Raw genomic sequence first — 57,350 nt, 5'->3', positions numbered from 1 at the left:
CCGGGCATTCCCATGCTTTGCAGCGAGCCGGCGATCCAGCCCACGCCATGCAGCATTTTCGAGATCCCGTGCAAGAGCAACATGCCGCCCAGGCTCAAGCGCAGGATCAGTTTCCCCAGATCCGGATGGTTCATGGCGTTCTCCTCGTTCTCTGTTGGTCGATGATTTACCGATATTGAACGGGTTTCCCGCGACGAAGGAAAGGCACTCTTGACACAAACCGGGACCACCGACCGCCAGGTTTCCGATAAAAAAACATTTACATGATACCCATCATGCATTTATAAATTATAGCCATCATCAAAAAAGGAGGGCGGCCATGCGCGTCAGCCGAGAGCAAGCCGCCGCCAATCGGCGCCGAATCGTCACCGAGGCTTCCCGACTGTTTCGGGAAAAAGGGTACGACGGCGTGGCCGTGGCGGACCTGATGAAAAGCGCCGGCCTCACCCACGGCGGCTTCTACGGGCACTTCGAGTCCAAGGAAGCGCTGATGGCGGAAACCTGCGCGTCCTCCGGCGATATCCGTACAAAATGGGAGCGCCTCACGGCCAAACGCCAGCAACCGCCTTTTCAGGTGCTGGTGGAGCAATACCTGAGCCGGCGTCACCGCGATCAGCCCGGCCACGGTTGCCTGTTCGCCGCGCTCTCTGTGGATACCGCCCGGCAGGCCCCGGAAGTACGCCACGCCTACACCGGCACCTTCCGCAAGTTCGCCGACATGATCGCCGACTGGCTCCCCGGCCGCCGCGCCAACCGCCGGCGCCGGGCCCTGGCCACGGCGTCCAGTCTGGTCGGCGCCCTGGTGCTGTCCCGCGCCGTGGACGACCCGGAACTGTCCGCTGAAATTCTCGACGCGGTGCGCCAGCAACTGCTCGGCACCACCGCTTCCACAACCCCGGCTTCCTCCGGGAAGCCCGCCAAGGAGTAAACCGTGAGTCAGTCCAATACCGCCATGAAAGCCATGACCGGCCTGGAAACACTGCAAATGATGATGGAGAAGGACCTCCGTGCCGGCATCGGCCAAACCATGGACTTCACTCTGGTGGAAGTGGAGAGAGGGCGGGTCGTGTTCGAAGGCTCGCCCAGTGAAAAAGTCTACAACCCGATCGGCACCGTCCACGGCGGTTACGCCGCCACCTTGCTGGATTCCGCCTGCGGCTGTGCCGTGCATTCCAACCTGGAGGCGGATCAGGCTTATACCACCGCGGAACTGAAAGTGGCCTATCACAAGGCCATGACCAGGGACACCGGTCCGGTACGCGCGGAAGGCAAGATCATCACCATGGGCCGCCGCCTGGCCTTCGCCGAGGCCCGCCTCACCGACAGCGAGGGTCGCCTTTATGCCAGCGCCACCTCGACGTTGCTGGTGATGCAACGGTAAACGCCGATGAATCGCGCCGCTGTCGCCACCGTCCCCCTGTCCCCTCCCCCTTCGAATGCCGGAGAGCGGGCACGCAGAATCCTGCACGCGCCGGTACTGCCTACGTTGCTGAAACTGGCGCTGCCCAATCTGGTGGTGATGCTGGCCCAGGCCCTGGCCAACTTTCTGGAGAGCTACTACGTCGGCCTGATCGGCGTGGACGCTCTGGCCGGGGCGGCACTGGTGTTCCCGCTGGTAATGCTCATGATGATGATGTCCGGCGGTGGCATCGGCGGCGGCATTTCCTCGGCGGTGGCGCGCGCCCTCGGCGCCGGCGATACCGACAAGGCCAACGCCCTGGCACTGCACGCGGTGGTCATCACCGGCGTGCTCGGCCTGCTCTGCTCACTGGTGGTGATCGGCTCCGGCCCTGCTCTCTACGCACTGCTCGGCGGCCGCGACCAGGCCCTGGACGCCGCCCTCGCCTATTCCAATGCGCTGTTCGCCGGGGTCACCTTTCTATGGCTGATGAACGGCCTGTCGGCGGTAATGCGCGGCGCCGGCAATATGCTGATGCCGGCGCTGGTGCTCACCGGTGGCGTGCTGCTACTGCTGGTGCTGTCGCCGCTGCTGATCTTCGGTATCGGTCCGCTGCCGGGCATGGGCATTACCGGCGCCGGGCTGGCGCTGGCGGCCTACTATCTGATCGCCACGGTAATTCTGGCGGCGGCCCTGATGCGCGGCCATGGCGGCGTCCGGCTGGACCCGCGGGCGCCGCTGCGCAAAGCCCTGTTCGCGGAGATCCTCGGCGTCGGCCTGTGGTCCGCCCTGAACACCGTGTTCTCCAATTTGTCCGTGGTGGTGGCCACGTTCTTCGTCGCCCGCACCGGGATGACGGCGCTGGCCGGATTCGGCCTGGGCATTCGTATCGAGTACCTGCAGATCCCGCTCAGCTTCGGTTTCGGCACCGCCCTGGTGGCCATGGTCGGCATGAACATGGGCGCTGGCCAGATCCAGCGTGCCCGCCGGATCGCCTGGATCGGCGCCGCCCTCACCGCCGCCACCACCGGCACCGTGGGACTGCTCGCCGCCGCCTTCCCCAACGCCTGGCTCGGCCTGTTCACCGACGATGCCGAGGCGATCGCCACCGGCGCCATTTATCTGCGCACGGTGGCGCCGGTGTATGGCTTCTTCGGCGTCGGCATGGCGCTGTACTTCGCTTCCCAGGGCGTCGGCCGCATGCAGTGGCCGATTGCCGCCAGTCTGACCCGCCTTGCCGTTCTTGGCGTCGGCGGTGCCCTGATGACAACGCTGTTCCCCGGCGACCTCGTCGCCCTGTGCGCGGTCATGGCTGCCTCCCTGGTGGCACTGGCCGCGGTCAACAGTATTCCCTGGCTGATCAGGAGATAATCATGAAAGCCGTTATCGCGGGCTACGCCCGTTCCCCGTTCCACTTCGCCCGCAAAGGGGCGCTCGCCGAAGTGCGCCCGGATGATCTCGCCGCCCAGGTGGTGAAGGGCTTGCTCGCCCGTACCGATCTGGATCCGTCGCTGCTGGAGGACGTGATTCTCGGCTGCGCTTACCCGGAGGCCGCCCAGGGCAACAACCTGGCGCGCATCGTCGGACTGTTGTCAGGGCTGCCCCAAGAGGTCGGCGGCATGACCATCAACCGTTTTTGCGGCTCGTCCATGTCCGCCATCCATATCGCCGCCGCCCAGATCGAAGCGGGTATCGGTGACGCTTACCTGTGCGTGGGCGTGGAAAGCATGACCATGGTGCCCCAGGGCGGTTTCAACTTCTCCCCCAACCCCTGGCTGCGGGAACACACCGACGCTTACCTGTCCATGGGACGCACCGCCGAGAACGTGGCGCAACGCTATGAAATCGGCCGGCCGCAACAGGAGGAACTGGCCCTGGTCTCCCACCGCAAGGCCACCACCGCGCGGGAAGGTGGCCTGCTGCGCGATGAGATCATCGCCATCGATACGGGAACGGGCGCAAACCGGATCGAGGACGACGGCTGCATCCGTCCCGGCACCTCTCTGGAAGCCCTGGCGAAACTGCCGCCGGCGTTTGACGAGAACGGCGTGGTCACCGCCGGCACCTCCTCACCGCTCACCGATGGCGCCAGCGCCGTGCTGGTTACCAGTGACGACTTCGCCCAGCGCCACAATCTGCCGGCCAGCGCCCGGATCCGTGCCGTGGCCACCGCCGGCTGCGACCCGGCGGTGATGGGGCTCGGCCCGATTCCCGCCACCCGCAAGGCGCTGCAACGGGCCGGTCTCGATGTGGAGCAACTGGACGTGGTGGAAATCAACGAAGCGTTCTCGTCCCAGGCCCTGGCCTGCATCCGCGATCTGGGACTGAACCCGGACACCGTGAACCTGGACGGCGGCGCGCTCGCTCTTGGCCACCCCCTGGGCGCCACCGGCGCGCGCATTACCGGCAAAGCCGCTACCCTGCTGCGGCGGGAAAAGGCCCACTACGCCCTTGCCACCCAATGCATCGGCGGCGGCCAGGGCATCGCCACCATCCTGGAGGCCCTGTAACAGCCTATTCACGGGCCCCACCGTTTTTCTGTTACTCCGACGACCCGGCGTCCCTGGCGTTCCCACTACGCGCCAGGGGCGACGCCACGGTGATGGCTCCGCCATCGTCCTCTCCACGGCCGTGGCACCGGGTTCGCCGGGGGCTTTTTATGGCCGGATTTTGCGGTCAGGACCTTCGCCCCAACTGGCATGTATCGGGTAAAACACCGCCGTCGGCCGCTAGCCGTGATCGTCGAAGCGGCCGTGGCGCCCGGCGCCCTTGGCGAAACGCGCCGCCCCGGCAAGCGCCTCGGCGAATACCACCGGGTAACCGCCAGCGCCTTCACGGCGCAGGGCTTCCGTCAGATCGTGATCCCACTGCTGATAGGTGGAAAGGCGATCCGCGCGCAGGCACCGTTGCGGGAATGCGGCGATCTCCCGGGCCAGAGCCTGAGCCTCGGCCAGGGCGTCGCCGTCCGCCACCACCCGGTTGGCCAACCCCATGCGCAATGCCTCGTCGGCCTGCACCGGACGGCCGGTGAGAATCATGTCCAGGGCCTGCCCCTGACCAATGATGCGAGCCAGCCGCACGGTGCCACCGTCCACCAGGGGCACCCCCCAGCGGCGGCAGAACACGCCGAACACCGCCGACGCCTCCGCCACCCTCAGATCGCAAAACAGGGCCAGTTCGAGCCCCCCGGCCACGGCGTAGCCGGATACCGCCGCGATCACCGGCTTGCTCAACAGCATGCGGGACGGCCCCATGGGGCCGGGACCAGTGCCTTCCGCCTCCATCTCGTTGCGGCGCTCTTCATCGCCCAAGGCGGAAAGGTCCGCGCCGGCGCAGAAGTTCCCGCCTTCGCCGGCCAGTACCGCCACTTTGACGGTGTCATCCCGTTCGAACGCTTCAAAAGCCAGCCGCAGGGCGGTGGCGGTGGGGCGGTCCACGGCGTTGCGCTTATCAGGGCGGTTAATCGTGATGGTACGAATCGCACCGTCGGTGCGGACAAGGACGGGTGAGGCGGACATAGCGTGGCTCCCGGTTTCGAGCGTCGTCGACGCGCTTTTTGTTACAGTTATTGCCCACGATTGATCATCAGGGAGACATTTCAGCACAGCCGGAACACCGGCGATAGTCACGCCCTGCTCTGTCCACGGCGCTTCCCTCCAGCTCAGTTCCGGCAGCTCAGTTGCGGCAGCTCAGTTGCAGCACCACCATTGCGGCAGCAGGGCACGCACCCGGGGCGAGGAAAAACGATCGTCGATCAGATGCACCACGCCCTGATCATCACCGGTTCGGATCACCCGGCCCGCCGCCTGGACCACTTTGCGCAATCCCGGATACAGGTAGGTGTAGTCGTAACCGTCACCGAACAGCGCCGCCAAACGCGTCTTGAATTGTTCATTCACCGGGTTCATCTGCGGCAGCCCCAGCGTCGCCACGAAGGCGCCAATCAGGCGCCGGCCGGGCAGATCGATGCCTTCGGCGAAGGCGCCGCCGAGCACCGCGAACCCGATCCCTTCCCCACCTTCTTCGAAACGATCCAGAAACGCCTGGCGGGCCTCTTCATCCATGCGCCTTTCCTGGGACCAGACCGGCACGTCCGGATGCGTCTGACGGAACACCGAGAGCACGCCGTCCAGGTACTCATAGCTACTGAAGAACGCCAGGTAATTGCCACGGCGCTGCTGGAACTGATCACCAATCAACGCGGCGATCGGCGCCAGAGAGGCCTGACGGTCGCGGTAACGGGTGGAGATGCGATGGCCGATGCGCACCTGCAATTGCTCCGCCCGGAACGGCGACGGCACATCCACCCAGGCGGTGGTGTCCGGCAGCCCAAGCAGGTCGGCATAGTAACGGGACGGGCTGAGCGTGGCGGAAAACAACACCGACGCCGACGCGGTTTCAAAACGCGGCGCCAGCAAGGCCGCCGGCACCACGTTACGCAAACACAAACACGAACCGGGCCGGCCACGGGACGGTGCACGCCAGTGGCTGTCAAACAGAAAGGCATCGCTATCAAACCGTTCCGCCACCCGATTGAAATGCAGCGCATCGAAATAGAAACGGATCAGATCGCTGTCCAGGGCTTCCGGTTGTTCGGCCAGGTAATCGGTGATCGCCGCCACGCCCTGCTGCAAGGCGAACAGGAATCCCTGGGGCGGGTCATCATGGACACGATAGTCGGTGTCGGGCTGGGCCTCCTCGATCTCCTTGTTGAGCGCGTTCCAGTGCCGGTGGATGCGTTCGAACGCGCCTTTCAGGGATTTCGGCACCTGTTTTTTCACGCGGCGAAAGGCGATCTGATCCAGTTCGGCGGAGTACATGCCCCGGGCGCGGTCCACCAGGTTGTGGGCTTCGTCCGCCAGCACCGCCACGCGCCACTGGTTTTCCGTGGTGAGCCCGTGCAACAGCGCGGAAAGATCGAAGTAGTAGTTGTAGTCCCCCACCACCAGATCACTCCAACGCGCCATTTCCTGGCTCAGATAATAGGGGCAGATATCGTGCCGCAGAGCCACTTCACGGAGCTGTCGCCGATCCAGTATCGGCCACTCGACCGCCGCTTCCCTGGCGGCGGGCAGACGATCATAAAAGCCCGCCGCCAGCGGACAGGATTCCCCATGACAAGCCTTGTCCGGATGCTCGCAACTTTTTTCCCGGGCGATCATTTCCACGGTACGCAACGGGATCGTGCCGTCGCCGGTGAGCGTGCGCACCGCGTCCAGCGCCAGCTTGCGTCCCGGCGTTTTGGCGCTGAGGAAAAACACCTTGTCCAGCGCCTGCCGCGGCGTCGCCTTTAACAGCGGAAACAAAGTCCCCAGGGTTTTGCCGATACCCGTTGGAGCCTGAGCCAACAACGGGCGGCCGGTGCAAGCGCTTTGATACACCGACTCCGCCAGTTCACGCTGGCCGGAACGGAACCGGGCATGCGGAAACGCCAACGCGGTCAAGGCCTGATCCCGCGCCTGACGATGGATCAGCTCACGGTCCGCCCATTGCAGGAAACGTTCACAGTGTTCATCAAAAAACGCGTTGAGGGACGCCGCCTCACAGGTTTCCCGCAGCGGTGTTTCCTTCTGCTTGACCACATCGAAATAAACCAGCGCCAGTTCCACCTGGTCCAGGCCGCGCTCACGGCACAGCAAAGCGCCGTATAGCTTCAACTGTGCCCAATGCAACGCCCGATGGTTGGCGGGCTGCCGTTCCAGATCACCACGAAAGGTTTTGATTTCTTCCAAGCGGTTACGGCGGGGATCGTAACCGTCGGCCCGGCCACGCACATGCAAGTGGCGGTAGTCACCGGCCAAGGGCACTTCCCGCTGATAATGCTCACCGCGACGGCCGGTGACGGTGGTGTGTCCGGCAATGCCCTCCTGCGCGGTGGGCGAAGGGGTGAAACGCAAATCCAGGTCGCCGCTTTTGGCGGTGAATTCCGCCAGGGCGCGCACCGCCACGGTATAGCGGCTCACTCCGTCTCCCGCCAACGCACATGACACACCGCCACCGGAATATCGTGCTGCTGAAAATAGTCGAGCCAGCGCCGCTGATTATCCTGCAGGCGATCGCCGGGCCCCTTCACTTCCACCATTCGATAACGGCGCTGTCGCGGCCATAACTGAATCAGATCCGGCAATCCCGAGCGGTTGGCGCGCGGATCGGCCAGCAGTCGCTCAAAGCAGAGGCGCAGATGCTCGGCGGGAATGCAGTCCAAGGCCTGAGTCAGCAGTTCCGAATCGAGCGCGTCCCAAAACAGGAACGGCGACGAGTACCCGTATTTTTCCTCAAAACGTTGCAGGATCACGGTGCGATAGCTGCCATCGTTCAGGCACGCCAGAGCCCGCGCGAACAGATCCCGGCGGCGGCTGACAAAATCGTCCCGATAGAGGTCCGCCGGCCCGCTTTGAAACGGATGGAAAAAGGCGCCAGGCAGGGGCGCGAACAGCGCTTCCCAGCACAGCAGCCCGAACAGACTGTTGATCAGGGTGTTTTCCACGTAGTAGACCGGCTCCGACGCGGTCCGCATATGGTTCCTCACCGCCAGTTCCACCCACGGATAATAAGGCAGCGTCAGTTCGAACTCATGATGCGTCGGCATCGCCCCGGCACTCCGCACCGGATGTCCGAGTTTACGTTGCAGACGGGGCAGCACCCGCTGCACCTGCTGCCACTCCGCTTCGTTGCGGGGCTCCGCCTCCGCGGTCCGGGCCAATTGGTAAGCCTCGGCGTAGCGGCCGGTTTTTTCCAGGACCCGCAGCTCACGAGCACGGGCCTCGGCGTAATGGCATCGCTGATACAGATCCAGGGCAGCCTGTTCCTCGCCACGCCGTTCCCTCTCCCGCGCCACCTTGAACAACAACTTGTGGCCACGCTCGCGCAACCACGGATTGTCCGGCAACGCTTCCAGGCGCGGCAGGAGCGCCTGTTCCAGTGTTTCCAGGTCCCCTTCGCCATCACCATCGAACTGTTCCCGGCAGGCGGCCAGGTCGAGATAGGCATCCACTTCCTCACGACTCTGAAAGGGACGCGAGGCACGGGGCAAGGGCACGGTTTCGTACAGGAAGGTGCCCTGTTCGGCGAGTACGAACTCGGACCAGTCCTGGTGCAGATTGCCGAAGAACATCAGACGCAGGCGATCGCATAAAGGCCGGATGCGCAACTGATAGACCGTCACACCGTCCCAGCCCCACGCCTTCGCGGCCCGGGCCTGCTCATCGTCTTCCCGCAGCGCCTCCAGCCAAACCGTCTTGCGCGCCGACAGCGCCAGGCCTCGCTCCGCCAGACGCTGGCGCAGAGCCGACTTCAACTCATCACGGGTACACAGGGCAAACAGCGTCTCCAAGGTCAGCAGCGGGTCGCCATCAACCCAGCCCGCGCTGATCAGCGGCGCCATGGCGTCAGCCGTATCGCCAACTTCGCGGTAGCCCAGCCGGTCCCGGCGGAAATACTCGCCCTTGCGCATCACCATCCGAGCCAGCAAGGCACGGCTGGGCTCCGGCAAAGCACGAAAGGCATCCAGGAATGCCATTTCCTCCGGCGCCAACAGATCGCCGTGGCGCTCCCCCACCCAATCCAGCACGGTCTGGAAGTTGCGCAGGTAGTAGAGCGGCTCGGCGAGATCGGCAGTAAGTGGGCGATATGTACTGGTCATCTGGTTAGCATACCAATGGACAGTGGTGGACACCATCCACCCCGCACCAGCCCACCCAGGAAAGTCATCTAAAAACCGACACGCTGTTCAGGAGCCCTGTCGATTCTGAATCAGCGGGCAACACTCCGCGGCCGCCCGACGGCGTGCCTCCCTGGTCCGCACCCCGGTCCATTCCGCCGATTGCCGGCGTCTGGTCTTGCGGCCGGCGTGCACGAAGGCAACGACGAACAGCGCCGACAGAATCAGTACGATGGTGGGCGCCGGCGCGCTGTCGATAAAGAAAGACAGATAGACACCACTGAAAGCACCGAACACCGCCACCAGCACCGACAGCAGCAACATCGCGCCGAAAGTGCGAGTCAGCAGGAAAACGATGGCGCCGGGCGCGATCAGCAGAGCGATGGCGAGAACCACCCCCACCGCCTGCAGCGCCCCGACAATGGTCATCGAGATCAACGCCAGCAGTCCGTAATGCAGCCAGCCGGTTTTCAGACCCACCGCCCGGGCCTGGGCCGGATCGAAGGCGTGCAGTAACAGGTCCTTCCATTTAAGCCCGATGACACCGGCGGTGATCAGCGCGATCAGTGCCGCGGCCAGCAGGTCCGGGCCGGCGACACCGAGCAGGTCGCCGAACAGGATATGGTCGAGGTGGACTTCCGACTGGATCTTCACGTACAGCACCAGACCCAGTCCGAACATGCCGGCGAACACCACCCCCATCACCGTGTCCTGTTTGACCCGGCTGTGATGGTTGAGGAAGCCGGTGGCCACGGCGCACAGCATGCCGGCGATGAACGCGCCCACCGCGTAAGGAATACCGATCAGGTAGGACACCACCACCCCGGGAAACACCGCATGGGACATGGCGTCGCCCATCAGCGACCAGCCCTTGAGCACCAGAAAGCAGGACAGCAGCGCCATGGGTACCGCCACCAGCATGGCGACGATCAGGGCATTGACCATGAACTCGAACTGAAACGGCGCCAGCAGCGTATCGATCAACGTCATACCGGCTCCGCGCAGGCCCGTGCCGCCCTTTTGCGCGCGGCCAGCAAACCGTGCTTCGGCGCCAGCAGAAACACCAGCAGAAAGATCAGCGTCTGCAGCACCACGATCACGCCGCCGGTGGCGCCGTCGAGAAAATAACTGGCGTAGGCGCCGGTCAGGCTGGTGAGCGAACCGATCGCCACGGCGATCAGCAGCAGCCGGGGAAAGCGGTCGGTGAGCAGATAAGCCGTGGCGCCGGGGGTCACCACCATGCAGATCACCAGAAACGCGCCCACGGTCTGCAACGCCGCCACCGTCGACGCCGACAATAAGGTGAAGAACAGGATCTTGAGCCGGGTCGGATTGAGACCGATGGAGCGCGCGTGACTCTCGTCAAAGAAAGTCACCATCAGGTCCTTCCATTTGATCAGCAGCACGGCCAGGGAGACCAGGCCGATCACCGCCAGTTGCAGCGTGTCCGCCGGCGTGATGGCGAGAATGTTGCCCAGCACGATGGTCTGGATGTTCACCGAAGTGGGCGACAGGGAAACCATGAACAGACCCAACCCGAAGAACGCGGAAAAGATCAGGCCGATCACCGCGTCCTCCCGCAGTTTGGTGCGCTGATTGAGAAACAGCATGGCGGCCGCCGCCAGGCCACCGGAGAAGAACGCACCGATAAACATGGGCAGTCCGAACAGGTAGGCCCCCGCCACACCGGGCACGATGGAATGCGACAAGGCGTCACCGATCAGCGACCAGCCTTTGAGCATCAGGAAACAGGACAGAAACGCGCAGACGCCGCCGACCAGCGCGGATACCCACATGGCGTTGACCATGTAGTGGTAGCCGAACGGTTCCAGCAGCAAGGCGCTCATAGGTTATCGCCATTCCCTGCCGCGCGGGCCGAGGCCCGGCCGCCCCTGAGAATCAGCGGCCGCTCGTCGTCGGTGAACACGCCAATCGGGATCGGCATGCCGCTGCCCGCCTCATTGACGACGAAGTGCCGCAGCACACCGCCAAACGCCTGCTCCAGATTCCGCTGGGTAAACACCTCGCTGGTGAGGCCATGGGCGAGAACGGTACGCTTGATCAGAATGGTGCGATCACAGAACTCCGGCACACTGCCGAGATTATGCGTCGAAACCAGCATCACCCGGCCCTCCTCGCGCAGCTCCCGCAACAGCGCCATGATCTGCTCCTCGGTTTTCACGTCGACACCAGTGAACGGCTCGTCGAGCAGAATCACCTGGCCGTCCTGGGCCAGCGCGCGAGCGAGGAACACCCGTTTTTTCTGTCCGCCGGACAGCTCGCCGATCTGCCGTTTGCGGAAGTCGCTCATATTCACCCGCGCCAACGCCGTCTCCACCGCCCGGTGATCGGCGGCCCGGGCCCGGCGCAACAGGCCCATATGGCCGTAGCGTCCCATCATCACCACGTCTTCCACCAGCACCGGGAAATTCCAGTCCACCTCTTCCGCCTGCGGCACATAGGCCACCAGATTGCGCCGCAGGGCTTGCCGGATCGGCATGCCGAGCACGCGAATGTCGCCCCGGGCCAAACGCACGAATCCCATGATCGACTTGAACAGCGTGGACTTGCCCGAGCCGTTGACACCAACCAGCGCCGCGATGGTGCCGCGCGGAATGCAAAAGCTGGCGTCGCGCAACGCGGTATGGCCGTTGCGGTAGGTCACCGTGGCCTGTTGCACGGCGATCCCCTCTCCGTGCTGGCGGGCGACACATTCGGCAAGGCGGGCGGCAACGGCGTTCATTGAGTCAGACCTTTGGCGATGGTGGCGGCGGTGACCCGCAGCAGATCCAGATAGGTGGGCACCGGGCCGTCCGGGCCGGTGAGGGAATCCACATAGAGCACGCCGCCGTAAGCAGCACCGGTTTCCCGCGCCACCTGACGGGCCGGGGAAGCGGACACAGTGCTTTCGGAAAACACCACACGGATGTTTTCCGCCCTGACCGTATCAATCACTTCGCGGACCTGCTGGGGCGTGCCTTGCTGGTCCGCGTTGATCGGCCACAGATACCGTTCCTTCAGATCAAAATCACGGGCCAGATAAGAGAAGGCGCCCTCGCTGGTCACCAGCCAGCGCCGCGCCTCGGGCACCGCCGCCAGTTCCTGGCGAATTGGTTCGACCAGCGCCCGGATGCGGGCTTTGTATTGCTCGGCGTTGCGTCGGTAGGTGTCCGCGTTGCCCGGGTCGTAACGCACCAGTGCATCACGAATGTTATCCACGTAGATCAACGCGGAAACGGGGGACATCCAGGCATGGGGATTGGGCTTGCCGCTGTAGGGCCCCTCGCCGATACCCAGCGGCTCGATCCCGTCCGACACCACCACCCCGGGCACGTCCCGCAAATGGCGGAAGAAGCGTTCGAACCACGACTCCAGATTCAAGCCGTTCCAGAGGATCAGACGCGCACCCTGGGCGCGTTTGATATCACCAGGGGTGGGCTGATAGTTGTGGATCTCCGCCCCCGGCTTGACGATGGACTCCACCGTGGCGGCCTCTCCGGCCACGTTGCGGGCAATGTCGGCGATCACCGTGAAGGTGGTGACCACCTTGAACTTGTCCCCGGCCATTGCCGGTGTCATCGCCGACAGCATGATCAGCGCCGCGCCGGCCCCCAGAATCAGAACCGGCCGAATCGCCTTCCCAAGCATCACTCACTCCTCCAATGACCCACGCCGGGCCCGTCCGGATCGTCCTCCTATAATGAACGCAATTGAGATTTATTTGCAAACAAGAATGGTCAGCAATTCCTTCCCGGCGACCGGCCTGGTGGCCGCGGAGCGCGCCGCAGCGCGCCGTGGATATGCAGCGAGGTGCCGGTACCCAGATCGACGCGGCAACTGTCCAGTCCGTACACCTCGGCCAGACGTTGCGGCGAAAGCACGCTGGACGGCGTACCGTCCGCCACCAAAGCTCCGTCCCGCAGCATCAAGACCCGGGACGCGAAAGCGCCCGCCAGCGCCAGATCGTGACAAACCAGAACCACCAGGCAGTCGCCGCCGGCGGCCAGCGCGGAGAGCTTCTCCACGGTCAGATACTGCTGGGCCGGATCCAGCGCCGAGGTGCTCTCATCCAGTAACAACAGTCGCGGGCCCTCGGCATCCCAGATCTGGGCCAGCACCCGCGCCAGTTGCACCCGCTGCTGTTCGCCGCCGGACAGTGACGGATAGGCGCGCGCCCGCAAGGGTGCCACTTCCAACCATTCCAGCAGCTCGCCCACCAGCGGGTCGTGAATGTTGCCGGCCCGCCGACCGGGCAACCCCAACGCCACCACTTCATCGGCGCGAATCGGAAACGCCACGGCGGCCTGTTGCGACATCACCGCGCGGAACCGCGCCAGTTCGGCGGCGGACCAGTGTTCCAGCGGCCGGCCCCGCAGTCGCACCGTGTCGCGAGCCACCGGCGCGACGCCGGACAAAGCGCGCAACAACGTCGATTTGCCGGCGCCATTGGGCCCGAGCAGGGCCACGCACTCACCGGCCCGCGCACTGAAACTGACGTCACGCAACAATGCTCTTGCGCCGGCCTGCACGGACAGATTCCGGATCCGCAGCAGCGGTTCGCTCATTGCCACCCCCTCACAGCGGCCGTTGCCGCAACAACAAAAACAGGAAGAAAGGACCGCCGAGCAGCGCCATCACCAGACCGATGGGCAGCTCCGCCGGCACCACCAGGGTGCGCGCCAGCACATCGGCGAACACCATCAGCAAGGCGCCCATGGCGGCGGAACCGGGAATCAGACAGCGGTGATCCACCCCCAGCAACAAGCGCACCAGATGCGGCGCCATCAGACCGACGAAACTGATCTGCCCGGCGGCGGCCACCGCCGCACCCACCGACACCGCGCTCAACAGGATCGCCGCCCGCTTTACCCAGGGCACCGAGAAGCCCAGATGAACGGCGGCTTCCTCCCCCAGAATCAGCGCGTTCAGCGGCCGTGCCAACAGCGGCAGCAGCACAATCCCCGACAACAACCAGGGCGCCGCCAGCGCCACATCCCGCCAGCGGCTGTGCGCCAGGGAGCCCATGCTCCAGAACGTCAGCGTGCGCAGTTGGTGATCGTCGGCCATGAAGGTGAGCAGGCCGGTCAGGGCCATGGCGATGGCGCCGATGGCGATGCCCGCCAGCAGCAGCATCGACACCTGGGTGACACCGCCCCGGCTGGCCACCCGCCAGATCAGCATGGTGGTCACCAGCGCCCCCAGAAAAGCAGCGACCGGGATCGCCTGGGTCGGCAAACGGATCTCCCACGCGGCCGCCAGGCTGGCGCCGAGCACGATCACCGCCACCGCGCCAAGGGCGGCCCCGGCGGAGATGCCGATCAAGCCGGGATCCGCCAGCGGGTTACGGAACAGGCCCTGAAGCACCGCGCCGGTGGACGCCAGCGCGCCCCCGACCAGAGCGCCCATGACGATACGCGGCAGCCGCAGATCGCGGATCACCAGATAGCCCGGTTCCATGGAAGAGGACCACAGCCCCCGCCACAGCTGTTCCACGGACACCGTCATCGGCCCGGTCAGCATCGCCAGCACCATGCCGCTCAGCAGCAGCAGCGCCAGGCCGGTCAGCGTCGGCGCCACCGGCCAGCGCCGGGGATCCGGGTCCATCACTGCCCGCCGCCCTTGCCTTGCACCACGTCCAACACCCGATTCAGCGCTTGCGGCATACGCGGGCCAAAGCCCAGCAGCAGCATGGCATCGGCCACCAGAACGCGACCGGATCGTGCCGCCCGGGTTTGTTCCAGCAGCGGCCAGTCCTCCCGGTGGAAACTGCCCGGCACGGTTTCGGCGACGATGATCAGTTCCGGGTCCAGTGCGACCAGCGCCTCGGCACTGACCGGCTTGAAACCGGAGCCGGCGGCGGCATTGGGCAGGCCAAGATCATCCAGTAGCGCTTGCGCCTGGGTGTCCGCTCCCGCTACCTGAGTGCCGCGCCGGCCGGCGGACAGCAGAAACAAGGTGCGTGGCGGTGCCGCCAGCGGCAGCCTCTGATCCACCTGATCAAAACGGTGTTGCAGCGACTGTTTCAGAGACGCGGCCCGGTCGGTGTGATCCAGCACTTCACCGATCCGGTCAACGCGCGCGAACAGCCCCGCCCGGCTCCATCGCGAATCGATGGACTCCACCTGGGTCAGCCCTTGCAGTTGCGACACCGCCTGCGGCGGGCCCGCCTCACCGGCCAGCAGAATCACATCCGGCCGCAGGCTCATGATGCCTTCCACCGGCAAGGCACGGACGTAACCGACCTTTGGCAGTGCCGCGACCTCGGCGGGGTAATTGCTGGTGGTGTCCACGCCCACCAGCCGATCCCCAGCCTCCAGCGCATAGACGATTTCGGTGATTTCCCCGCCCGCGGCCACCACTCTCTTTGGCGCCGTGGCGCTATCCCGCGGAGGGGCTCCGGCATGAACCCAGCACGCCGCGCACAGCGCCAGGCTCAAGCAAACTTTTCTCATCATGTTTCCACCTATCCGTTAATCGGCATCCCTGGAATAAGACGAATCAGCGAGCGCGGCCTCAGCGGGCCCACTCGGCATGAATGATAACAATTCTCAATATTAAAAACCGCCCGGCCAGTACCGATAATCAGCGATCTATGAAGAACTCCACTGGCACCGTCAGGCTGAGCCGCTCCCCTTTCACCTCCGCCGGCGGTATCGGCAGAGGCTCCGCGCGATGCACCAGGGCAAGGGTCTCCTTATCCAGCGCTTCCACGCCGCTGGAGCGGGACAGCGAAACGCTCAGCACCTTGCCCTCCCGGTTCATGGTGAACGACACCCAGGGCACGCCCTGCTGCTGGCGCATCCGCGCTTGCCGCGGATACCGCTTGCGCCGGTCCAGATGGGCCCGCAGCAGGCTCTGCCAGCGCTGGCGGGCATTGATCTCGCTTTGACTGGGCGCGCCAACGGCCGGCGCGCCGGCCACCTCACCCGGTTGCGCGTCGGGCACCGCCGCCGGGGCCGTGGTTTGCGGCGCGGCCTGCTCGGATGACTGCCGTGAGACCTTTCGCTGCGGTCGGGTCTGTTTTTTTTCCGGCTCCGGTTTTTCCCTCGGCGGCTCGGATTTCTCCCGCAACGCCACTTCCGCTTTGACCTTCGGTACCGGTGGCGGCGGTTCGGGTTCCGGCTCCACCACCGGTTCCGGCTCCGAAGGTGCCGCCTCCACCTGCTTCGGGCCAGGCGGTAACGCCTCCGGTGTCTCCGGTGCCGCGATCAACGTCACCTCCACCACCTGTGGCGCCGCGGCCGGCAATACCGACGCCTCCTGACGGGGATGCCACAGCCATCCCCACACCACCAGCCCATGGGCCATCGCCGCCACCAGCAGCGCCAGCCCCCATGCCGGCCATTGCCGCCTGCCGGATTCCATGTCGGGTCCCGCCAACAACGTCATGGCCTGGAATCCGCCGGCTTGTCCGCGCCGATCAGGGCGATTTTCAGGTATCCAGCTTCGCTGAGCCGGTTCATCACCCGCATCAACTCACCATAGGGCACGCTTTTGTCGGCGCGCAGCAGAATGCGCTGCTCCTGATCCGGCAGCGCATCCCGCAAGGCCGGGATCAGGGTCTCCAGCGTCACCACCTGATCCTGCCCCAGGGTCAGCGTGAGATCGGATTGCACACTGAGGTAAAGCGGTTTCGGCTCCGCCGGGCGCGGCTCGGCCACCGCCGCCGGCAGATCCACCGGTACGCTGACCGTGGCCAGCGGCGCCGCCACCATGAAGATGATCAACAACACCAGCATCACATCGATGAACGGCGTGACGTTGATGTCATGGTTGTCCGGCAATTCGGAAGCGTCGTCGCCCTGCGGTTTGAAAGCCATCAGCCGCCGCTCCGCTGCAACGGCACCACGCCCGGCACGGCCTCCTTATCGGCCGCCGCCAACGCGCGGGCCTGGGGATGGTGGCGATCCAGATCCCGGCTGATCAGCGTCATCAGAGCAGTGGTGATATCGCCCAGCAGGGCGCGGTAGCGGGTGATGGAGCGAGCGAAATGGTTGTAGATGATCACCGCGGGGATCGCCGCCACCAGCCCGATGCCGGTGGCCAGGAGCGCCTCGGCGATGCCCGGCGCCACCACCGCCAGGTTGGTGGTCTGGGTGCGGGCGATGCCGATGAAACTGTTCATGATGCCCCATACCGTGCCGAACAAGCCGACGAACGGCGCCACCGCGCCAATGGTCGCCAGGATACCGGTACCCTTGTTCATGTGAGAGCCGGCGGCCACCTGCACTCGGTCGAGCCGCGCCGCCACCCGTTCCTTGAGCCCCTCGTCGGTGACCGGCCCGCCCGAGGACAGCACCAGTTCGTGTTCGGCGGCGCGCACCAGGGTCGCGCCATCGCCCTTACGGGTAGCCGCATGGCGGGCACCGCCGGCAAAATCCGGTGCCTCCACCAGGGCCGCCAGCACCCGGCCGGCGCGCCGGCGCGCGCGAAACAGTTGCGCCAGTTTGAAAACCCAGACCGTCCATGTCAGCAGGGACGCCAGCAGCAAACTGATCATCACCGCTTTGACGATCGGGTCAGCGGCCTGATACATGCCCCACGGCGACAAATCATGGGGCAGCACCGGCCCATCATTATGGGTTTCCGTCACCGACTCCACGGCCGGCGCGGCGGCATCCGGAGTCTCGCCAGCCGCGGTCTCCTCCTCAGTGGATTCCAGGAGCGGCGCCTCCGAGGCAGCGGTTTCCGGCGGCACCGCCGGCCGCGCGTCTTCCTGCGCATGGACCTGCCCGACACCCAGCAAACCGGCGATGCAAAAGGCAGCGACGAAAAGGACCTTGGTGTTCATCATCGCCCCCGTCACTGCACGTCCACCACGGCACCGGCCAGCAGCACCTCGACGCCTTCGCGGGCAAAGCCGAAGGCGTCGAGCGCGCCTTGCAGCGCCTGTCGCCGCTCATCGTGGGAAAGCATCAGCGCATCCAGGACCTCCTTGAACCGGCGCCAGTGCAGTCCGCGGCCGTCGTCATGGCCGGCCAGGTGACGGGCACCGAACGTCTCGGACAACCCCAGCTCGCTTTTTGCGTGTTTGAGCAGGAAAGCGGCGCCCAGGTTGGAACCCTCCACGGTATAAAGCCAGCCAAGAGCGGCGTAATCATCGCCGGCACCGACCCCTTCGGCGGCGCGCCTGTCGTCTTCCAGCGCTCCCACCGAAACGCCCAGGTCCGCGCAATCGGACAGCGCCGCCGACAGCCGGTCACGCGCGGCGAGGCCGGGCAGCCACCGGGCCAGGCGTTCCGATTGATATAGCGGAGAGGCGACCCGCTGCAGCCGGGTCTGGGTGCGCACGAACAGCGTGTAGCGCTCACGGTCCGCGAACGGCGCCAGCGTCATGATGCGTCTGTCGAGCCGTTCATGCTCCTGGCTAGTACCGTCTTTGAGGAAGGTGGATAAGAGGGCGTTGGACATGCTCGTTCGTCCTGTCTGATGGATCGGATGGCGGTTCCCGGCGGCGCGCGGCACCCCGGCTGAACCGTCCTGTACTATCAAGACGAACGAGATTGGAATTTATCTTACTTTTATTTTCACTGCGGAATGCCATGCCAGGAAGACGGGGCTCGACCGCGGCGGAGTGATCGCCAGGGCCGTGGTCCTCGACGTTAGTGTGTGCCTGTGATCTGCGTCAATACAAATGAAACCCAAACTCATTCCTCTCTCAGGTCGACACCGCCCGCCAGGCCGCTTCGGCAAACACCTCTGCGTGCTCCACCGGCGCCCCCTTGACTCGCCCGGACAGCCAGGCCCGGCAATAGTTTTCGGACTGGCCGATCAACAGAGAGGCATAGGTTTCCCTCGGTAAGGCCCGAATGTCCCCCTTTTCCACCCCCTCGACCAGGTAAGTCAGCAAGCTGCCAAAACGCCGCTTATTGCGGGCGTCCAGCTCGCTCTTGAAGCCACCGGCCGCCACCAGAGCGCGCGCCTGGAACATGAAACGGGCAAGCTTGGGCTGCTCGGTAACCCAGGCCATATAGGTGGTAACCAGCGCCGCTATGGCCCCCCGGGGGTTCCCGGCCTCTTGCATTGCCGGTTCGATCTGCGCCAGTTGGTCGTCCAGTGCGGCCAGGAAGATCGCCGCCACCAGGCCTTCCTTGTTGCCGAAATGGTGATAGATGGTGCCAATGCTGCTCTGCGAACGCCGACGGATGGTATCGATGGTGGTCGCTTCCAGGCCCTGTTCGTCAAAGCATTCGAGTGCGCAATTAAGAATATGCCGCTTGTTGGCTCTGCGAGCACCGGGCTCAACCCGTTCAAATGCCGATTCCATAGGTACTGCCTTTTGGCCTGGTTGGAATATTGTTCTAGAATATTTTTCTAGATTAGGATTCTATTCATTCTAACAGATCGCCAAGGTTCGCCCGTATCCGATCTCACAGGAGCCTGTGCCATGAATGAAAGCATCCACCCGACTCTGGTCCTCTATAACAAGCTGAGTGATCTGCCCATGGGCAAGATCCTGTTCACCCGGGGGGTCTGCTTCAAGGCACCCTACTTCGCTACCATTCGGCCTTTGATCACCGGGCTGCGGCCAGGATATGGGGAGGTGAAAATCAGGAAGCGCCGCTCGGTCCAGAACCACTTGGGGACCGTCCACGCCATCGCCATGTGCAACATGGCGGAACTGGCCAGCGGCACCATGACCGAGATCAGCGTACCCGCCACCCACCGCTGGATTCCCAAGGGGATGGAGGTGGAGTACCTGAAAAAGGCGGAAACCGATCTGATCGCCGTGGCCCGGGCCGAGCTTCCCGGGCAGTGGCCGGATTCAGGCGATTTCAGCACCCGGGTGGAGGTTCAAAATATCCATGGTGAGGTTGTGGCGCGGATGGTGATTACCATGTGGGTGTCGGTCAAGAAAAAGCAAACGGCCTGATGGTCCGCCTTGCCCAATTTTTCCTGGAGAAAGCGCGCCGCTACTCCCAGCCGGCGAGCACCAGCTTGCCGATGGTCTTGCCGGACTCGATGCGCCGGTGGGCCTCCTTGAGGTTGGCGGCATTGATGCGCTGAACGAGAGCAGAGAACATTTCCCTTCAGACTCAATTGACAATGATTCTCATTAAAAATAAAGTGCAGCCACACTGAACACCTTCAGCGCGTTTTTCAGGGCCCGGGGCATCGTCCATGCATGGCGACAACGACAAACTCAAGGTCTACCTGGAGCATCGCGCGGCCTTGATCAACTACGCCACACCGCTCACCGGCAGCCGGGCCACCGCCGAGGAAGTGGTGCAGGATGCCTGGCTGCGATTCGCCAGCGCCTCCACTCCCCGGCAACCAGCACAATACCTCTATCGTATCGTCCGTAATCTGGCCACCGATCTGACCCGTCGGCTGAGCCTGGAAAACCGCTATCACCACAACGATGACGACGAGCCCGCGCACGCCTGGATGGCGCCAGGCCCCCTGCCCGAGCCGGAACGCAGCCTGCTCAACACGCAACAACTCGATGAAGTGCGCAAGGCTCTGGAGGCGCTCCCCGAAACCACTCGCAAGGCACTGGAGATGCATCGCCTGGGCGAGGCCCGGTTGCACGATATCGCCAGGACACTGAATGTCTCTACCTCCACGGCACAGCGTCTGGTGCACCAGGGGCTGGTCAGGATCGCGCTTCATCTCGACCGGGCCAACCGGTCCGCCAGCGACGACACCACCGATGATGATTAAAACCCGCCCCTCATTCGTCATGTACAATGTGAACAGGCCCTACGGCGCATTACACAGCAGGAAAGGTTGGATGACATCGGAGCCACCGCGCACGGACCGGGAGCGGCACATCAGCGAGGCGATGGACTGGCTGTTGCGGCTTCAGGACGACCCCGACAATAGCGATCTGCAGCAACGGCATCGTCACTGGCTGGACACCAGCCCGGACCATGGCGACGCCTGGAAGCAGGCACGGCGCACCTGGCAACTGCTGCGGGCGGCGCCAGAGACCAGCGTGGAAGCAGCGCCGGCGTCCAGGCCCGCTTCGCGGCGGCGACGTTTACCGCTGCGTATCGCCGCGCTGGCCGTGGCCGCTTGTCTGCTGCTCGCGGTGGCGCCTTCGGCGATTCTGCATTGGCGGGCCGACCACATCACCGGTACCGCGGCCAACCAGACCATCACTCTGACCGACGGCAGCACCGTTTATCTCGGCGCGGACAGCGCCCTGAGCACCGACTTCGACGCCGCCACCCGTGATCTGACCTTGCTGCGCGGAGAAGCCTTCTTCGATGTTACCCCCGACCCCGGGCGTCCCTTCGTGGTCCATGCGCGGGATCTTGATGTCACGGTTGTGGGTACCCGTTTCAACGTCGCCATCGGCGGCCTGTCGGACACCGTCAGTGTGGCCAGCGGCAAAGTAAAGCTGGAACAGGCCCGCTCATCGGCGCCGCGTTTGCTCGGCCAGTTGCAGCCCGGTGAGCAAATGTCCCTGTTTCATGACGGCACCGTGGAACGGTCGACCGTGGCCATCGAGGACGTGGCCAGCTGGCGCGACAACCGGCTGTTCGTGCACGACGCCACCGTCGCCGACGTGGCGGCCACGTTACAGCGCTACCATCAGGGCCATATTCTTCTGACCGATGAGGCCCTCGCCCGAAAACGTGTCACCGGCGCCTATGACCTTTCCGTCCCTGATCAGGCTCTGGATAATCTGATCGCCGCCCATCAAGGTCGCCTGCTGTCCTTGTCACCGTTGTTGCGGATCGTCACCCATTAGTGGAAAAGCGGCCGGTGGCCCCGGTCCACGCCGGGACTTACTTTTTCTGATTATTTTCTAAAAAAATTCCCAACGGTTGGGAAAAGCCGCCGGGCTCTCCGTCTTTGAACTTTAAGAGAATCGATCTCATTCTCGATTTCAAGACAGGAGCCTCACATGATGCAGCTGCTGACACGCTGCCTGCTGCTTACCAGTATTGCCGCCGCCCTGCCAATGCCGGTCCTGGCGCAATCGGTGCCGGTTTCCGGCGTCGAAGCCGGCGACCGGAATCGGCATCCGTTCAATATTCCGGCGCAATCCCTGGCTTCCGCCATCAATGCGTTTTCACGCCAATCCGGCTGGCAGATTTCGGTGGCGTCCGAACTCGCCAGCCAGCGCCGGTCGCGCGACGTCAGCGGAAATCTTTCGCCCGAACAGGCGCTGACCCGGCTGCTGGATGGCACCGATCTGATCTGGCGCAGCACCGGCCACAACGCCGCTGTGATCTACTCCGCCCCCACCGGCGATGCTCTGGTACTGGAGCCGATCCAGGTCCAGGGCAGCACCCGTCTCAGCGATACGCCCTATCGGACCGCCGGCTCCGCCAATGTGATCACGCGCGATAACATCGAGCGTTTTCGCGGCACCTCGGTGGGTGATATTTTTCGTGGCACGCCCGGGGTTCTGGTCAGTGAGAACCGCAATTCCGGCGGCCTCGATGTCAATATCCGTGGTATGCAGGGACAAGGCCGGGTACCGGTGCTGATTGATGGCAGCCGCCAGGAAACCACTGTGTATCGTGGCTATTCCGGCGTCTCCAGCCGCAGCTACATAGACCCGGATCTGATCGGCAGTATTCGTATCGACAAAGGCCCGGTGATGACCGCCGAAGGCACCGGCGCCACCGGCGGCGTGGTTAGTGTCAGCACGCTGAACGCGGACGACGTCGTCCGCCCAGGCGAAGTCAGCGGGATCCGCCTGCGCGGCAGCCTGATCGGCAACAATTCCACGGCGCCGGCCGCCGGCACCCATGCCGGTTACTATCTGCCGCGTAACAGCTACCGCTCCGATTGCCGCTTCCCCACCTACTGCGAAGACCGCTACCTGATGCCGGACCGCTTCGCGCCGGAGCACGGCATGGACCGTCCCGGCCTGCTGGATTTCCGTGGCCATTCCGCCAGTCTGGCGATGGCACGACGGTTCGAATGGGGGGACCTGGTGGCCGCCTACGCCGAGCGCGATCAGGGCAATTACTACGCCGGCAAACACGGACCGACCCCTTACATCGTCGTGGGCGAACCGGAGAAGTTACCCTGGTACACCGAGACGCCGGTGAGCCGCGAGGGCGTTTCCCCGTTCCGTGCCGGTGAACGGATCCCGAACACGCAATACAGCAGCGAATCGGTACTGCTCAAGGGCCGCTTCTTTTTACCCCGGGAGCAAAGCGTGGAGCTGAGTTATCTGCGCTACGACAGTGCCTTCGGCGAGATGATGCCGTCGCAGATCCGCTCCTTCGGTCAGGCCCGGCAATGGCTGGACAGCGAAGTACTCAATCAGACTTACGCCCTGCGGTACCACTGGCAGCCGGTGGCGCACGACTGGGCCGATCTGCGCCTGCATCTGTGGCATACCGATACCGTCTCCCACCTGAATACGCCGGCGGTAGGCTCCGTGGATATCGCCGACAACACCCCGCGCACGGACGACTATCAGCGCTACGGTGCCGATCTGAGCAACAGCATGCGGTTCTATCCGTTCGGTACCTTGCAACTGGATTACGGAGTGTCCGCGCAATGGGAGGACATGGACACCGATACCCCCGAAGCCACCGGTTTCTACGACGGCTCCCGCAGCGGCAAACGGGATGAATTCAGCGCCTTCACTTCGGTGCGATGGCAACCCTGGCCGGCTTGGACGCTGGAAGCCGGAACCCGTTATACCCGCTTCAAATCCAAGGACAACAACCCCTTGCCGCTAACGCCGAACGATCCCGCCTGTGTACCGGACGGCGATGGCGGCTGCACGCCGGTTCACTATCGCAATCACCATTCCGGCAGCGCGCCGATCGCCAGTCTCACCTGGGAGCCGGTAAAAGGTCTGCAGCTTTACGCCCGCCACGCGGAAGCGCTGCGCATGCCCAGTCTGTTCGAAAGCACGTCCGGCTGGTCGGTGAGTCCGGCGCTGGATATTCCGCTGAAACCGGAGCACGCCATCAACCGCGAGTTCGGACTCAACTATCTGAAAGACGGCCTGTTCGCCGCCAACGACAAGCTGCGTTTCAAAGTCGCGTACTTTCGCAACCATGTGGACGACTACCTGACCCGGACTCAGCCCAACGCCTGGGAAACCGGTAACGGCCTGGACTTTTTCCGCCTGCGCAATATCGACAGTGCCGACTTCCACGGTTGGGAGGTCAATCTCGCCTACGATGCCGGCGCCTGGTTCGCCGAATTGAGCGGCACCCGTTACAGCCATATCGAAGTGTGCAATGTCGGCAGCTATGTGCGCTATTACTGCAGCGACTGGGGGCTACCGCAAAGCTATATCAACAACATGATCCCGCCCAAGTGGCACGCCAGCACCACGCTCGGAGTACGGCTGCTGCAACGGCGGCTGGAGCTCGGCGCGCGCGGCACTTTCATGGGCCAGCGCAACCGCATCCCGCGCTACAACGCCCCCACCGGCTTCAACCCGCCGGTGCTCTGGCACCACTACAACCTGCTCGATGTGTTTGTTCACTACCGGCACAACGAAACGCTGTCGGTGGATCTGACCGTCGACAACGTCACCGACCGCTATTACCTGGACGCGCTGAGTTTGGGCCTGGTGCCGGCGCCCGGCCGCACCGCCCGCCTCGGTTTCACCCTTCAATTCTGATTGCTTCGCATCCGACACGGAGATCCGCTCATGAAACCCTCTCTGCTCCGACCCGGCACGCTGGTCGTGGCACTTCTGCTGACCGCCTGTGGAGGCGGCGGCGGAGGTGGCAGCGACGCCCCGGCCCGCCCCACCGCCAATATTGATGTGCTGACCCCGACGCAAGCCACCTTCTCGCTGGCCGACGGCCCCGTGGAAGTGCAACTGGACGGCAGCAACAGCAGCAGCCCCAGAAGCGGCACGCTCAGCTACCAGTGGCAACTGGTCTCACAACCCGCCGAGAGCGGCGCCAGTCTCAGCGGCGCCGCCGCCACGACCACCTCCTTCAACGCCGATCTTCCCGGTGACTACGTCGCCAGCCTGGTGGTCGATGATGGCACCATCCAGAGCACCCCGACCCGCGTCACCCTGGTCGCCACCAGCCCCTACCCGGTGGCGATCACCGCACCCCGGCACAGCGTGCGGCTCGGCACCGAAACCCTGGGACTGGACGGCAGCGCCAGCCAGCCGCCGACCGGACAAAGCGGCACACTGTCCTACCAATGGACGCTGAAACAGGTCCCCGATGGCAGTGCCGGTTTTCTCACCGGCGCCGGCCAGGCCCTGGCCACCCTGAATCTGGACGTCGCCGGCGACTACTTGCTGCAACTGGTGGTCAGCCATGACGGCGTCGCCAGCGAACCGGCCGATGTGGTGGTCACGGTGTCGGCGGGTAACGCACCGCCGGTGGCGGTGGCCGAGGATCGCACCGTGAACCTGGGCGAGGAGGTGGTGCTCGATGGCGGTAACAGCTACGACCCAGACGGCGCCGCCCTGCAGTACCGGTGGGTCTGGTCGGACGCCGAGCCCGACGGTGTACCGATCCCGCCGTTGCGGGGCCGCACCACCGACATCGTGCGCTTCACTCCGGAAGCCGCTGGCACTTACAAACTGGACTTCTTTGTTTTCGACGGCACCTGGAAGAGCGAGGAACGGGAAGTCACCGTCACCGTGGAAAGACCGGAGGACGGCAGCATCAATAACCCGCCGATCGGCGACCTCGAAGCCACCGGTTATTTCCCTTCCTACAGCTACAACGAACAGGAAGTGGGTCTGCGCGCCAATTTCACCTTCATCGGTTATGACCCGGAAGGCGATCCGCTACAGATCACCAACGCCGAACTACTGGAAAAACCCGCCGGCAGCACCGCCGAGCTGGTGGACATCGGCGCCTGGGAACCGCTCGGTAAAAAAATCCAGAAGCTGGACAAAGTCGGCCTTTATCGCGTGCGCATGACGGTTTCCGATGGCGTCAACAGCATCACCCGTGAAGCCACCATGGAAGCGAAAATCGGTAACGTCAACGGCCGTCCGGCCACCGGCGGCGTCACCGCCCAGGCACAATCCGTGCTGGTCGGCAACGCGCTGATCTTCGACGCCAGCAGCAGTGATCCGAACCTGGATCCGCTCACCTTCGAATGGGAACTGGCGGACCGGCCGGACGGCAGCCAGGCGGTGGTGGAAGCGGTGCTGGAGCCGGAAAGTCAGGAGTATCGTCGCGCCCGGGTACTCACTGATGTGCCCGGCCCCTATACCGTTCGCGTGGTGGCCCGCGATGATCGCGGCTTGACCGGTGCCAGCCCGGCCGAGGCCAGCGGTATCGCCAAACTGGCCAACAATCCGCCGGAAATCCGCCGCGTCATTTGGAAACGGAACTGGGGCAGCTTGGCACCAGGAGAAAGTTTCTATCAGTTGCTGCCTTGCATGTCCCTGCATTTTTCACCGCTGGTGGTCGATGCCAACGGCGACAAGATCTACACCCACGAGGAAATGCTCAGCGCACCGGAAGGCGGCGACTTCACCAGCGATCCCGGTGAAGCCGACTGCCCGAATACCCGTGGGGCCGTTTTCACCAAACCCGGGACCTATGTGTTCCGTTACCTCGCCAGCGACGGCATCGAGGACGCCGCGCCCTATGATTTCAACGTCGATATCGAGCCGATGGAAAACGCCCGAGGGGTTCTGCTGAAGAGCTGGAGCGAAGGAGACGCGCTATTGCATCCGTTGCCTTACGAGAACATCCCGCCTTACGGCTACGGCACGACCCTCCATCTGCGTCCGGTTCTGGAACCCAGGAGGATAGTCTGGTCCATTGACGCGGTGGACGGTGACTACACCGTGGTGGATGTGGCGGCCAGCCATATCAACGGCGGCCTGGAGAGTCTCACTCCCTGGTTCGAGGGAGTGCGAGAAGGTCAGGTAATCAAACAGGGCGAGACCTTGAACTTCAGCACCTGGATGCCACCGGTCCCTTGCATCCGCACCGACGATCTGGCGGAAGGCTTCCATTTCTCCTTCCGGATCAAGGAAATCCCCCAGGCCACCTTCGTCTACGAAAACTGGGTGGAAGCTTCCCGGGGCGTTCTCAGTCAGTGGACCGACTGCGAACCGGGACAGATGGAGTAATAGAGCATCGGGAGCCGGAATCACCCGGCTCCCGGTTTCAGTCCGTCTCTACTTCTGTCCTCCCGTCTTGCCCTACCGGCTATCCCCCTTTGTTGTTCTCAATCCTTCATATTGTAATGAGAATCACTTTCATCTAATGTAGGGCTCTTTGCTTCGTACTGGCTTGGGAAAACCGGGGGCACCTGACCGTGGATGGCGACACGTCTGAACAAGCGGGATTTTCCAAACTCTATCAAGACCACCATGCCTGGCTGGTCCGCTGGCTGCTGCGGCGCACCCGGGGCGCCGACAATGCCCAGGATCTCGCGCACGATACGTTCATGCGTCTGCTGGATCGTCCGGCACTCCCGCACGGCATCCGCAACGCCCGCGCCTGGCTGGCGAAAACCGCCAGCAACCTGGTCGTTGATCAGGCCCGGCGGCAGATACTGGAACGAAATTACCTGGCCCTGCTGACCGCCCTGCCCGAGCAGGAGCAACCGTCCCCCGAAGACCAGTGGGAATTGTTGCAATTACTGGAACGTATCGACAATCTGCTCGACGGCCTCAGGCCGATCGAGAAAAAAACCTTCCTGATGTCACGCCTCGACGGTCTGCCCTATCGTAAGATCGCCGAGCGGCTCGGCATCAGTCTGTCGTCGGTGGAGAAGTACATGGCGAAGGCCATGCTCAAATGCTACACCGCCGCCTATGTGGAGCGGCCGGATTTATGAGAGACGGAACCCATCAACAGTCAAACGGTGGCCAGAGTGCGCCATCACTGACCGAGTCAGTGATCAAAACCGCGATCGCCTGGCGCATTCGTCTGGAATCCGGCCTGGCGCAAACATCGGATAAAGAAGCCTGCCGGCACTGGCGTGATGCCGACCCCGCCCATGAACTGGCCTGGCAACGTCTCGGCAAACTGGACAGCGTCTTTCACGATGCCGCCGGCAAGGCGCCGGCATTGGCGCGCACCACTTTACACCGGACCGATGAGGAAAGGCGCCGGCTCAGCCGCCGTCAGGCTCTGAGTGTGATCACCGGTTCCGCGCTGGGCCTGTCCAGCCTCGGCTGGCTGGCCGTTGACCAAGGCCTGGTGCAACGTCTCGATGCCGACTATGCGACACGAACCGGAGAGCGTCATCAATACCTTCTGCGGGATCACAGCCGTCTCTGGCTGAATACCGACAGCGCCATCAAAGTACGCTTCGATGACAGCGAGCGTCATCTGCACTTGTCCCGCGGCGAAATCCATCTGCACACCGCCACGGACGCGAGACCGCTGCAAGTGCACTTCCCACAGGGTTCCTTGACGACGCTGGGCACTCGCTTCCTGGTGCGCCGGGAACGTCAACATACTCTGGTGCAGGTGATTGAAGGGGACGTCACGGTGCGGCCGCGTCTGGCCGGTTCACCGGCGCAGGTAAAAGGTGGCCAGGTTTTCCGCATCAGCGATACCGGTCTGACCGCGGTGGATGGTCGGCGCTTCGATTACAGTGCCTGGGTGGACGGCATATTCTCCGTTCGCAACATGCCGATGGCGGAACTGCTGGAGGAACTGTCGCGCTATCGCACCGGCGTCCTGCGCTGCGATTCCCGTCTGGAAGACTTCCTTGCTTCCGGCGTATACCAGCTCAGCGACACCGATCTCGCCCTGGAAGCCATGGCCCGCTCCGCCAACGCGGAAGTCCGCTACTTCACCCGCTGGTGGGCCGAAATCGTGCCGTTGGGGAACGCCTGACGACAACATTATGGCCTTGTAATAATCCCTTTTCTCTTACACACGAAAAAGTCTCATTTTCGTTTACGGGTTTTTCGATTTCGTTCGGCTCAGACAATACATGGCCGGAGAAAAGGAAACCGTTTCGATGCCGCAACCGTTCAAGTCCTTTCTGATTCTGCTCACCACGCTGTTGTGGCTGGGGCAGCCCATGCCGGCGACGGCACAGGCTTCCGAGGTGGTGGCGTTCCGTCTTCCCGCCGGGAATCTTGGGGATATTCTTGATCTTTACTCGCGCCAGGCCGGCGTCACCGTGTCCTACGAAGACCGTCTGGTACAGGGTATCAACGTCTCCGCGCTTGCCGGGAACTACCGCCCCGCCGAAGCCCTGTCGATGCTGTTGCGTGGCAGTAAGTTGCGAGCTGTTCCGGTCGGCGACGGCGCCTGGGTCATCCAGTCCATCCCGGAAGCCACCTCCGATGCTTTCACCTTGCAACCAATCCAGGTGCAAGGGCATTCCGCCAAGGCCGATCAGGTTTACCGCACCGCCGGTTCGGTCAACGTCATTGAGCAGAAAGACATCGAGCGATTTCGCGGCACTTCGGTGGGCGATATTTTCCAGGGCACCCCGGGCGTACTGGTGGGCGAAAACCGTAACAGCGGCGGCCTGGATATCAATATCCGCGGCATGCAGGGTCAGGGGCGGGTGCCGGTGGTGGTCGACGGTGCCCGCCAGGAAACCACGGTTTACCGGGGCTATGCCGGTGTCTCCTCGCGTACCTATCTGGACCCGGACCTGATCTCCGAAATAGAAGTGCAAAAAGGGCCAGTGATGAGTGCCGACGGCGCCGGCGCTACCGGTGGCGTGGTCAGCATGCGCACCATCGGTGCCAATGACATCATCAAGCCCGGCAAGGACTGGGGCATCCGGCTTCGTGGCAGCGTCATGGGCAACAGCAGCTCCCCGCCCCCGGCCGGTACCGTCGCCGGCATGAACGGCACGGGCCGGACTTATCGCACGGATTGCGCGGTACCCAGTCTTTGTGAAGGCGAGCACGCCCTGCCCGATTCATTCGGTTCCCCGGAGGGCATGGACCGGCCGGGGCTGTTCGACATGCGCGGTTGGGCCGGCAGCATCGCCACCGCGCGCCGCTTCGAGCACTTCGATCTGATCGCCGCCTACGCCCAACGCAATCAGGGTAACTACTATACCGGGGCCCACGGCCCCACACCCGAAGTGGAACTGAGTTACCGCGAGCTGCCGTTCTATACCGAGGTGACCGCCGTACGCGACGGCATCGCACGCTTTCGCGGCGAGGAACGGGTGGTCAACAGCAACAATCGCAGCAACACCCTGCTGCTCAAAAGCAATCTCTACCTTGGCGACGATCAGACCTGGGAACTGGGTTACCAGCGCTACGACAGCGAATACGGCGAGCTGATGCCCTCCCAGCTAATCTGGCTGGAGCAGATCAAACAGACCGACAACAGCACCGTCACCGCCCATACCTATACCAGCCGCTACAACCTGAACCCTCTGGACCAGGATTGGCTGAATCTGGATTTCAACCTCTGGCACACCCACACCCGCTCGCTAAACCGCAGTTACTCCGAAGACATTTACGAGGGCTTTTCGGACACGCCCAGGCCGGAGCGCTACGACCGCTGGGGAGCCGATCTGGGCAACGAGACGCTGTTCGACCGCTGGGGGCAACATACCCTCAGCTACGGTTTCACCGCGCAAAGAGAGGAAATCGATACCGATCTTCCCAGCAGCGACGACGACACCCCGATCAGTAACGCCAGTTTCGGCCGCATCGGCGACCGTACTGAACTGAGCGCCTTCTTCAACTGGCAGTGGCAACCGCATCCCGCTCTGACCCTGGACGCGGGCATCCGTTACCTGCGCGCGGAAACCGACGATCACAAACTGGTGGTACCGCAAGGCCGGGAAGAGAACCTCTACGACGACGACGGCAACGTCATCGAGACCGTTTACGTGGAAAGCGTCTTCTGCGTGGACAACAACGGCGACGGCGCCTGTGATCCGATTCGTTACCGTACCCGTAACAGCGGCAGCGCTCCGGTGGCCAGCTTGACCTGGGAGCCCTGGATGAACGGCGTGCAGTTCTACGCCCGCTACGCCGAAGGCCTGCGAATGCCCAGCCTGTTCGAGGCCACTCAGGGCTGGTCGGTACAACCGGCGCTCGATGTGCCGTTAAAGCCCGAGCGCGCCGTCAACAAAGAGATTGGCATGAACATTCTGCGCCGCGATCTGTTCTTGAACGATGACCGTCTGGCACTGAAGTTGTCACGTTTCCGCAATGTCACCCACGACTATCTGACGCGCACTTCGCAGAATCTCTGGGAGGAAGGGAACCAGATTTTCGTCATGCGCAACATTGACAGCGTGACACTGCACGGCACCGAGCTGGCCCTGGAGTACGATGCCGGCTTTGCCTATACCAAACTTGGCGGCAGCAAATACGATCATATCGAGGTCTGCCATTACGGCAGTTATCGGCGCGAACGCTGCAATGACTACGGCGTGGCCAACTCCTATTTCAACAACATGATCCCGCCAAAGTGGCACGCCAGCGTCACCCTCGGCGCGCGCTTGTTCAAAAGACGTCTGGACATCGGCTCCCGCGTCACCTTCATGGGCCAACGCACACCCACACCGCCATTCAACGACGACACCTCGCGCGGCTTTAACCAGCCGGTGCCCTGGCACGACTACCGCCTGGTGGATGTGTACGCGAGTTGGCAATACGACGAGTCACTGATCATCGATTTCAACATCGACAACCTTACCGACCAGTACTACCTGGACGCCCTGAGTCTTGGCCTGGTGCCGGCGCCGGGCCGCACCGCGCGGCTGAGCCTGACAATGAAATTCTGATTATCTGCACAACTTAATGGAGAACGATCCATGCAATGCCTGAAAACACTCTGCGCCCTGTTGTGCGCTTCTTTACTGCTGGCCGCCTGTGGCGGCGGAGGTGGTGGCGGAGGAGGTGATTCCACGCCCCGCCCCATCGCCAACGCCGGCCCCGATCAGACCGTGGAAATGGGCACCACCGTCACCCTCGATGGCACGCAAAGCAGCTCACCCACCGACGGCGCCACCCTCAGCTACACCTGGTCCCTGGCCAGCAAACCGGTTGGCAGCACCGCCGCGCTGTCCGATGAGGCCGGGGCGCAACCCACCTTCGTGACCGATCTGCCCGGTACCTACGAAGCGGATCTGGTGGTCAACGACGGCACCGCCGACAGCGGCCATGACGCCGTCATCATCACCGCCACCAATCCTGACCCGGTGGCCATCGCCGAAACCGAGCACCATGTGCTGATCGGCACCACCGTTATGCTGGACGGCAACAGCAGTGTACCGCCTACCGGTGGTGACGCCGCTCAGTTGATTTACAACTGGCATCTGCAGGATCTGCCCACCGGCAGTACCGCATCACTGGCACAAACCGGCACCGGCCTGACCAGCTTCTACGCGGATGTGGCCGGTACTTACACCGCCATCCTGACGGTCAGCTACCAGGAAAAAACCAGCGCGCCTCTGACCGTCACCATTGTCGCCGGAAACGCCAACAGCAAACCGATGGCCGATGCCGGCGGCCCTTACACTATTGAGCGCGGCCAAACCCTGACCCTGGATGGCACCGGCAGCAGCGATGCCGACAACGACCAGCTCAGCTATCGCTGGTACCTGATGAGCCCGGGTAATGACGCCGCTCCCGCCGCCATCTGGATACCCAATGGATCAGAGCTGACGCTGGACAACGGCTTGCAGGGACACGATACCGCAAGCCCCACTTTGACACCGGATGTCGCCGGTACCTGGACCGCTTACCTGGTCGTCCACGACGGCACATCCATCAGCAACCTCAGTTCCGCCAGCATTACCGTCACCAAACCGGAAAGTGCGGAAAATACACCACCGGTGGCTTCCTTCTACAGCAAACCCCGTGTCGGCTTTATTGCTCCGGTGCCCACCGATGAAGTGGAGCTGGGCGGCACGGTCTGGTCCAGCGGCAGTTCCTACGACATCGATGGCACCAACATCGGCAGCAGCAATCGCCGCTACCAATGGATCAGCACCCCCGCGGGCTACGACGCGGAAGACCTTACCGGCAAAGGCTCATTCAGTTTCACACCCACCGTGGAAGGCCAGTACACGGTGGAGATGACCGTCAATGACGGAGAGGTCGACAGTGAGCCGGTACGCCGTACCTTCATCGCCCGTACCGGCGCCAACCGCGCACCCACTCCAAGTATCTCGGTGGACTCGCAAACTATCCTGGTGGGGCAGACCGGCTGGTTCGACGGCTCCGGAAGTACCGACCCCGATGACAACGCCCTGACCTACCATTGGCATCTGCTGGACAAACCCGACGGCAGCACCGCGCAACTGCGGTACCAGAACGTGACCCGAACCGACGGCACGGTGCTGAATAACGCCCGCGCCGGCATCGTCGCGGACCAGGCCGGTGTTTATATCGTTATTCTGGCCGTTACCGACAGCCATGGTGTGACCAGCAACCTCACTTCCACCTATTACGGAAGAATCCTGGTCAAGTCGCAAAACAACCCGCCAGTGATCGATAGCATCAGCAACGACAACGATCATCTGGTGAATCGCCGTCGCAACACCCACTTCAACGATGCTGATCAGCCCTACGTGATCGATGATGGCAGCGAGCCGGTTCTGCTCTATACACAAAACGCGGTGGATCCGGATCTCGATACGCTCTATTACTTGTGGACGCTGCAACAACCGGCTGGCAGCGAACTGCCCGATGCCAGCGTCGATGCCACTTTCACAGCGGGCAAACCCCTCGTTGCCGGCACCTACACCGCCACCGCCATCGTCAGCGACGGCATCGATACTTCGGAGCCTCATAGCCTCAACTTCAACGCGGTGCAACGCGCTGACTATCCCAGTCTTTTACTGGAGGATTACCACTCGGCCGGTGAGATAAACAGCTGGGACCGTGTCACACAAAGCGGTTTCGCTACCGGAATGCCCGGCGATGCCCCACGGCAACGCGCCTTCCCCTATTGGGATCACGCCGACAATTCGTTTCCGATAACCGCCTTTCAACTCGTCGAGGGCGACAATGCCATCAAGAACTACCGGCTGACCGCCTTTGGTGGGAATTACACCATCATCAAGGTTCACGCCAGCGCGCCGAGAAGAAGCGGTACCGAAGCCTTCTCCGGAAAATTCTCCGGACTCACCGAAGGGCAGGTCATCAGGCGGGGTGAAAGCATCGATTTCAGTCTCATCCTCACCGCACCGGCCAACGCCGACGAGGTCATGCGTGACGTCGGCCCCGACCCGGAGCTTCCCGAGGGTGCCTATGACCCGGGTAATGCCCTGATCGGTATGACCTATACCTTCGAGATCGCGGAGAAGCCGGGCTGGACCTTCGAATACGCTCCCGCCAGCTACTAGTCCTTCACGGTATCATTGACGCGGATCGCCAGGTGCGGGAATCATGGTTATCGGACCGTGCTTCCCGCCCGGATCCAACCGACAACGACGGCCTGATCGAAGGAAACAGCATGACCCTCAAACCGTTATCACTGATATTGGTGTTCACGCTGAGCGCACCGGTATTGGCCGTGAACCCGCAACGGGTTCAAAGCCTTAACGACCAGGCCCTGTCCTTACACTCCGAGGGAAACTATCAGCAAGCAGAGGATCACTATCGTCAGCTGTTACCGCTGCTGGAAGAACACTTTGGCGTGGGCAGTATCGAGGAGGCAAAGATCCGGGCCAGCATTGCCGATACCCAACTCGCCCGCCAGCAATACGATGAGGCGGAGCAAACCTACAGACAGGTGCTCGCCCTGCTGGAACGGCACCATGACACCTTACTCGAAGCAGACGCATTGAATGGTCTGGCTTCAGCGCTGTACTTGCGCCGCCGCTACGGACAGGCGGAACCTTTGTACCTGCAAGCCAACACGCTGCTCAAGGCCGAACCCTCGGCGCCGCTGGAGCAGCGTTTGCTGGTGCTCGACAACCTGGCCGCGCTCTACCAAACCCTGGGGCGCGGCCATCAAGCGCGGCAGTATCAGGATCAGGCCCGACGGCTTCGGCGAAACACGGCGACCCGGCCCTGATAGCAGGCTCATCTACCCAAGAGCGCCGGATCAGAACAGCTCAAGGCGCGACGTAGGCGGTCTTAACGGTGGTGAAGAACTCCACCGCGTAGCGGCCCTGCTCCCGCGAGCCGTAGCTGGAACCTTTGCGGCCGCCAAAAGGCACATGGTAATCCACTCCCGCGGTGGGCACATTGACCATCACCATGCCGGCCTCGGCGTGATGACGAAAATGGCTGGCGTACTTGAGCGAAGTGGTGCAGATGCCGGCGGACAAACCGAACGGTGAGTCGTTGGCCAACATCAGCGCATGCTCGTAATTATCCGCCGGGATGGCGCACGCCACCGGCCCAAAAATTTCTTCACGGGCAATACGCATAGCGGGATCGGTGTCGGCGAACAACGCCGGAGCCATGTAGAAACCTTCGCTGGCGCGGTTCAGGCGCTCGCCGCCATGGACCAGGCGGGCGCCTTCGTCACGGCCAATGGCGACGTAATCCAGATCCTGATCGAGCTGGCTTTGGTCCACCACCGGGCCGATGTCGGTACCCGATTCCAACGCATGATCCACCTTAAGGCCCGCCAACCGTTGCTGTACCGCATCCACGAAACGGGAGTAGATTGCTTTCTCCACAATGAATCGGGAGGAGGCGGTGCAACGCTGGCCGGTGGAGAAATAGGCCCCCTGCACGGCCACTTCCGCGGCCTGGTCCAGGTCGGCATCGGCAAGCACCACCAGCGGATTCTTGCCACCCATCTCCAATTGCAGTTTGGCGAAACGGGCACCGGCCGTGGCCATCACGCGCTGCCCCGTATTCACCGATCCAGTAAAGGAGATGGCATCCACTCCGGTCTCTTCCAACAGGGTCTGGCCAACCACACTGCCGCGCCCCATCACCAGGTTGAATACCCCCTCGGGTAAACCGCTGCGGCTGATGATTTCCGTCAGCGCCCAGGCGGAACCCGGAACCAGGTCGGCGGGCTTGAACACCACGCAATTGCCGTAAGCCAGCGCCGGGGCGATCTTCCAGGCGGGAATGGCAATAGGAAAATTCCAAGGCGTGATAATCCCCACCACACCCACCGGTTCGCGGGTGACATGCACATCCAGACCGGGCCGCACCGATGGCAGCGTCTCGCCGCCGGAACGTACCACTTCGCCTGCGAAGAAGCGGAAAATCTGCGCGGCGCGGGTCACTTCGGCGATACCTTCCGGCAGTGTCTTGCCCTCTTCCCGGGACAGCAGCCGGCCCAGTTCTTCCCGGCGCGCCCGCAGTTCCGAACCGATGAAATCCAACGCATCGGCGCGGGCCTGGATGCCGCAACGGCTCCAGCCGGGAAAGGCACGACGGGCGGCGCTGACCGCCTGACGGGTCTGGGCCTCGTCCGCCTGGGCGTACTCGTCAATGACATCGGCGGTGTCCGATGGATTGATATTGCGCCGCCCGTCGAAACCAGGAAGCCAGACGCCATCAATAAAGTTATTACGCATGATCGGATCGTTCTCCTTCGACGGCGACGCCTGCACCCCGCTTACGCACTGCCGACCAGATCGGCAGCACCAGGAAGAGCAGGGAAAGGACCAGGAACACGGTGCTCGGCACGCTTTCCAGGAAAGCCATGTAATCACCTCGCGACAACAACAAGGCGCGACGGAAGTGCACTTCCATCATGGGCCCGAGAATAAAGCCCAACAGCAGAGGGGCCGCCGGGTAACGCAGACGAATCAGAAAATAGCCGACCACGCCAAACAACAGCGTGGTATAGATATCAAATACGCTTGAGCGTACCGAATACACCCCGATACAAATGAAGAACAGCATCGCCGGATACAGCACATGATAGGGAATCGACAGCATCCGCACCCATACCCGGATCAAGGGTAAATTGAGCAGCAGCAGCATGATATTGCCAACCCCGAAGCTCACCACCAAGCCCCAGAACATCTCCGGTTCGCTGGTCACCAGCATCGGGCCAGGGGAAATGCCGTGTAAAATCATGGCGCCCAACAACACCGCCATCACCGCATCACCGGGAATACCCAGACTCAAGGTGGGAATGAAGGCCGCCTGCACCGCCGCGTTATTGGCGGATTCCGGCGCCGCCACGCCACGCACTTCCCCCTTGCCAAACGCATCCGGATTTTTGGCCAGTTTCTTCTCCGCGGCATAGGACATGAAGGCAGCGATGGCGGGACCGGAGCCGGGCAAGGCGCCGACGAAGGCACCAATGCCGGAACCGCGCAGGATGGTTTTCCAAAGCCCACGCCATTCGTCACGCCTGGGTAACATCGATTTGAACGTCAAACCACCGGTCTTCAGCGGCGCGCGCCTCTCCTGTCCCAGATTGGCCAGAATCTCGCCGACGCCAAACAGGCCCATGGCCAGCGCCACCAGACTGATACCATCGGACAACGCCAGCACGCCAAAGGTGAACCGTTCCGCGCCGGAAGTCTCGTCGGTACCCACCAACCCCAGGGCAATACCCAGAACGACCATGGTCATACCTTTGAGCGGTGATCCCACCGACAGCGTGGACGCGGCCACCAGCCCCAGCAGCATGATCGAAAAGTAGTCCGCCGCACCAAAATCCATGGCGAAGGAGGCAATCAACGGCGTGAAGCCCAGCACCATGAAGATAGCGATGATGCCGCCGCTGAACGAGGAGATAGCGGCGGTGAACAGGGCCACCCCGGCTCGCCCCTGCTTGGTCATCTGATTACCATCCAGACAGGTCACCGCCGCCGAGGCAGTGCCGGGCAGATTCAACAGGATGGCGGCGATGGAACCGCCATATTGAGCGCCATAGAAAATCCCCGCCAACATGATCAGGGCGATCGATGGCGACAAATAGTAGGTCAAAGGCAACGCCAGCGAGATCGCCGCCAACGGGCCGACGCCCGGGAGCACACCAACGAAGGTGCCCACCAACACGCCCACGAAACAGAACAGCAGGCCCTCAAGAGAAAACGCGATCTCGGCGCCCAATGCCAGATTATGAAGAATATCCATCAGCTCACCATTGAATCGCGGCAACCGGAATGCCGAAGCCATAGAGAAACACCAGCACACCGAGCACGCACAAGCCCGCTGCCGTGGCCACCGTCGCCACAGGACGTACCGGTTTTTCGGCAAGCGATACCAGGATCACCAGCGCCAGAGTAGCCGGCACCAGGCCAACGCTCTCCAGCAAGGCGGCAAAGGCGATGAAACCGGCGCAGATCATCAGAATCGGACGGGGCACCCAGAGATTCTCCTGCTTCTCCTCGCGCCTCACCTCCCACACCACCAGCAGAGAGAACAGCAACAACACCGAACCCATCATGACCGGGAAAAATCCCGGTCCCATACGACGCAACGACCCCATCGAATAATCGCTGCCTTGCCAGATGATGAAGAGACCGAGTAGCGCCAGCAGCGCGGCGGCACCGATCTGCAACCCGTTAAAGGGACGAGCCATTTGTTATTCTCCTCCTGCGATGGCGCCCTGTGCGCCTGCTATCAATAACCGTATCAGTAAACACCAGCCTGGGACGACGAAGTGCCATCCGGTGATTTGAAGCGTCGCAATAACGTATCCGTGGCCCGTGCCAGCAGGGTCGCGTCCGCCCCCACGGCAAGGAATCGGCAGCCGGCGCGCAAATGAGCGTGCGCCAGTTCCTCGTTGACGGTGAGCGCTCCGGCGGGTTTGCCCACGGCCTGAATGCGCGCGAAGGCGTCAAGCACCGCGGCGTTCACTCGCGGATGGCCGGGCTGACCGAGATAGCCCATGTCCGCGGCCAGATCAGCGGCACCGATAAAGACGCCATCGACGCCCTCCACCGCCGTGATCTCCTCCAGATTGTCCAGACCGGCGCGGTTTTCCACTTGCACCAGAACGCACAGCTGCTGCTCGCACTGATGGACATAGTCCGACACCCGCCCCCAGCGCGACGCCCTTGCCAGGCCGGCGCCCACGCCACGATGGCCAAGGGACGGATAGCGGGTGGCGGCGACGACACGGCGTGCCTGATCGGCGCTTTCCACCATCGGAATCAGCAGGGTCTGCACACCGGCATCCAGCAAGGGTTTGAGCGTATCGGACTCGCCATTGAGCGGCCGCACCACCGGATGCACCGGATACGGTGCCACCGCCTGCAACTGGGCGAGGATGGAACGTACGTCGTTAGGCCCGTGTTCACCATCGATCAGCAGCCAGTCGAAACCGGCGGCGGCGCTGATCTCCGTGCCGTAGCCACCGGCCAGGGCACACCACAGACCAATCTGTGACTGGCCTTCAACAAGCGCTTTCTTGAAACCATTAACGGGAATTTGCACGGCCACCTCCTTATACGAACCGAAGTCCGATGGCGCCCAGTGGCCCATAATCGACATGGAAGGTATCGCCGCTGGACACCGCCACCGGGCGAGTAAAGGAACCCGCCAGCACAATCTGTCCGGCTTTCAGAGTGACGCCGTGGGGCGCCAGCTTGTTGGCCAGCCAGGCGATCCCCTTGGCCGGGTGACCAAGAACACCGGCGGCGACACCGGTCTCTTCCACCATGCCATTGCGGCTGCACACCGCCGCGCTCCAACGCAGGTCCACATCGAACGGTCGCACGGTACGCCCGCCCATCACCACGCCGGCATTGGCGGCGTTGTCGGAAATGGTGTCGAACACCTTGCGCGGCGCCCCGGAACCGGGATCCACCTGACGCACCCGGGCGTCGATGATTTCCAGTGCCGGCACCACGTATTCGGTGGCGCGCATCACATCAAGCACGGTGCAGTCCGGGCCGGAAAGGTCCCGGGCAAGAACAAACGCCAACTCCACTTCCAGACGCGGCACGATGAAGCGGTCCACCGCGATTTCACCGTTGTCTTCAAAAAACATATCGTCGAGCAGCACGCCGTAGTCCGGCTCATCGATACGCGCCGATTGCTGCATGGCCCGCGAGGTCAAACCGATCTTATGGCCGAGCACGCGGCGACCACGGGCGACTTTCATGTCCACCCATTGACGCTGGATGGCGTAGGCGTCCTCGAAACCCATGTCCGGGTACTGCAGGGTCAGATGGTCAATCTGACCGCGTTCGGCTTCCGCCTGATCCAGCCGTTGAGCCGCATCCCGGATCGCGTCCTGACTAAGCATTATTCTCTCCTCAAACCGCGCCGGCGCGCTTGGCGCCTTCGATAATGGTGTTGTGCAGAGCACCGATGCCCTCGATCTCGGTGACCACGTCATCGCCGGGGCGCACGTCCACCGTGCCCTTGGGCGTACCGGTCAGAATCAGGTCACCGGGCTGGAGGGTCATGAAGGCACTGAAATATTCGATCAGGAAAGGCACGTCGAAGATCATGTCCCTGGTATTGCCTTCCTGGGTGGTTTCACCGTTGACACGGGTGGTCAGCCGCAGGTTCATCGGGTCGGGGATGTCGGCCACGTCCACCAGCCAGGGCCCGAGGGGGGTACAGTCGTCACGGCTTTTGATACGGAAATTAGGCCGGTAGAACCCTTCCAGATAATTACGCACCGCATAGTCGTTGGCCACGGTGTAGCCGGCGATGTAATCGTAGGCACTCGCCTTGGGCACGCGCCTGGCCGGTTTGCCAATGACGATGGCCAGTTCGCACTCATAGTGCATGACGGTGGCGTCGGCGGGGCGCGGCGTGAACGCCCGATGTCCGACCAGGGTGTTGGCGCCCTTGAGGAACACCATCGGCTCCTCCGGCGTCTGGGAAGCGATTTCCGCGGCGTGATCGGCGTAATTCAATCCCAGCGCCAGGATCGTGCCCGGCACCACCGGCGGCAGCCATACCACCTCGCTCTCATCCACATGACGGCCATCCGCCAGCCGCACCCTGCCCTGGTCTTCCCAGGCTTGTTGAATCTTGCCTTCAAAGGCCACGCGAGCCTGTTTCATGACGCGCTCTCCTGCCAGTCCGTTTCCCTTACCAGGGGATTCTCCAAACGGCCGATGCCGTCGATCTCCACCGCCACCGTGTCACCGGCGCCAGCCAGTGGCGTCCCGGTGGGCACGCCGGCAAGTACCAGATCACCGGGGTAAAGGCTGGTGAAATCGGAGATGTCGGCGAGCAACGTGGCCACCGGACGCACCAGTTGATCCAGGCGGCTTTCATGACGGCACTCACCATTTACATAGGCGCGCATGGTCAGCGTGGCGGGATCCGGCAGGTCGTCCGCGTCCACCAGCCAGGGGCCGATCGGGCAGAAGCCATCACGGCATTTGTGCTTGAGCGGCTGCCGGAACAGGCTGTCGTGGGGCACGGTGATATCGTTAACCACCGTGTAGCCGACAATCGCGCTTCGTGCCTGATCGGCGTTGGCACGACACAACGTCTCGCCGATCAACACACCAAGAGCCGGCCCCACGCGCACCTGCCGCACATCATCCGGAATCGGCACCGGTACGCCGGAAGCAATATGGGTATTTGGCGTCTTCACATACACCACTGGCCCGGTTGGCGGACCGTTGTAGGGGGGTTGGTGAATACGCTCGCCAAGTTGATCCAGTTCACATTGAAAATTCAGCAGGCAGCCGTAGACGGCACCGGTCACGGGCCGGTCCCACTGCAACCGGGAAGCCGGACGGACGACGCCCAGGTCCACGGTGTTGTCGCTTGGATCAACCGAAGCGCGCAGCAAGGGGCGCCCGCGCGGGCGCATGGTCGCGATGGTCATGATTCACTCCTGGTTCGGTTCGACGCCGCGCTTAACGTCGGCTCTGCAGTTCAGTCAATCGTTTGGCGATCAACTCGGTTTGCTGGCGCACCAACGGCACCAGACTCGCCACGCGTTCCGGGGTAAGTCGATCCGCCATTGCCGATACCGCCACCGACGCCACCGGTTGGTGGTCGGCGCCGAACACCGGCAGCGCCAAAGCGCGGGTTCCTGGCACCACCCCCACGTCGGTATAGGCGTAGCCGAGGGAACGTGTTTCCCTGACGCGACGACGCACCTCCGCCAGATCCAGTTGATGGCCGGCAAGACGCTGCTCATTTCCCAGCATGACCTGCTCAGCATCGTCTTCATCAGCGAATGCCAACAGCACCAGACCGGAGACGCTGACACCCAGCGGGCGCCGTGCGCCAACCTCGATGGAGAGTACTTTGACCGGGTAGTTACCGGTCTTGCGATCCACGCAGATGGTGTCGAAACCACTGCGGATGGTAAGAAAGACACTGTCGCCACATTGTTCGGCGATGTGGCGTAAATACGGCTCCGCCACGGATTTGACCGGTACCCGCGCGGTACGCGACAAACCCAACAGAGAGACCTCCGGACCCACCATGTAGCGACGGGTGCCGGGGTCCTGCTCCACCGCTTCTTCCTCGATCAGTACCCGCAGAATGCGATGCACGGTGGGCCGGTTAAGGCCGGTCTGATGAACAATATCGGTGATCCGGACCCCTTGCTCCTGGCCGGTGGCGAGGATGCGAAGAATCGATACCGCCCGGCGGATACTACGCGCCCCCTGGGTCTTTCCTTCCTCGCTGGCGTCACCGCTGCTCTTATCCGGATCACCGAATGGAGGCACCGGCGGACGAGTATCGTCGTTGTCGTTCACGGCCGACTCTCGATAATGGTCTTGGGCGTTTGCGAGACCGGCTGCAGCTCACGGATCTCACCCAGAGTGGCGTAGTTGGCGCCGGCGATACGGCACACCGGCTGTAGCACGCGGGTATCGATACGGCCGTTCTCGTAGAGGGCATCATCAATGTGCACCCGGGCCACCTCCCCCACGAAAAACTCGGCCCCGGTATTGCCGTAGGCGGTAACACTGTGCAGCTGACACTCCAGGCTGATCGGCGTCATCATCAGGCGCGGCGGCACGATCGTCTCCGACGGCATCACCGCGAGCCCGAGGCTCTCTACTTCGCTCTCATGGGATTCGTATTCCACCGCGCTGGCGTGCACATCTTCCACCATGGACCAATCAGCGATGTTGATGACGAATTCACCAAGTGCGCGGATATTGCGCGCCGTATCCTTCTCCCGACCGGCCTTGCGGCCAATATTGATGCCGACCATCAGCGGACTGTTGGAAACGAAGGTAAAACAGCTGAAAGGCGCAAGATTGACCAGCCCTTCAAGGGATTGGGAAGTGATCCAGGCAATCGGCCTGGGTACGACGATCCCACTGATCAGACGATAGCATTCCTGTGGTGACAGGGAGCTCGTGTCGATTTGCATATTATTCTCCTGACGGTCGACGGGCCGTTGATCGGGTTTCACGAAGCTATGAACATCCCCTTGAACGGTCAACAGAGCGCGGACCACAGAGTCCATTATGTGGACTTTTTCAGTATAAGCGAATTCGCCGCCTAATTCCGTCGGCGGCTATAACCGGTTTTTTTCACCATGGCGCGGATCATTTGATGAACGCCAACAGTCCACGATATGGACATATGTGCTATTTAACGGTTGATGCCGCGGCGCCGAATTCCGGAAAGTAACGGCTCATCATTTGACTTGGACGCCAGCGCGCTGAAATGCGCCAGGTTCAAAAAGGAGAATAAAAATATGCGCTTGTTTAAACGTCTGACCGAACTGTTCGTGCTGTTATGCCTGACCGTCGGCGCCCATGCCGCGGACTGGCCCAGCAAACCAGTGCATCTGGTGGTGCCCTATCCGCCCGGCGGTAATGTGGACCTGGCCGCCCGCATCATCTCCGATAGTCTGGAAAAGGAATTCGGCCAGCCGTTCGTGGTGGAAAATCGCGCCGGCGCCGGCGGCATGATCGCGGCCTCTCATGTGGCCAGAGCCAAGCCCGACGGCTACACCCTGTTCGTGGCCCCCAATGGCCCGGTACTTTTCAGTCCTCTGCTGTTCCGTAAAGATACCTATTTCTGGCGCAATGATTTCTCCCCCATCGGCTCGATTTCATTCGTGCCGCTGGTGCTGCAAATCAATCCCGAACTGAAAGTGGACAGCGCCAAAGCGTTATTCGAAAAAGCCAAGGCCCAGCCTGGTGAATTGATCATGGCCTCGCCCGGCGCTGGCACCCAGAACCATCTGATCAGCGAAATGATGCAGCGCCTTCTGGGCACCGAATGGCTCACCGTGCATTACAAAGGCAATGCCCCGGCCACCACCGATCTGCTCGGCGGTCGCGTGGATTTCAACTTCGATCAGCTTAGTGTCGCCAAGCAATACATCACCAGCGGAAAACTGAAAGCGCTGGCGGTAACGTCTCCCGAACGGCTGCCCACATTGCCGGACGTGCCCACCTTGAAGGAACTGGGCTACGAACAGGCAGTCTCGGAAACCTTCACCGGTTTATTCGCGCCCGCCGGTACCCCGGAAGGCATTGTCGACACTCTCAACCAGGCGCTCGACAAAATTCTCGCCGACCCGGATGTGATCAAAAAGTTCGACACCGCCGGTACCGAGGCACGAGCGATGACCGTACCGGCGTTCCAGGATTTCCTGGAGCAGCAATACGAGCGCTGGAGCACGTTGATCAAAGAGAACGATATCCACCGCTGAAGCGGTGGATTCACCCCTCGTCTTAATTGGAGAAAGAATTTATGTCACGCCAGAGCGTCCATAGCGCCGGCTTTCAGCATAGTAATCCAATCCCGGCAGCCAGCCGCATCGGTGACCTGATAGCCACCGGCGTCATCAATGGCACTGACCCGCAAACCGGTGAGCTGGGGGCGGACCTGGAAACCCAATGCGAGTACATGTTCGCGCACGTTCGCAATATCGTCGAAGCCGCTGGTGGAAGTACCGACGATATTCTGAAAATGACGGTCTGGATGCAAGATCGCAGCCAGCGTGATGTGCTCAACGCGCAATGGCTGAACATGTTTCCGGATCCCCGCTCACGGCCAGCCCGTCATGCCATACAGAACCCCGTCGCATCCAAGTTCTTGATCCAGTGCGACGTCCTGGCGGTTATCAGCCGTAACGATTGAGACCAGACCGTGTTGCTTCTTGGCCGTTCCCCTAACGGCCCGTTGACCCGTGTATCAAGGAACTTCCATGCCTGATTATTACCCTTTCAATCCCGCTCCGCGGGCACCGTCGGAGCCACCACCGGCCAACACCTGCGATTCGCAGTTCCATGTATTCGGGGACCCGGTGACCTACCCAATTCGTCCCGGCGCCCGCTTTGAGATGCCCACGGCCACCATCGACGCTGCCTTGAAAATGCATCGGGCCCTCGGCATCGAACGCGGCGTGGTGGTGCAAGCCACCACTTACGGTTCTGATCACCAGGTGGTGATCGATGCACTTAAGAAGGCCGGCCCTGACTACCGTGGCTGCGCCAACGCCATTGCACTAAAGGAGCGGGACGACGGCTATATCGAGCAACTGCATGATGCCGGAGTGCGTGGCGCTCGCTTCACTTTCCGTAAGGAGTTGGGCGTGGGCTTGTCCGCACAGGAGTTCCAGCGTGCCACCGACCGGCTGCGGGAGCTGGGATGGTACGCCAAGATACAGCCGGAGAAAGACGGCATCCTGGACAGTGTGTCGCTGTACGAAAACCTGGACATCCCCGTCCTCATCGACCATCTGGGCCGTGCCGACGCCGCCCTCGGCGTGGACGATCCCAATGTAATAAAAACCATTGAACTGCTTAAAAAGGGCAACTTCTGGGTCATGTTGTCGCTGGGTGAAAAGATATCCCACCAAGGGGCGCCCTGGGATGATGTCCTGCCGATCGCCCGTGCTTACATCGACGCGGCTCCGGATCGCGTGATCTGGGCCAGCGACTGGCCGCATCCGCTGTCCAAGACTCCGCCCCCCAACGACGCGGAACTGCTGGAGTTGCTGTATCGCTACGCTCCGGACGCCGAGGAGCGCCAGCGTATCCTGGTGGACAATCCGGCCGAGCTTTTCGGTTTCAAAAACGACTGACGACACGCGCTGATTCGGCATTCCCTTGAGACGCTCGATGCCGTGAGAACTCCTTACTTTGCCCGGCTATGCCGGGCTTTTTTTATGCCCTGCCGTCCATGGCAGTCACCCTTCGGGCCGTCACTCCCGTGACGTCCCGCAGGGTATCGGCGATCGGATTCAGACGGCATTAAAACTTGAATCGCGCCCCGACCCCATAGGTCTTGCCACTACCCACACGCTGCTGATCGTCATGCAGATACATGGCGTAGAGATCGAGTTGTTTATTGACAATATAGTCATAGCCGACACTCCAGGTATCACGCTCGTCATCCATGACACCGCGGTAGTCGGAGTGGGCATAGGAAGCAAGCAGCGCACCAGGTCCCGCCGGCACGGCAACACCCGCGGCGTAACTGTCGACATCCACATCCCCCGCCAAGGTGTCCGTGGAAAGCGCCTGATACTGACCAAATACCGTCATAACTCCGAAATCGTAGGCCAGGCCAGCCATCCAGGCATCCTGGTCGGTGGCGTCCGGTAACGCCCCCCGCTCTCCAGCGCCGCCACCACTATTGAGCGCTCCTTCCCGAATACGTTGAGCGGCCACCGTGGCAAGGACAGGTCCATTCCGATAAACAATATTGCCACCCACTTTGTTTTCGCTGGCCTTGCCTTCCTGCTCACCGAAGGCGTAAACAACATTGGCGCTCAAACCCGCCAAGGTCGGCGACTTATAGTTCAGGGAATTATTCCAGGTGGTATCCCCCATTAGCGCGCCACCATTACCCGCGTTATAGGTATGCAGTATAATGGGGGAAAACGCGAAAGAGTCCTTGTGCGGGTTGGTGAAAACCGTGGAAAGAAAATAAGGCGATTTGGTACGACCGGCCTTGATAATACCGAAATCGCCACTGGCACCGATCAGTGCCCGCCTGCCGAAGAACTCATCATTTTTATAGCGGCCATCCTCACCGGTATCAGGGCGCACAAACATTTCCGCCTGGGCGAAAACCGCGACTTTTTGATTCAGAGGGTAGTCAATACGTACCCCGAGAAAAGAGGTGGACATGCCACCTCCCGCCAATTGCAACGTATCACCATTATCAGCGGGTTTTTGTATGCTTCCAGCCCAAAGGTCCAATAGTCCATAAAAATCGGCATCCAGCTCATCCGCCTGTGCCGCATTGGCAAACCCCATGGCTCCCAGCATCACACTGGAAAGAATCAGCGTTTCGGTTCTTTTATGAATGTTCATTTATCACCTTATTTTTTGCACAAAGAAGCCCATGCGCGTCAGTACACGCAGGAAAGAAAGGTTCGGAATTTGAGATCAGAAGGGAATGTCTATTTCTTTCGCGGCCAACCTCGTCTTATCATCTTTATAATCACGGAGCGCGACCGGCTCCGTGCCGAGGTTTACTTTGTATTTAGCTTTAATTGGAGGCAATTTAAGAAACCGGAATACGTCCACAATGCAGACAACATACGTTCATTACTTTAAAGCACACCCTCCAGTGTCACGATGCCCACACCATCGATTAATCGTTCCCTTCCAGTCGCGCCAGCGCCTCGCGGATCACGGCAGTGTCAGTGGGGCGCACCACTCTCGCCATCTCCTCACCGTCGCGCAGGAAAATCAGCGTCGGCCACAGCTTGATCCGGAACGAGCGGCCCAGCCGCCGGCCCCGGCCGTCTTCCACCCGGATATGGTCGGTGTCGGCGTGCTCCAGAATTTCGCGGATCAGCGGTTGCGCGGCGCGGCAGTGACCACACCAGGGCGTGCCGAATTCCAGCACCAGATTGCCACTGCCGGCATCGATTTCCCGGCGTTCCGGTTCCGGTGCCGCGAAGCTCTCGTTGTAACTCATTTCGGGTTCTCCTGATTGTGCTGCTGATGCCGCGCCGCCGTATCCTGCCGGGAGGCTCGGAAGGCATCGACGAACGCCCGTACCCGGGCGGGAATGTAGCGCCCCGGCGGATAGACCGCGTAAATGCCGCCGTCCGGCAGTTGCCAGTCCGCCAGCACCCGGACCAGACGGCCGGCGCTAATCTCCGCTTCCGCGCTGGGCTGCGCCATGACCGACAGACCCGCGCCGCGCGCCAGCATTTCCCGCAGGACACCGGTGGCGTTAGTGCGCAGCCGGGCCTGCATTTGTACCCGGCACTGCTGTTCGCCTTTACGGAAGGTCCAGGTCAACGGCGAGCGCAGCGGCATGAAGGCAACCCAGTCATGGCCACTGAGTTCCGCCGGCGAGGTCGGTGTGCCCTTCCTCCGCAGATAGTCCGGCGACGCCATCAACCATTGTTGAAAATAACCGAGCAGGCTGGAACGCAACGTGGAATCCCGCAGCCAGCCCAGGCGGATGGCCACATCAATGCCTTCCCGGACCATGTCGGTGATCCGGTCACCGCCGCGCAATTCCACCTGCAATTCCGGGTGCTCGGCACCGAACGCCGCCACCACCGGCGCCAGGGCCTGCATGGCGTAGTCCTCGGGGGCCGTGATTCGCAGTTCGCCGGTGAGGGCCCGCCGGTCTTCTTCCAGATCGCCGAGTGCCGCTTCCAGGTCACTCCACAACGGCCGGCAGCGCCGATAAAGCGCCTCACCGGCCTGGGTCGGCTGCACCTGCCGGGTAGTACGATGAAACAGAGTCTGCCCCAGGCGCTCTTCGAGGCGGCGTATCTGCAAGCTGACCCGGGTCTTGGTGCACCCCAGGCGCTCGGCGGCGGCGGTGAAACTGCCCGCTTCCACCAGGGCGATGAATACCGGCAGGCTGTTGTAGTCGAGATCTTCCACGGCGGCCATGGCCAGCCCCATTGTTATCAATTTGAAAACACTGAATTATTGATTGGGCTGTTTTTCAAATCAATCGCCGATGCCACCATGGCTTTGTTTTCCAGCAATCCCTTCCGCATAAGGAGTTGGTTATGAACATTGCATTGATTGGCGCCAGTGGCTTCATCGGCTCCGCCCTGCTCAACGAGGCCCTCGAACGGGGCCATCGGGTCACCGCCGTGGTCACCCACCCGGAACGGCTGCCGCAACACGACAATCTGACGCCGGCGAAAGCGGACGTGATGGACAGCGACGCCCTGGCCAAGGTGCTGGCCGGCTACGACGCGGTGATCAGTGCGTTCAGCGGGCATGCCCAGGACGACGTCTACGGCTACTACATCAAGGGCGTGGAATCGATCCTGCGCGCCCTGGAGAGCATCGACGCCAAGCGCTTCCTGATCGTCGGCGGGGCCGCTTCACTGGAAGTGGCCCCCGGCAAGCTGCTGTTCGACACGCCGGAGTTTCCGGAGCAGTACAAGGCCACCGCCCAGGGCGCCAAAGCGGCTCTGGAGCTGTTGCGCAGCCAGAGCGAACAGACCTGGACCATGCTGTCCCCGGCGGCGGAGATCTTCCCCGGCGAGCGCACCGGCCAATTTCAGCTCGGCGGCGACCAGCTGATCACCGACCAGGACGGTCACAGCCGCATCTCGGTACAGGACTACGCGGTGGCCATGATCGACGAACTGGAAAAGCCACAACACCGGGATCAGCGCTTTACCCTGGGCTACGTCTGATCAGATATTGGCGCCACCGTCCATGGCGAACTCAGAGGTGGACGGCTGGCTGGGATGCCCTGATCAGCCGGCCGCCAGCACCCGCGCCAGATCCGCACTGAAATGGCGCGCCACCTCCGGCTCCAGTCCAGTCACTGTGACGCGCAAAGCGCCGGCGCCGGCGCCAAGACGGAAAGGCCGGTCATCGCGCACCAGCCAACCCCGCCGAGCCAGCGCCGCGGTGACCGCCGCCGCCGGCCCCGGCAATGGCACCCACAGATTGAATCCATCACCGTCCCACGGGCACAGTCCCTGGTCCCGCAGGGCTTGTGACAGGGTGTCCCGGCGACGCCGGTAATCGGCGGCGGCTTCCGTCACCCGCGCCATTACCGCGCTGCTCTCCAAGCACGAGGCCACCATATCCTGCAGCAAATGACTGACCCAGGCGGTACCGGAGGCCAGCCGCTGGCCAAGCCGGCGGGCGCTGTCCTCATCGCTGACCACCAGCGCCAGACGCAGATCCGGTCCAAAACACTTTGATACCGAGCGTACCAGCGCCCAATGCCGGCTCCGCGACGACGCCAGTGGCTGATAAGCCGCCCGTGACAACGGGGCGAAGTGATCGTCCTCGATCACCAGCACGTCCGGATATTCGGCCAGCACCTGGCGCAATGCCGCGGCCCGGTCTGTGCTGAGGTTGCATCCGGTGGGGTTGTGGGCACGCGGTGTGCACAGCACGGCTCGGGCACCGCTGGCGAGGGCCTGGCGCAAGCCGTCCACGGTCATCCCTTCGTCATCCACCGGCACTCCCATGGGACGCAGACCCAGTAGTCGCAGCGTATGGATGCTGCTGAGGAAACAGGGATCTTCCACCGCCACCGGATCGGCGGGCACCAGATGGGCGGTCAGCAACCGTTCGATGGCGTCCACCGCGCCGTGGGTCACGGTCAGGACCGGGTCTGGACAGGGCACGTCCCGGAACCAGGGCTTCGCCAGGGCCGCCAAGCGGGGCGACACCGGCGGTTCACCATACAGGCGCGGTTGCCCGGACAGCGCCGCTGCCAGGGCGCGCGGGTCCGGCAACCAGCGCGGGTCCGGATTACCGCTGGCGAGATCGATCAACGGCGAGTCCGGCGCAGCGCCTTCCCGAGGGCCCGGCGCCGCCGACTCGCGAATCAGCGTCCCCAGCCGGCCCCGGGTTTCCGCCACGCCGATGACCACCAGCCGCTTGTAGGCGGCGGCCACGGTGTTGCGGTTCACACCCAGCCGGGCCGCCAGTTCCCGCACCGGCGGCAGCGCCTGGCCCGGTTCCAGGGCACCGTTTCGCACCTCGGCGCGCACGCTGTCGACGATCTCCGCCGCGCTTTGTCCTGTAATCGCCATTTTTTGTCCTATGACAATATGGATTTTGACCTGTGACAATTATAGACTGAGCGCCCTCCAAGTGCCCATGGGAGCCCGGTGATGACACCAGACCCAACCCACACGCCCCCTTCGCCCTACCCTCCGGCGGCAACAGTGGCGCAGATTCGCGCCAATCTGGCGTCGGTGCGCCGGCGCATCGACGATGCCTGTAACCAGTGCGGCCGGGACCCGGCCACGGTGCGCCTGCTGCCGGTGAGCAAGACCGTGGCGGTGGAACGGCTCCGGCTGGCTTACGCCGCCGGTTGCCGGGAACTGGGTGAGAACAAGGTTCAGGAAGCCCGCCATAAACATCAGACGCTGGCGGATCTGACCGATCTGCGCTGGTCGGTGATCGGCCATCTGCAGACCAACAAGGCCCGCTACGTGGCCCGTTTCGCCAGTGAATTCCAGGCCCTGGACAGCGTACGGGTGGCCGAGGCACTGGAACGCCGGTTGCAGCAGGAAGGCCGTGCCCTGGACGTCATGGTGCAAGTGAACACCTCCGGCGAGGACAGCAAATATGGCCTGGCGCCGAATCAGGTGGCGCCATTTCTGAAGGCATTGACGCCGTTCTCCTGCCTGCGGGTCAGAGGCCTGATGACCCTGGCGTTGTGGTCGTCCGACACCGACCGGGTACGCGCCTGCTTCGCGCGGTTGCGCCAGTTGCGGGACCGGCTGCGCCAGAACGCGCCGGACCGGATCGACCTGACGCACTTATCCATGGGCATGTCCGGCGACTTTGAAACCGCCATCGAGGAAGGCGCCACCGTGGTTCGGGTCGGTCAAGCCATCTTCGGCGCGCGTCCCCTGCCCGACAGTCACTACTGGCCGGACGCGGCTTCTTCTCCCACACCGCAAGCGGAGCAAACCCCATGACGATGAACACCGCCGTGGCCCTGCGCCATCTGGCTTTCGAGGATCTCGGCACGCTCGAACCGCTGCTGCGCGAATGGGGTTGGCAAATCCAATACCGCGATATCGGCGTGGATACCCTCGAGGATTTATTCGATGCCCCGCCTGGCCTGCTGATCGTACTCGGCGGTCCGATCGGCGCTTTCGACGACCGTCTCTATCCGTATCTGCAATCCGAGCTGGCCCTGATCAGCGAACGTCTGCGACAACGGCAACCGTTGCTCGGCATCTGTCTCGGCGCGCAATTGATGGCCCGGGCCCTGGGCGGCCGGGTCAGCGCCATGCCGGAAAAGGAAATCGGCTTCGCGCCGGTGCAACTGGCCCACGCCGGCCAGGCCTCGCCACTGACCGCTCTGGAAGACGTGCCGGTGTTGCACTGGCACGGCGACCGGATTCAATTGCCGGCCGCGGTGCCCAGCCTGGCCACGACGACGCCTTGCCCGACCCAGGCGTTCGCCGTCGGCCACCACGCTCTGGGCCTGCAGTTTCACATCGAAGCGGACCCGGCACGGCTGGAGAGCTGGCTGATCGGCCACACCCTGGAACTGTCGGGGGCCGGCATTGATCTGGAACAGTTGCGCCGGGACGCCGCGGAACACGGCCACTCTCTGGTTCGGGCGGCACGACGGCTGATGACTCAGTGGCGGGATCAGTGGGAGCAAAAGCAATGACGCAGTACCGTTTGACCATCCATCACCGAGGCCGGCTGCTGGGCCATTTCGAAACCGATGGCGCCGACGCCCGGGCGGCCATGGAACAAGTGCATGGCTGCTTCTCCGAAGCCGCCGGCTACCGGTTGACAGTCCAGGTGGCGAGCGAGGAATACCGGTTGCTGGAAAGCGGTCCCGACGGCTTGAAAGTCCTCAGCCGCCGACCGTTGTACCGGCCTTTCGGCGAACAGCGCTAGTCAGTTCTCCACGCCTCTGAGCATGGCCAGGAAGCGGCGGCTGAGAAAAGCGCCGAGTTCGTCGCTGTCCACGCCACCGCGGGCAATAGCGGCATCTGCAAGACCATGCATGCTCCAGTAGGCCATGGTTGCCAACCGCTGCCAGTCGGATACCGGCCAGGCGCCGGCGTCGCCGCCGTCGCGAAGAATCGCTTCCACCTGGCCCACCACCGCGTCCAGATCCGGGTTGTCCCGGTCATGGTGGTGGCCGGCGTAGACCAGATCGTGCAATTGGAAATCGACCTGATAGGCGTGCAGGCTGCTGGTGAACCAGGCGGTCAGACGACCGGGCCAGTCGTCCACACCGCAGGCTTCCACAGCGGCACTCACGCGCTCCAGGAAGCGATGCGTGAAGCGCTCACGCAGGGCCGGGAGCAGATCGGTCTTGGCGTTGAAATAATGATAGAAAGTCCCCTTGGCCACGCCGGCCCGCTCGACGATGTCCCCCACCGTGGTGGCGTCCACGCCTTTGTCGAGAAACAATGCCTGGGCGGCGGTTACCAGCTCATCGAGACGTACTTCAGCGGGCTTCACCTGCCGCTGCCGTTGCTTGGTGTTCAAGAGACTTCCTTCTTCCGATCCGATTCGCCATCTGCGGATGACGACGGTGCCAGTGTACCGGGTCGTCAACACGGGACCTAGGGATTCGCAGCGCCAGGCAATTGACCGACGGTCAGTCAATCACTAGACTGCACGAACAAGATTCATTCTCAAAAGGGAATTCCCATGATTTCGCGCCGGTTCGCCCTGGTCACCGCCGTCTATCTGGCCACCTTCATGGCCGTACTCGACATCAGTATCGTCAACATGGCACTGCCTACCCTGCAGACCGCTCTGAACACCGATCTGGCCGGTCTGCAATGGGTTGTCGACGCCTATGCCCTGTGCCTCTCCGCGTTTATGCTCTCCGCCGGTCCTTTTAGTGACCGTTATGGTTACAAACGCTGCTGGCTGGCCGGCGTGGCGCTATTCACCGTCAGCTCAGGGCTGTGTGCCCTGGCTCCCAATCTGACCGTCTTGCTGGTGGGTCGGGTTGCTCAGGGCATGGCCGGCGCGCTGCTGATTCCCGGCGCCCTGTCAATCCTGTCCCATGCCTTCCCCGATCCGCGCTCACGGGCCCACGCCATTGGCGGGCTGTCCTCATTCAGCGCGCTTTCATTGATCATCGGCCCCCTGCTCGGCGGCGTGCTGGTGGATACCGTGGGCTGGCCGAGCATTTTTCTGCTCAATCTGCCGCTGGGCGTGGCGGTGCTGGTACTGGGCGGGATCAGCATCCCGGAGCGGCGGCATCCGCGGCACGCCGCCCTGGACCCGGCCGGTCAATTGCTGGCCGTGCTGGCGTTGGGCGCGCTGACCTTCGGCCTGATCGCCGCTGGCGAACACGGCTGGACGCATGCCTTGCCCCGCTACGCCTTGCTCACCGCCCTGCTGGGTATGGTCGCCTTTGTCTGGGTGGAAAGCCGAGTGGCGCGTCCGGTATTGCCCCTGGCCCTGTTCCGCCATGGGGAGTTTTCCCGCGCCAATGTGGCGTCCTTCGTGCTCGGCTTTTCCGCTTACAGCAGCCTGTTTTTCTTCTCGCTGTTTCTGCAACGCATCCAGGGCTATGGTCCCGCCGAGGCCGGACTGAGAATGATGCCGCAATTCGTGCTGTCCGGTCTGGCGTCGATACTGTTCGGTCGGCTGCATCAACGTTTCACCCTGTCGTCTCTGTTGATCGCCGGTTACCTGCTGATGGGGGGCGCCATGACATTAATGGTGTTGCTGGACGCCACCACTGATTATAGGTGGGTGGGACTGTTGTTCGCCCTGCTTGGCGCCGGCATGGGGCTGGCCGTGCCGGGTACCGGACTGGCTGTGATGAACGCCGTGCCGCCGGAACGGGCGGCCATCGCTTCGGCGGTAATAAACGCCCTGCGGCAAACCGGCATGGCGGTGGGGATCGCCCTGATGGGCAGTCTGATGAGCACACAGGCAATTCGTCATCTGAGCGCCGCCAGCGGCGACCCGGTGCTGGCACGACAGGCCGTCACCGGCGCCACGCCGGCACCGGAACTGAACGATATCGCCACCCAACTGACCGCCGCCCTGGGCAGCGGTTTTCATCTCGCCATGGCGGTGGCCGGCGCCGCCGGGCTGCTGACGGCGGCGTTACTGATAGGGGCCCGCCGCATGGCCGCCGTGCCGGAACCGGCGGTGTAGCCGAAAACCTTGCCAGCCGGGCCACGCCCCCATGGCGTTGATCGTCAACAAGGACACAAGCACGGTATATTCCTCTCTATCGGTCAGATCAGACGAACAATGGAGGCATGCCATGGACCGGTTGGAGCTACTCAGGATCTTCGTGCGCGTGGTGGACTGCGGCAACTTCACCCGTGCCGCGGAGACTCTGCCGCTGCCGCGCTCGTCGGTGTCCGGCGCGATCAAAACGCTGGAACAGCGTGTCGGCGCGCGGCTGCTGCATCGCACTACCCGCCAGGTCACCGTCACCGAGGAAGGGCATCGTTTCTACGATCGTTGCGTGCGGCTGCTTGCCGATTACGAAGAAACCGAGGAGCTGTTCCGCCCCGGCAAGGCCCCGGCCGGGCGCATCCGCGTCAATGTGCCGGCACGTATTGGCCGGCTGGTGCTGGCTCCGGCGCTACCGGCCTTTCTTGACCGCTATCCGGATATCAAGGTGGATCTGTGCGTGGCCGACCGCCAGGTGGACCTGGTGCAGGAAGCGGTGGACTGTGTCATTCGCGTCGGCCCGCTGGCCGATTCCTCGTTGATCGCCCGGCCGCTGGGGCAATTGGAACTGATCAATTGCGCCAGCCCGGCGTACCTGCGGCGCAACGGTACACCACGTACGGTGGAAGAGCTCCGGTCACATCAGGCGGTGCATTATATCGCGCCCAGCCAGGGCCGCCCCGAGCCCTGGGAGTATCTGCGCGATGGCGAATACCACCAGGTGGAGATACCCGGCGCGGTGGCGGTGAACAACACCGAACTGTATATCGCCTGCTGCCGGGCCGGGCTGGGTATGATCCAGGTGCCGGCCTACGACGTGCGCGAGGATCTGGACAACGGCCTGCTCCGCGAAGTGCTGCCCGAGTGGCGGGCGGAGCCCATGGACATCACCTTGCTGTATCCACAGCGCCTGCATCTTTCGCACCGCTTCCAGGTGTTTTCCCACTGGCTGGAAACGGTAATCGGCGAACGCCTGCGCCCCGCGCCCCGGCGCTAAGCCTTCTACTGTTCGTCCCGCGCGTACACCACCAGACGCAGATGACGATCCTCGTCCACGATCAGGGTGGTGTGCTGGTAACGCCGGACCTGTCCATCGCAAAGCAATTCCCGGCTGCCCATGCACGGCGCTTGCACGTCCTGGCAGGGCCACCATTGGCGGAATTCCGGCGAGGTCCGCTCCAGTTGCCGGACCAGATCGGTGATGCTGGGATCGGTGGTGGCGCGCACGAAATCACGGCGGAAGCTGGCCAGCATGCGCGGCGCCTGTTCGGCCCAGTTCACGAACACGCCGCGCAGATCCTCGGCGGTGAACAACAGCCACAGCAGATTGCGCTGCCCCGCCGGTCGCTGTTCGAAATCAAACAACGTCTGGGCCGCCGCGTTCCAGGCCAACACATCCCAACGCAAATTGAGCACGTAAGCCGGATGGTCGGGCCAGTCGTCCATCAAACGCCGCACCAGCGGCGGCACCGAGCACCAGGTTTTGCCCGGCTCCACCGGCGGCCGGTTCTGCGCCAGCAAAAACAGATGGCGGCGCTGGGCGCCGTCCAGTTTGAGCACCCGGGCGATACGTTCCAGCACCGGCGCGGACACTCCGATCTCCCGCCCCTGCTCCAGCCAGGTGTACCAGGTCACCCCGACCCCGGCGAGCGTGGCCACTTCCTCGCGGCGCAACCCCGGCGTGCGCCGGCGTCCACTGTCCGCCAGCCCCACCTGCTCCGGAGTGATCGCCTCCCGGCAGGCGCGCAGAAAGGCGGCCAGTTCCCGGCGTGTGCGTTGCAGCCTTGGCGTGGCCATGGGGGTTACCTCTTGTAATAGAATAAATAGCTAAATTGTAATGCGATAAAAGGCCGCCAGAATACCTCCCCTTCACCCATAAGAGGAGACCATGATGGCGGCCCGTTCCCCACTTGCTTCGTCCCTTTCCCATGGCAAGGGCATTCCCGGCCTGCCGGTGTTGTTGCTCGGCGGTTTTGTCACCATTTTCGATCTGTTCGTGGTCAACGTGGCGATCCCCAGCATGCAGCGGGACCTGGGCGCCAGTTTCGCGCAAATCGGCTTCGTGCTGGCCGGCTATGAATTGGCCTTCGGCGCGCTGTTGATCACCGGCGGCCGTCTCGGCGACCGCTTCGGGCGGCGGCGTCTGTACCTCTGGGGGATGGCACTTTTCACCCTGGCCTCGCTGCTGTGCGGCGTCGCCCCCACGGCGGAAACGCTGATCGCCGCCCGGGTGTTTCAGGGCGGTGCCGCCGCTCTGCTCTTTCCGCAAATCTACACGTCCCTGCGCGTGCTCTACGACGCCGACACTCAGCGCCGGGCGTTTGCCTGGCTGGGTATGACACTGGGGTTGGCGGCCATTGCCGGGCAAGTGCTGGGCGGCTGGCTGGTGCACCTGGACCTGGCCGGTCTGGGCTGGCGCACCATCTTTCTGGTCAATCTCCCCATTGGTCTGCTGACACTGATGTTCGGCGGGCGCGTGGCCGAATCCCGCCTGGAGCAGCGGCCGGATCTGGATGGTGCCGGCGTACTGCTGGTGGCGGCCGGTTTGACGCTGTTGCTGGTGGCACTGCTGGAAGGCCC

At 62.9% G+C, this 57,350-nt stretch carries 55 protein-coding genes (2 of these 55 cut by a window edge); 24 read left to right on the top strand and 31 right to left on the bottom strand.

Annotated elements, in window-relative coordinates:
* A protein-coding gene (locus B5T_RS06845; RefSeq protein ID WP_014993757.1) for a DoxX family protein crosses the window boundary here: on the bottom strand, positions 1–134 show its start. It extends 250 nt beyond the left edge of the window; the window shows 134 of its 384 coding nt (coding positions 1–134); its start codon is at positions 132–134; its stop codon lies off the left edge, out of view.
* Positions 135–319: 185 nt separating this feature from the next.
* Between B5T_RS06845 and B5T_RS06840 the strand changes: the two genes are divergently transcribed.
* From B5T_RS06840 to B5T_RS06825, 4 genes are read left to right on the top strand one after another with little or no spacing between them, the layout of a single operon-like run.
* Positions 320–928 (top strand): TetR/AcrR family transcriptional regulator, encoded by a 609-nt coding sequence (locus tag B5T_RS06840; protein WP_014993756.1) that lies wholly within the window; start codon positions 320–322, stop codon positions 926–928.
* Positions 929–931: 3 nt separating this feature from the next.
* Positions 932–1,381, top strand: a complete 450-nt coding sequence (locus B5T_RS06835; RefSeq protein ID WP_014993755.1) for a PaaI family thioesterase — start codon at positions 932–934, stop codon at positions 1,379–1,381.
* Positions 1,382–1,387: 6 nt separating this feature from the next.
* Positions 1,388–2,770, top strand: a complete 1,383-nt coding sequence (locus tag B5T_RS06830; RefSeq protein ID WP_014993754.1) for an MATE family efflux transporter — start codon at positions 1,388–1,390, stop codon at positions 2,768–2,770.
* Positions 2,771–2,772: 2 nt separating this feature from the next.
* On the top strand, positions 2,773–3,909 hold the full coding sequence (locus tag B5T_RS06825) for a thiolase family protein (protein WP_014993753.1): 1,137 nt from the start codon (positions 2,773–2,775) through the stop codon (positions 3,907–3,909).
* 219 nt (positions 3,910–4,128) lie between these two features.
* Here B5T_RS06825 and B5T_RS06820 read toward each other — a convergent pair whose 3' ends face one another.
* The 15 genes from B5T_RS06820 to B5T_RS06750 form a co-directional block, all read right to left on the bottom strand.
* Positions 4,129–4,917: a crotonase/enoyl-CoA hydratase family protein gene (locus B5T_RS06820; protein ID WP_014993752.1), complete on the bottom strand. Its 789-nt coding sequence runs from the start codon at positions 4,915–4,917 to the stop codon at positions 4,129–4,131.
* 171 nt (positions 4,918–5,088) lie between these two features.
* Positions 5,089–7,362 carry an ATP-dependent DNA helicase gene (locus B5T_RS06815; protein ID WP_014993751.1) on the bottom strand — a complete coding sequence of 758 codons (2,274 nt, stop codon included), beginning with the start codon at positions 7,360–7,362 and terminating at the stop codon, positions 5,089–5,091.
* Positions 7,359–9,041, bottom strand: coding sequence for a VRR-NUC domain-containing protein (locus tag B5T_RS06810; protein WP_041716919.1), 1,683 nt, complete (start codon positions 9,039–9,041; stop codon positions 7,359–7,361). Before B5T_RS06810 ends, B5T_RS06815 begins: the two co-directional genes overlap by 4 nt.
* A gap of 87 nt (positions 9,042–9,128) precedes the next feature.
* Positions 9,129–10,049: a metal ABC transporter permease gene (locus tag B5T_RS06805; RefSeq protein WP_014993749.1), complete on the bottom strand. Its 921-nt coding sequence runs from the start codon at positions 10,047–10,049 to the stop codon at positions 9,129–9,131.
* Positions 10,046–10,906 carry a metal ABC transporter permease gene (locus tag B5T_RS06800; RefSeq protein ID WP_014993748.1) on the bottom strand — a complete coding sequence of 287 codons (861 nt, stop codon included), beginning with the start codon at positions 10,904–10,906 and terminating at the stop codon, positions 10,046–10,048. Before B5T_RS06800 ends, B5T_RS06805 begins: the two co-directional genes overlap by 4 nt.
* Positions 10,903–11,802 carry a manganese/iron ABC transporter ATP-binding protein gene (locus tag B5T_RS06795; RefSeq protein ID WP_014993747.1) on the bottom strand — a complete coding sequence of 300 codons (900 nt, stop codon included), beginning with the start codon at positions 11,800–11,802 and terminating at the stop codon, positions 10,903–10,905. Before B5T_RS06795 ends, B5T_RS06800 begins: the two co-directional genes overlap by 4 nt.
* Positions 11,799–12,707 carry a metal ABC transporter substrate-binding protein gene (locus B5T_RS06790; protein WP_014993746.1) on the bottom strand — a complete coding sequence of 303 codons (909 nt, stop codon included), beginning with the start codon at positions 12,705–12,707 and terminating at the stop codon, positions 11,799–11,801. The genes B5T_RS06795 and B5T_RS06790 overlap by 4 nt, the downstream gene beginning before the upstream one ends.
* A gap of 89 nt (positions 12,708–12,796) precedes the next feature.
* A complete protein-coding gene (locus B5T_RS06785) occupies positions 12,797–13,624 on the bottom strand; it encodes a heme ABC transporter ATP-binding protein (RefSeq protein ID WP_014993745.1) in 828 nt (275 codons plus the stop codon).
* A gap of 10 nt (positions 13,625–13,634) precedes the next feature.
* On the bottom strand, positions 13,635–14,663 hold the full coding sequence (locus B5T_RS06780) for a FecCD family ABC transporter permease (protein ID WP_014993744.1): 1,029 nt from the start codon (positions 14,661–14,663) through the stop codon (positions 13,635–13,637).
* The gene (locus tag B5T_RS06775) at positions 14,663–15,514 is read right to left on the bottom strand and encodes a heme/hemin ABC transporter substrate-binding protein (protein WP_041716918.1); all 852 of its coding nucleotides are present in this window, start codon (positions 15,512–15,514) and stop codon (positions 14,663–14,665) included. The genes B5T_RS06780 and B5T_RS06775 overlap by 1 nt, the downstream gene beginning before the upstream one ends.
* Positions 15,515–15,641: 127 nt before the next feature.
* Positions 15,642–16,448 carry an energy transducer TonB family protein gene (locus B5T_RS23735; RefSeq protein WP_014993742.1) on the bottom strand — a complete coding sequence of 269 codons (807 nt, stop codon included), beginning with the start codon at positions 16,446–16,448 and terminating at the stop codon, positions 15,642–15,644.
* Entirely contained in the window at positions 16,445–16,879 is a 435-nt protein-coding gene (gene exbD, locus B5T_RS06765; RefSeq protein WP_014993741.1) for a TonB system transport protein ExbD, read from the bottom strand. The genes B5T_RS23735 and exbD overlap by 4 nt, the downstream gene beginning before the upstream one ends.
* Positions 16,879–17,850 (bottom strand): tonB-system energizer ExbB, encoded by a 972-nt coding sequence (exbB, locus tag B5T_RS06760; RefSeq protein WP_014993740.1) that lies wholly within the window; start codon positions 17,848–17,850, stop codon positions 16,879–16,881. The genes exbD and exbB overlap by 1 nt, the downstream gene beginning before the upstream one ends.
* A gap of 11 nt (positions 17,851–17,861) precedes the next feature.
* Positions 17,862–18,470, bottom strand: coding sequence for a biliverdin-producing heme oxygenase (locus tag B5T_RS06755; RefSeq protein WP_014993739.1), 609 nt, complete (start codon positions 18,468–18,470; stop codon positions 17,862–17,864).
* 247 nt (positions 18,471–18,717) lie between these two features.
* Positions 18,718–19,326, bottom strand: a complete 609-nt coding sequence (locus B5T_RS06750; protein WP_014993738.1) for a TetR/AcrR family transcriptional regulator — start codon at positions 19,324–19,326, stop codon at positions 18,718–18,720.
* 120 nt (positions 19,327–19,446) lie between these two features.
* Between B5T_RS06750 and B5T_RS06745 the strand changes: the two genes are divergently transcribed.
* From B5T_RS06745 to B5T_RS06700, 10 genes are all read left to right on the top strand, one after another.
* Complete coding sequence (locus B5T_RS06745) at positions 19,447–19,932, top strand: hotdog fold domain-containing protein (protein WP_014993737.1); 486 nt, start codon at positions 19,447–19,449, stop codon at positions 19,930–19,932.
* Between the two features lie 248 nt (positions 19,933–20,180).
* Positions 20,181–20,723, top strand: coding sequence for a sigma-70 family RNA polymerase sigma factor (locus B5T_RS06740; RefSeq protein WP_014993736.1), 543 nt, complete (start codon positions 20,181–20,183; stop codon positions 20,721–20,723).
* Between the two features lie 70 nt (positions 20,724–20,793).
* Positions 20,794–21,759: a FecR family protein gene (locus B5T_RS06735; protein ID WP_014993735.1), complete on the top strand. Its 966-nt coding sequence runs from the start codon at positions 20,794–20,796 to the stop codon at positions 21,757–21,759.
* A gap of 156 nt (positions 21,760–21,915) precedes the next feature.
* Complete coding sequence (locus tag B5T_RS06730) at positions 21,916–24,615, top strand: TonB-dependent receptor (protein ID WP_014993734.1); 2,700 nt, start codon at positions 21,916–21,918, stop codon at positions 24,613–24,615.
* 30 nt (positions 24,616–24,645) lie between these two features.
* Positions 24,646–27,060, top strand: a complete 2,415-nt coding sequence (locus B5T_RS22235) for a PKD domain-containing protein (RefSeq protein WP_014993733.1) — start codon at positions 24,646–24,648, stop codon at positions 27,058–27,060.
* Between the two features lie 188 nt (positions 27,061–27,248).
* Positions 27,249–27,773: a sigma-70 family RNA polymerase sigma factor gene (locus tag B5T_RS06720; protein ID WP_014993732.1), complete on the top strand. Its 525-nt coding sequence runs from the start codon at positions 27,249–27,251 to the stop codon at positions 27,771–27,773.
* Complete coding sequence (locus B5T_RS06715; protein ID WP_014993731.1) at positions 27,770–28,783, top strand: FecR domain-containing protein; 1,014 nt, start codon at positions 27,770–27,772, stop codon at positions 28,781–28,783. The genes B5T_RS06720 and B5T_RS06715 overlap by 4 nt, the downstream gene beginning before the upstream one ends.
* Before the next feature lie 127 nt (positions 28,784–28,910).
* A complete protein-coding gene (locus B5T_RS06710; protein WP_014993730.1) occupies positions 28,911–31,664 on the top strand; it encodes a TonB-dependent receptor in 2,754 nt (917 codons plus the stop codon).
* Positions 31,665–31,694: 30 nt separating this feature from the next.
* Positions 31,695–34,232, top strand: a complete 2,538-nt coding sequence (locus tag B5T_RS06705; RefSeq protein ID WP_014993729.1) for a PKD domain-containing protein — start codon at positions 31,695–31,697, stop codon at positions 34,230–34,232.
* Between the two features lie 110 nt (positions 34,233–34,342).
* Positions 34,343–34,906: a tetratricopeptide repeat protein gene (locus tag B5T_RS06700; protein ID WP_041716917.1), complete on the top strand. Its 564-nt coding sequence runs from the start codon at positions 34,343–34,345 to the stop codon at positions 34,904–34,906.
* 40 nt (positions 34,907–34,946) lie between these two features.
* Here B5T_RS06700 and B5T_RS06695 read toward each other — a convergent pair whose 3' ends face one another.
* From B5T_RS06695 to B5T_RS06655, 9 genes are read right to left on the bottom strand one after another with little or no spacing between them, the layout of a single operon-like run.
* Positions 34,947–36,377, bottom strand: coding sequence for an aldehyde dehydrogenase family protein (locus B5T_RS06695; RefSeq protein WP_014993727.1), 1,431 nt, complete (start codon positions 36,375–36,377; stop codon positions 34,947–34,949).
* Positions 36,370–37,896, bottom strand: a complete 1,527-nt coding sequence (locus B5T_RS06690; protein ID WP_014993726.1) for a tripartite tricarboxylate transporter permease — start codon at positions 37,894–37,896, stop codon at positions 36,370–36,372. The genes B5T_RS06695 and B5T_RS06690 overlap by 8 nt, the downstream gene beginning before the upstream one ends.
* Positions 37,897–37,900: 4 nt before the next feature.
* On the bottom strand, positions 37,901–38,344 hold the full coding sequence (locus B5T_RS06685) for a tripartite tricarboxylate transporter TctB family protein (RefSeq protein ID WP_014993725.1): 444 nt from the start codon (positions 38,342–38,344) through the stop codon (positions 37,901–37,903).
* Between the two features lie 53 nt (positions 38,345–38,397).
* Positions 38,398–39,201, bottom strand: coding sequence for a 4-hydroxy-2-oxoheptanedioate aldolase (gene hpaI / locus B5T_RS06680; protein ID WP_014993724.1), 804 nt, complete (start codon positions 39,199–39,201; stop codon positions 38,398–38,400).
* Between the two features lie 10 nt (positions 39,202–39,211).
* Positions 39,212–40,015, bottom strand: coding sequence for a 2-oxo-hept-4-ene-1,7-dioate hydratase (hpaH, locus tag B5T_RS06675; protein ID WP_014993723.1), 804 nt, complete (start codon positions 40,013–40,015; stop codon positions 39,212–39,214).
* A gap of 10 nt (positions 40,016–40,025) precedes the next feature.
* Entirely contained in the window at positions 40,026–40,787 is a 762-nt protein-coding gene (locus B5T_RS06670) for a fumarylacetoacetate hydrolase family protein (protein ID WP_014993722.1), read from the bottom strand.
* On the bottom strand, positions 40,784–41,566 hold the full coding sequence (locus B5T_RS06665) for a fumarylacetoacetate hydrolase family protein (protein ID WP_014993721.1): 783 nt from the start codon (positions 41,564–41,566) through the stop codon (positions 40,784–40,786). Before B5T_RS06665 ends, B5T_RS06670 begins: the two co-directional genes overlap by 4 nt.
* Before the next feature lie 31 nt (positions 41,567–41,597).
* Positions 41,598–42,452: an IclR family transcriptional regulator gene (locus tag B5T_RS06660; protein WP_014993720.1), complete on the bottom strand. Its 855-nt coding sequence runs from the start codon at positions 42,450–42,452 to the stop codon at positions 41,598–41,600.
* On the bottom strand, positions 42,449–43,078 hold the full coding sequence (locus B5T_RS06655) for a flavin reductase family protein (RefSeq protein ID WP_014993719.1): 630 nt from the start codon (positions 43,076–43,078) through the stop codon (positions 42,449–42,451). The genes B5T_RS06660 and B5T_RS06655 overlap by 4 nt, the downstream gene beginning before the upstream one ends.
* A 330-nt stretch (positions 43,079–43,408) precedes the next feature.
* Between B5T_RS06655 and B5T_RS06650 the strand changes: the two genes are divergently transcribed.
* The 3 genes from B5T_RS06650 to B5T_RS06640 all read left to right on the top strand — a co-directional run bounded on the left by B5T_RS06650 (position 43,409) and on the right by B5T_RS06640 (position 45,751).
* Positions 43,409–44,374, top strand: coding sequence for a Bug family tripartite tricarboxylate transporter substrate binding protein (locus B5T_RS06650; protein ID WP_014993718.1), 966 nt, complete (start codon positions 43,409–43,411; stop codon positions 44,372–44,374).
* Between the two features lie 41 nt (positions 44,375–44,415).
* Complete coding sequence (locus B5T_RS06645; RefSeq protein WP_014993717.1) at positions 44,416–44,805, top strand: RidA family protein; 390 nt, start codon at positions 44,416–44,418, stop codon at positions 44,803–44,805.
* A gap of 67 nt (positions 44,806–44,872) precedes the next feature.
* Complete coding sequence (locus B5T_RS06640; RefSeq protein WP_014993716.1) at positions 44,873–45,751, top strand: amidohydrolase family protein; 879 nt, start codon at positions 44,873–44,875, stop codon at positions 45,749–45,751.
* A 169-nt stretch (positions 45,752–45,920) separates the two neighbouring features.
* Here the strand turns inward: B5T_RS06640 and B5T_RS06635 are convergent, their stop codons facing one another.
* The 3 genes from B5T_RS06635 to B5T_RS06625 all read right to left on the bottom strand — a co-directional run bounded on the left by B5T_RS06635 (position 45,921) and on the right by B5T_RS06625 (position 48,539).
* Positions 45,921–46,988: a porin gene (locus B5T_RS06635; protein ID WP_014993715.1), complete on the bottom strand. Its 1,068-nt coding sequence runs from the start codon at positions 46,986–46,988 to the stop codon at positions 45,921–45,923.
* A 283-nt stretch (positions 46,989–47,271) separates the two neighbouring features.
* Entirely contained in the window at positions 47,272–47,601 is a 330-nt protein-coding gene (locus tag B5T_RS06630) for a thioredoxin family protein (protein WP_014993714.1), read from the bottom strand.
* A complete protein-coding gene (locus tag B5T_RS06625; RefSeq protein WP_051015581.1) occupies positions 47,598–48,539 on the bottom strand; it encodes a LysR family transcriptional regulator in 942 nt (313 codons plus the stop codon). The genes B5T_RS06630 and B5T_RS06625 overlap by 4 nt, the downstream gene beginning before the upstream one ends.
* 122 nt (positions 48,540–48,661) lie before the next feature.
* On the opposite strand from B5T_RS06625, the gene B5T_RS06620 reads away from it, so the two are divergent.
* Complete coding sequence (locus tag B5T_RS06620; protein WP_014993712.1) at positions 48,662–49,303, top strand: NAD(P)-dependent oxidoreductase; 642 nt, start codon at positions 48,662–48,664, stop codon at positions 49,301–49,303.
* A 63-nt stretch (positions 49,304–49,366) separates the two neighbouring features.
* On the opposite strand, the gene ptsJ is transcribed toward B5T_RS06620, so the two are convergent.
* Complete coding sequence (gene ptsJ / locus B5T_RS06615; protein WP_014993711.1) at positions 49,367–50,665, bottom strand: MocR-like B6 salvage transcription factor PtsJ; 1,299 nt, start codon at positions 50,663–50,665, stop codon at positions 49,367–49,369.
* Between the two features lie 81 nt (positions 50,666–50,746).
* Between ptsJ and B5T_RS06610 the strand changes: the two genes are divergently transcribed.
* Genes B5T_RS06610 through B5T_RS06600 form a run of 3 tightly spaced genes read left to right on the top strand, consistent with a single transcriptional unit; the run spans position 50,747 to position 52,505 of the window.
* A complete protein-coding gene (locus tag B5T_RS06610) occupies positions 50,747–51,562 on the top strand; it encodes a YggS family pyridoxal phosphate-dependent enzyme (protein ID WP_051015451.1) in 816 nt (271 codons plus the stop codon).
* On the top strand, positions 51,559–52,269 hold the full coding sequence (locus tag B5T_RS06605) for a glutamine amidotransferase (protein WP_014993709.1): 711 nt from the start codon (positions 51,559–51,561) through the stop codon (positions 52,267–52,269). Before B5T_RS06610 ends, B5T_RS06605 begins: the two co-directional genes overlap by 4 nt.
* Complete coding sequence (locus B5T_RS06600) at positions 52,266–52,505, top strand: hypothetical protein (protein WP_014993708.1); 240 nt, start codon at positions 52,266–52,268, stop codon at positions 52,503–52,505. Before B5T_RS06605 ends, B5T_RS06600 begins: the two co-directional genes overlap by 4 nt.
* Here the strand turns inward: B5T_RS06600 and B5T_RS06595 are convergent, their stop codons facing one another.
* Entirely contained in the window at positions 52,506–53,105 is a 600-nt protein-coding gene (locus B5T_RS06595) for a TetR/AcrR family transcriptional regulator (RefSeq protein WP_014993707.1), read from the bottom strand.
* A 165-nt stretch (positions 53,106–53,270) separates the two neighbouring features.
* Between B5T_RS06595 and B5T_RS06590 the strand changes: the two genes are divergently transcribed.
* On the top strand, positions 53,271–54,743 hold the full coding sequence (locus B5T_RS06590) for an MFS transporter (protein WP_014993706.1): 1,473 nt from the start codon (positions 53,271–53,273) through the stop codon (positions 54,741–54,743).
* A 112-nt stretch (positions 54,744–54,855) separates the two neighbouring features.
* Positions 54,856–55,767, top strand: coding sequence for a LysR family transcriptional regulator (locus B5T_RS06585; RefSeq protein ID WP_014993705.1), 912 nt, complete (start codon positions 54,856–54,858; stop codon positions 55,765–55,767).
* 5 nt (positions 55,768–55,772) lie between these two features.
* Here B5T_RS06585 and B5T_RS06580 read toward each other — a convergent pair whose 3' ends face one another.
* Positions 55,773–56,567, bottom strand: coding sequence for a helix-turn-helix transcriptional regulator (locus B5T_RS06580; RefSeq protein WP_014993704.1), 795 nt, complete (start codon positions 56,565–56,567; stop codon positions 55,773–55,775).
* A 94-nt stretch (positions 56,568–56,661) separates the two neighbouring features.
* On the opposite strand from B5T_RS06580, the gene B5T_RS06575 reads away from it, so the two are divergent.
* Positions 56,662–57,350, top strand: the beginning of a protein-coding gene (locus tag B5T_RS06575; RefSeq protein WP_014993703.1) for an MFS transporter. Its footprint extends 751 nt past the window's final position; the window shows 689 of its 1,440 coding nt (coding positions 1–689); its start codon is at positions 56,662–56,664; its stop codon lies beyond the right edge, outside the window.

The organism is Alloalcanivorax dieselolei B5, from assembly GCF_000300005.1.
GTDB lineage: Bacteria > Pseudomonadota > Gammaproteobacteria > Pseudomonadales > Alcanivoracaceae > Alloalcanivorax > Alloalcanivorax dieselolei.
Note: the sequence above shows the minus strand (reverse complement) of the source record. Positions and strands in the feature narration are given on the sequence as shown.

Excerpts from the sequence above, each read along its gene's own strand:
- B5T_RS06840 (WP_014993756.1), top strand. The coding sequence starts at position 320 with ATGCGCGTCAGCCGAGAGCAAGCCGCCGCCAATCGGCGCCGAATCGTC.
- B5T_RS06830 (WP_014993754.1), top strand. The coding sequence starts at position 1,388 with ATGAATCGCGCCGCTGTCGCCACCGTCCCCCTGTCCCCTCCCCCTTCG.
- B5T_RS06825 (WP_014993753.1), top strand. The coding sequence starts at position 2,773 with ATGAAAGCCGTTATCGCGGGCTACGCCCGTTCCCCGTTCCACTTCGCC.
- B5T_RS06820 (WP_014993752.1), bottom strand. The coding sequence starts at position 4,917 with ATGTCCGCCTCACCCGTCCTTGTCCGCACCGACGGTGCGATTCGTACC.
- B5T_RS06810 (WP_041716919.1), bottom strand. The coding sequence starts at position 9,041 with ATGACCAGTACATATCGCCCACTTACTGCCGATCTCGCCGAGCCGCTC.
- B5T_RS06805 (WP_014993749.1), bottom strand. The coding sequence starts at position 10,049 with ATGACGTTGATCGATACGCTGCTGGCGCCGTTTCAGTTCGAGTTCATG.
- B5T_RS06800 (WP_014993748.1), bottom strand. The coding sequence starts at position 10,906 with ATGAGCGCCTTGCTGCTGGAACCGTTCGGCTACCACTACATGGTCAAC.
- B5T_RS06795 (WP_014993747.1), bottom strand. The coding sequence starts at position 11,802 with ATGAACGCCGTTGCCGCCCGCCTTGCCGAATGTGTCGCCCGCCAGCAC.
- B5T_RS06790 (WP_014993746.1), bottom strand. The coding sequence starts at position 12,707 with ATGCTTGGGAAGGCGATTCGGCCGGTTCTGATTCTGGGGGCCGGCGCG.
- B5T_RS06785 (WP_014993745.1), bottom strand. The coding sequence starts at position 13,624 with ATGAGCGAACCGCTGCTGCGGATCCGGAATCTGTCCGTGCAGGCCGGC.
- B5T_RS06780 (WP_014993744.1), bottom strand. The coding sequence starts at position 14,663 with ATGGACCCGGATCCCCGGCGCTGGCCGGTGGCGCCGACGCTGACCGGC.
- B5T_RS06775 (WP_041716918.1), bottom strand. The coding sequence starts at position 15,514 with ATGATGAGAAAAGTTTGCTTGAGCCTGGCGCTGTGCGCGGCGTGCTGG.
- B5T_RS23735 (WP_014993742.1), bottom strand. The coding sequence starts at position 16,448 with ATGACGTTGTTGGCGGGACCCGACATGGAATCCGGCAGGCGGCAATGG.
- exbD (WP_014993741.1), bottom strand. The coding sequence starts at position 16,879 with ATGGCTTTCAAACCGCAGGGCGACGACGCTTCCGAATTGCCGGACAAC.
- exbB (WP_014993740.1), bottom strand. The coding sequence starts at position 17,850 with ATGAACACCAAGGTCCTTTTCGTCGCTGCCTTTTGCATCGCCGGTTTG.
- B5T_RS06755 (WP_014993739.1), bottom strand. The coding sequence starts at position 18,470 with ATGTCCAACGCCCTCTTATCCACCTTCCTCAAAGACGGTACTAGCCAG.
- B5T_RS06750 (WP_014993738.1), bottom strand. The coding sequence starts at position 19,326 with ATGGAATCGGCATTTGAACGGGTTGAGCCCGGTGCTCGCAGAGCCAAC.
- B5T_RS06745 (WP_014993737.1), top strand. The coding sequence starts at position 19,447 with ATGAATGAAAGCATCCACCCGACTCTGGTCCTCTATAACAAGCTGAGT.
- B5T_RS06740 (WP_014993736.1), top strand. The coding sequence starts at position 20,181 with ATGCATGGCGACAACGACAAACTCAAGGTCTACCTGGAGCATCGCGCG.
- B5T_RS06735 (WP_014993735.1), top strand. The coding sequence starts at position 20,794 with ATGACATCGGAGCCACCGCGCACGGACCGGGAGCGGCACATCAGCGAG.
- B5T_RS06730 (WP_014993734.1), top strand. The coding sequence starts at position 21,916 with ATGATGCAGCTGCTGACACGCTGCCTGCTGCTTACCAGTATTGCCGCC.
- B5T_RS22235 (WP_014993733.1), top strand. The coding sequence starts at position 24,646 with ATGAAACCCTCTCTGCTCCGACCCGGCACGCTGGTCGTGGCACTTCTG.
- B5T_RS06715 (WP_014993731.1), top strand. The coding sequence starts at position 27,770 with ATGAGAGACGGAACCCATCAACAGTCAAACGGTGGCCAGAGTGCGCCA.
- B5T_RS06710 (WP_014993730.1), top strand. The coding sequence starts at position 28,911 with ATGCCGCAACCGTTCAAGTCCTTTCTGATTCTGCTCACCACGCTGTTG.
- B5T_RS06705 (WP_014993729.1), top strand. The coding sequence starts at position 31,695 with ATGCAATGCCTGAAAACACTCTGCGCCCTGTTGTGCGCTTCTTTACTG.
- B5T_RS06700 (WP_041716917.1), top strand. The coding sequence starts at position 34,343 with ATGACCCTCAAACCGTTATCACTGATATTGGTGTTCACGCTGAGCGCA.
- B5T_RS06695 (WP_014993727.1), bottom strand. The coding sequence starts at position 36,377 with ATGCGTAATAACTTTATTGATGGCGTCTGGCTTCCTGGTTTCGACGGG.
- B5T_RS06690 (WP_014993726.1), bottom strand. The coding sequence starts at position 37,896 with ATGGATATTCTTCATAATCTGGCATTGGGCGCCGAGATCGCGTTTTCT.
- B5T_RS06685 (WP_014993725.1), bottom strand. The coding sequence starts at position 38,344 with ATGGCTCGTCCCTTTAACGGGTTGCAGATCGGTGCCGCCGCGCTGCTG.
- hpaH (WP_014993723.1), bottom strand. The coding sequence starts at position 40,015 with ATGCTTAGTCAGGACGCGATCCGGGATGCGGCTCAACGGCTGGATCAG.
- B5T_RS06670 (WP_014993722.1), bottom strand. The coding sequence starts at position 40,787 with ATGAAACAGGCTCGCGTGGCCTTTGAAGGCAAGATTCAACAAGCCTGG.
- B5T_RS06665 (WP_014993721.1), bottom strand. The coding sequence starts at position 41,566 with ATGACCATCGCGACCATGCGCCCGCGCGGGCGCCCCTTGCTGCGCGCT.
- B5T_RS06655 (WP_014993719.1), bottom strand. The coding sequence starts at position 43,078 with ATGCAAATCGACACGAGCTCCCTGTCACCACAGGAATGCTATCGTCTG.
- B5T_RS06650 (WP_014993718.1), top strand. The coding sequence starts at position 43,409 with ATGCGCTTGTTTAAACGTCTGACCGAACTGTTCGTGCTGTTATGCCTG.
- B5T_RS06645 (WP_014993717.1), top strand. The coding sequence starts at position 44,416 with ATGTCACGCCAGAGCGTCCATAGCGCCGGCTTTCAGCATAGTAATCCA.
- B5T_RS06640 (WP_014993716.1), top strand. The coding sequence starts at position 44,873 with ATGCCTGATTATTACCCTTTCAATCCCGCTCCGCGGGCACCGTCGGAG.
- B5T_RS06635 (WP_014993715.1), bottom strand. The coding sequence starts at position 46,988 with ATGAACATTCATAAAAGAACCGAAACGCTGATTCTTTCCAGTGTGATG.
- B5T_RS06630 (WP_014993714.1), bottom strand. The coding sequence starts at position 47,601 with ATGAGTTACAACGAGAGCTTCGCGGCACCGGAACCGGAACGCCGGGAA.
- B5T_RS06625 (WP_051015581.1), bottom strand. The coding sequence starts at position 48,539 with ATGGCCGCCGTGGAAGATCTCGACTACAACAGCCTGCCGGTATTCATC.
- B5T_RS06620 (WP_014993712.1), top strand. The coding sequence starts at position 48,662 with ATGAACATTGCATTGATTGGCGCCAGTGGCTTCATCGGCTCCGCCCTG.
- ptsJ (WP_014993711.1), bottom strand. The coding sequence starts at position 50,665 with ATGGCGATTACAGGACAAAGCGCGGCGGAGATCGTCGACAGCGTGCGC.
- B5T_RS06610 (WP_051015451.1), top strand. The coding sequence starts at position 50,747 with ATGACACCAGACCCAACCCACACGCCCCCTTCGCCCTACCCTCCGGCG.
- B5T_RS06605 (WP_014993709.1), top strand. The coding sequence starts at position 51,559 with ATGACGATGAACACCGCCGTGGCCCTGCGCCATCTGGCTTTCGAGGAT.
- B5T_RS06600 (WP_014993708.1), top strand. The coding sequence starts at position 52,266 with ATGACGCAGTACCGTTTGACCATCCATCACCGAGGCCGGCTGCTGGGC.
- B5T_RS06590 (WP_014993706.1), top strand. The coding sequence starts at position 53,271 with ATGATTTCGCGCCGGTTCGCCCTGGTCACCGCCGTCTATCTGGCCACC.
- B5T_RS06585 (WP_014993705.1), top strand. The coding sequence starts at position 54,856 with ATGGACCGGTTGGAGCTACTCAGGATCTTCGTGCGCGTGGTGGACTGC.
- B5T_RS06580 (WP_014993704.1), bottom strand. The coding sequence starts at position 56,567 with ATGGCCACGCCAAGGCTGCAACGCACACGCCGGGAACTGGCCGCCTTT.